The 57,671-nt window shown below is 38.1% G+C and carries 57 protein-coding genes (2 of these 57 cut by a window edge); 29 read left to right on the top strand and 28 right to left on the bottom strand.

The genetic code is table 11. The features are described 5' to 3' along the window. The 3 genes from AC00Y6_RS09170 to AC00Y6_RS09160 all read left to right on the top strand — a co-directional run. Positions 1-504, top strand: partial view of a M56 family metallopeptidase gene (locus AC00Y6_RS09170; RefSeq protein ID WP_474490316.1) — the final stretch only. Its footprint begins 1,674 nt before the window's first position; only the last 504 of its 2,178 coding nucleotides appear in the window; its start codon lies off the left edge, out of view; the stop codon is at positions 502-504. A gap of 58 nt (positions 505-562) precedes the next feature. Then, positions 563-1,402 (top strand): GLPGLI family protein, encoded by an 840-nt coding sequence (locus AC00Y6_RS09165; RefSeq protein WP_474490315.1) that lies wholly within the window; start codon positions 563-565, stop codon positions 1,400-1,402. Between the two features lie 105 nt (positions 1,403-1,507). Then, positions 1,508-1,669, top strand: coding sequence for a hypothetical protein (locus tag AC00Y6_RS09160; RefSeq protein WP_474490314.1), 162 nt, complete (start codon positions 1,508-1,510; stop codon positions 1,667-1,669). Positions 1,670-1,713: 44 nt separating this feature from the next. Here AC00Y6_RS09160 and mscL read toward each other — a convergent pair whose 3' ends face one another. Further along, positions 1,714-2,085, bottom strand: coding sequence for a large conductance mechanosensitive channel protein MscL (mscL, locus tag AC00Y6_RS09155; protein ID WP_474490313.1), 372 nt, complete (start codon positions 2,083-2,085; stop codon positions 1,714-1,716). Positions 2,086-2,201: 116 nt separating this feature from the next. Between mscL and AC00Y6_RS09150 the strand changes: the two genes are divergently transcribed. Next, positions 2,202-3,692 (top strand): NAD(P)H-hydrate dehydratase, encoded by a 1,491-nt coding sequence (locus AC00Y6_RS09150; RefSeq protein ID WP_474490312.1) that lies wholly within the window; start codon positions 2,202-2,204, stop codon positions 3,690-3,692. Between the two features lie 227 nt (positions 3,693-3,919). Beyond that, complete coding sequence (locus AC00Y6_RS09145; protein ID WP_474490311.1) at positions 3,920-5,452, top strand: DASS family sodium-coupled anion symporter; 1,533 nt, start codon at positions 3,920-3,922, stop codon at positions 5,450-5,452. 94 nt (positions 5,453-5,546) lie between these two features. Here the strand turns inward: AC00Y6_RS09145 and AC00Y6_RS09140 are convergent, their stop codons facing one another. Continuing rightward, the gene (locus AC00Y6_RS09140; RefSeq protein ID WP_474490310.1) at positions 5,547-6,551 is read right to left on the bottom strand and encodes a DNA topoisomerase IB; all 1,005 of its coding nucleotides are present in this window, start codon (positions 6,549-6,551) and stop codon (positions 5,547-5,549) included. Positions 6,552-6,714: 163 nt separating this feature from the next. Here AC00Y6_RS09140 and AC00Y6_RS09135 point away from each other — a divergent pair, with 163 nt between their 5' ends. From AC00Y6_RS09135 to rluF, 6 genes are all read left to right on the top strand, one after another. Beyond that, positions 6,715-7,614: a cell division protein FtsX gene (locus AC00Y6_RS09135; RefSeq protein ID WP_474490309.1), complete on the top strand. Its 900-nt coding sequence runs from the start codon at positions 6,715-6,717 to the stop codon at positions 7,612-7,614. A gap of 2 nt (positions 7,615-7,616) precedes the next feature. Beyond that, entirely contained in the window at positions 7,617-7,925 is a 309-nt protein-coding gene (locus tag AC00Y6_RS09130) for a DUF3098 domain-containing protein (protein ID WP_474490308.1), read from the top strand. Between the two features lie 73 nt (positions 7,926-7,998). Continuing rightward, entirely contained in the window at positions 7,999-8,817 is an 819-nt protein-coding gene (locus AC00Y6_RS09125; RefSeq protein ID WP_474490307.1) for an undecaprenyl-diphosphate phosphatase, read from the top strand. A 45-nt stretch (positions 8,818-8,862) separates the two neighbouring features. Next, on the top strand, positions 8,863-9,564 hold the full coding sequence (gene truB, locus AC00Y6_RS09120; protein WP_474490306.1) for a tRNA pseudouridine(55) synthase TruB: 702 nt from the start codon (positions 8,863-8,865) through the stop codon (positions 9,562-9,564). Between the two features lie 77 nt (positions 9,565-9,641). Continuing rightward, the gene (locus tag AC00Y6_RS09115) at positions 9,642-10,151 is read left to right on the top strand and encodes a hypothetical protein (RefSeq protein ID WP_474490305.1); all 510 of its coding nucleotides are present in this window, start codon (positions 9,642-9,644) and stop codon (positions 10,149-10,151) included. After that, positions 10,151-10,873: a 23S rRNA pseudouridine(2604) synthase RluF gene (gene rluF / locus AC00Y6_RS09110; RefSeq protein WP_474490304.1), complete on the top strand. Its 723-nt coding sequence runs from the start codon at positions 10,151-10,153 to the stop codon at positions 10,871-10,873. Before AC00Y6_RS09115 ends, rluF begins: the two co-directional genes overlap by 1 nt. A gap of 8 nt (positions 10,874-10,881) precedes the next feature. Here rluF and AC00Y6_RS09105 read toward each other — a convergent pair whose 3' ends face one another. Both AC00Y6_RS09105 and AC00Y6_RS09100 read right to left on the bottom strand, forming a co-directional pair. Continuing rightward, the gene (locus tag AC00Y6_RS09105) at positions 10,882-12,207 is read right to left on the bottom strand and encodes a ComEA family DNA-binding protein (protein WP_474490303.1); all 1,326 of its coding nucleotides are present in this window, start codon (positions 12,205-12,207) and stop codon (positions 10,882-10,884) included. Positions 12,208-12,272: 65 nt separating this feature from the next. Further along, positions 12,273-12,605, bottom strand: a complete 333-nt coding sequence (locus AC00Y6_RS09100) for a MerR family transcriptional regulator (protein WP_474490302.1) — start codon at positions 12,603-12,605, stop codon at positions 12,273-12,275. A gap of 77 nt (positions 12,606-12,682) precedes the next feature. On the opposite strand from AC00Y6_RS09100, the gene AC00Y6_RS09095 reads away from it, so the two are divergent. After that, the gene (locus tag AC00Y6_RS09095; RefSeq protein WP_474490301.1) at positions 12,683-13,564 is read left to right on the top strand and encodes an SMP-30/gluconolactonase/LRE family protein; all 882 of its coding nucleotides are present in this window, start codon (positions 12,683-12,685) and stop codon (positions 13,562-13,564) included. 10 nt (positions 13,565-13,574) lie between these two features. On the opposite strand, the gene AC00Y6_RS09090 is transcribed toward AC00Y6_RS09095, so the two are convergent. Further along, complete coding sequence (locus AC00Y6_RS09090; RefSeq protein ID WP_474490300.1) at positions 13,575-14,882, bottom strand: DEAD/DEAH box helicase; 1,308 nt, start codon at positions 14,880-14,882, stop codon at positions 13,575-13,577. A 142-nt stretch (positions 14,883-15,024) separates the two neighbouring features. Here AC00Y6_RS09090 and AC00Y6_RS09085 point away from each other — a divergent pair, with 142 nt between their 5' ends. The 6 genes from AC00Y6_RS09085 to AC00Y6_RS09060 all read left to right on the top strand — a co-directional run bounded on the left by AC00Y6_RS09085 (position 15,025) and on the right by AC00Y6_RS09060 (position 20,466). Then, on the top strand, positions 15,025-15,843 hold the full coding sequence (locus AC00Y6_RS09085) for a hypothetical protein (RefSeq protein WP_474490299.1): 819 nt from the start codon (positions 15,025-15,027) through the stop codon (positions 15,841-15,843). 159 nt (positions 15,844-16,002) lie between these two features. After that, on the top strand, positions 16,003-16,407 hold the full coding sequence (locus tag AC00Y6_RS09080) for a hypothetical protein (RefSeq protein WP_476589239.1): 405 nt from the start codon (positions 16,003-16,005) through the stop codon (positions 16,405-16,407). 11 nt (positions 16,408-16,418) lie between these two features. After that, entirely contained in the window at positions 16,419-17,150 is a 732-nt protein-coding gene (locus AC00Y6_RS09075; protein ID WP_474490297.1) for a CsgE family curli-type amyloid fiber assembly protein, read from the top strand. Positions 17,151-17,161: 11 nt separating this feature from the next. Continuing rightward, positions 17,162-17,569 (top strand): curli assembly protein CsgF, encoded by a 408-nt coding sequence (locus AC00Y6_RS09070; RefSeq protein ID WP_474490296.1) that lies wholly within the window; start codon positions 17,162-17,164, stop codon positions 17,567-17,569. An 18-nt stretch (positions 17,570-17,587) separates the two neighbouring features. Next, entirely contained in the window at positions 17,588-18,949 is a 1,362-nt protein-coding gene (locus tag AC00Y6_RS09065; RefSeq protein WP_474490295.1) for a CsgG/HfaB family protein, read from the top strand. Positions 18,950-18,960: 11 nt separating this feature from the next. Next, complete coding sequence (locus AC00Y6_RS09060) at positions 18,961-20,466, top strand: carboxypeptidase-like regulatory domain-containing protein (protein WP_474490294.1); 1,506 nt, start codon at positions 18,961-18,963, stop codon at positions 20,464-20,466. A gap of 135 nt (positions 20,467-20,601) precedes the next feature. On the opposite strand, the gene AC00Y6_RS09055 is transcribed toward AC00Y6_RS09060, so the two are convergent. Next, positions 20,602-20,775, bottom strand: coding sequence for a response regulator transcription factor (locus AC00Y6_RS09055; RefSeq protein ID WP_474490293.1), 174 nt, complete (start codon positions 20,773-20,775; stop codon positions 20,602-20,604). Beyond that, positions 20,763-21,245 (bottom strand): hypothetical protein, encoded by a 483-nt coding sequence (locus AC00Y6_RS09050; protein ID WP_474490292.1) that lies wholly within the window; start codon positions 21,243-21,245, stop codon positions 20,763-20,765. The genes AC00Y6_RS09055 and AC00Y6_RS09050 overlap by 13 nt, the downstream gene beginning before the upstream one ends. A gap of 320 nt (positions 21,246-21,565) precedes the next feature. On the opposite strand from AC00Y6_RS09050, the gene rpsA reads away from it, so the two are divergent. Next, positions 21,566-23,362 (top strand): 30S ribosomal protein S1, encoded by a 1,797-nt coding sequence (rpsA, locus tag AC00Y6_RS09045; protein ID WP_474490291.1) that lies wholly within the window; start codon positions 21,566-21,568, stop codon positions 23,360-23,362. A gap of 98 nt (positions 23,363-23,460) precedes the next feature. Here the strand turns inward: rpsA and AC00Y6_RS09040 are convergent, their stop codons facing one another. Next, positions 23,461-23,697, bottom strand: coding sequence for a YtxH domain-containing protein (locus tag AC00Y6_RS09040; protein ID WP_474490290.1), 237 nt, complete (start codon positions 23,695-23,697; stop codon positions 23,461-23,463). Between the two features lie 262 nt (positions 23,698-23,959). Then, positions 23,960-25,297, bottom strand: coding sequence for a glycosyltransferase family 4 protein (locus tag AC00Y6_RS09035; protein ID WP_474490289.1), 1,338 nt, complete (start codon positions 25,295-25,297; stop codon positions 23,960-23,962). Between the two features lie 89 nt (positions 25,298-25,386). On the opposite strand from AC00Y6_RS09035, the gene AC00Y6_RS09030 reads away from it, so the two are divergent. Together AC00Y6_RS09030 and AC00Y6_RS09025 are read left to right on the top strand one after the other, a co-directional pair. Beyond that, positions 25,387-26,310 (top strand): bestrophin family protein, encoded by a 924-nt coding sequence (locus AC00Y6_RS09030; protein WP_474490288.1) that lies wholly within the window; start codon positions 25,387-25,389, stop codon positions 26,308-26,310. Continuing rightward, entirely contained in the window at positions 26,310-26,870 is a 561-nt protein-coding gene (locus AC00Y6_RS09025) for a pentapeptide repeat-containing protein (RefSeq protein WP_474490287.1), read from the top strand. The genes AC00Y6_RS09030 and AC00Y6_RS09025 overlap by 1 nt, the downstream gene beginning before the upstream one ends. A 97-nt stretch (positions 26,871-26,967) precedes the next feature. On the opposite strand, the gene AC00Y6_RS09020 is transcribed toward AC00Y6_RS09025, so the two are convergent. Beyond that, positions 26,968-29,811, bottom strand: a complete 2,844-nt coding sequence (locus AC00Y6_RS09020; RefSeq protein WP_474490286.1) for a TonB-dependent receptor plug domain-containing protein — start codon at positions 29,809-29,811, stop codon at positions 26,968-26,970. A 183-nt stretch (positions 29,812-29,994) separates the two neighbouring features. Here AC00Y6_RS09020 and ggt point away from each other — a divergent pair, with 183 nt between their 5' ends. After that, positions 29,995-31,683, top strand: a complete 1,689-nt coding sequence (ggt, locus tag AC00Y6_RS09015) for a gamma-glutamyltransferase (protein WP_474490285.1) — start codon at positions 29,995-29,997, stop codon at positions 31,681-31,683. Positions 31,684-31,867: 184 nt separating this feature from the next. Here ggt and rny read toward each other — a convergent pair whose 3' ends face one another. From rny to nadE, 9 genes are all read right to left on the bottom strand, one after another. After that, the gene (gene rny, locus AC00Y6_RS09010) at positions 31,868-33,439 is read right to left on the bottom strand and encodes a ribonuclease Y (protein WP_474490284.1); all 1,572 of its coding nucleotides are present in this window, start codon (positions 33,437-33,439) and stop codon (positions 31,868-31,870) included. 314 nt (positions 33,440-33,753) lie between these two features. After that, positions 33,754-34,041: a cell division protein ZapA gene (locus AC00Y6_RS09005; protein WP_076782530.1), complete on the bottom strand. Its 288-nt coding sequence runs from the start codon at positions 34,039-34,041 to the stop codon at positions 33,754-33,756. Between the two features lie 2 nt (positions 34,042-34,043). Further along, positions 34,044-34,346, bottom strand: a complete 303-nt coding sequence (locus AC00Y6_RS09000; protein ID WP_474490283.1) for a hypothetical protein — start codon at positions 34,344-34,346, stop codon at positions 34,044-34,046. A 222-nt stretch (positions 34,347-34,568) separates the two neighbouring features. Beyond that, entirely contained in the window at positions 34,569-35,384 is an 816-nt protein-coding gene (gene porT / locus AC00Y6_RS08995) for a type IX secretion/gliding motility protein PorT/SprT (protein WP_474490282.1), read from the bottom strand. Then, on the bottom strand, positions 35,385-36,110 hold the full coding sequence (gene ubiE, locus AC00Y6_RS08990) for a bifunctional demethylmenaquinone methyltransferase/2-methoxy-6-polyprenyl-1,4-benzoquinol methylase UbiE (protein ID WP_474490281.1): 726 nt from the start codon (positions 36,108-36,110) through the stop codon (positions 35,385-35,387). A gap of 48 nt (positions 36,111-36,158) precedes the next feature. Next, positions 36,159-36,731, bottom strand: a complete 573-nt coding sequence (locus tag AC00Y6_RS08985) for a hypothetical protein (RefSeq protein ID WP_474490280.1) — start codon at positions 36,729-36,731, stop codon at positions 36,159-36,161. 95 nt (positions 36,732-36,826) lie between these two features. Beyond that, the gene (gene ribD / locus AC00Y6_RS08980) at positions 36,827-37,879 is read right to left on the bottom strand and encodes a bifunctional diaminohydroxyphosphoribosylaminopyrimidine deaminase/5-amino-6-(5-phosphoribosylamino)uracil reductase RibD (RefSeq protein ID WP_474490279.1); all 1,053 of its coding nucleotides are present in this window, start codon (positions 37,877-37,879) and stop codon (positions 36,827-36,829) included. An 18-nt stretch (positions 37,880-37,897) separates the two neighbouring features. Further along, a complete protein-coding gene (locus AC00Y6_RS08975) occupies positions 37,898-38,548 on the bottom strand; it encodes a hypothetical protein (RefSeq protein ID WP_474490278.1) in 651 nt (216 codons plus the stop codon). Between the two features lie 29 nt (positions 38,549-38,577). Next, complete coding sequence (nadE, locus tag AC00Y6_RS08970) at positions 38,578-39,369, bottom strand: NAD(+) synthase (RefSeq protein WP_474490320.1); 792 nt, start codon at positions 39,367-39,369, stop codon at positions 38,578-38,580. A gap of 247 nt (positions 39,370-39,616) precedes the next feature. On the opposite strand from nadE, the gene gldB reads away from it, so the two are divergent. The 6 genes from gldB (at position 39,617) to AC00Y6_RS08940 (ending at position 45,971) form a co-directional block, all read left to right on the top strand. Further along, positions 39,617-40,600, top strand: a complete 984-nt coding sequence (gene gldB / locus AC00Y6_RS08965; RefSeq protein ID WP_474490277.1) for a gliding motility lipoprotein GldB — start codon at positions 39,617-39,619, stop codon at positions 40,598-40,600. 78 nt (positions 40,601-40,678) lie between these two features. Next, complete coding sequence (gene gldC / locus AC00Y6_RS08960; protein WP_474490276.1) at positions 40,679-41,005, top strand: gliding motility protein GldC; 327 nt, start codon at positions 40,679-40,681, stop codon at positions 41,003-41,005. A gap of 92 nt (positions 41,006-41,097) precedes the next feature. Continuing rightward, on the top strand, positions 41,098-42,249 hold the full coding sequence (locus AC00Y6_RS08955; RefSeq protein ID WP_474490275.1) for a cystathionine gamma-synthase: 1,152 nt from the start codon (positions 41,098-41,100) through the stop codon (positions 42,247-42,249). Positions 42,250-42,351: 102 nt separating this feature from the next. Further along, positions 42,352-42,846, top strand: coding sequence for an N-acetyltransferase family protein (locus AC00Y6_RS08950; RefSeq protein ID WP_474490274.1), 495 nt, complete (start codon positions 42,352-42,354; stop codon positions 42,844-42,846). 27 nt (positions 42,847-42,873) lie between these two features. Next, positions 42,874-43,740, top strand: a complete 867-nt coding sequence (gene pheA / locus AC00Y6_RS08945; protein ID WP_474490273.1) for a prephenate dehydratase — start codon at positions 42,874-42,876, stop codon at positions 43,738-43,740. Between the two features lie 44 nt (positions 43,741-43,784). Beyond that, positions 43,785-45,971 (top strand): DUF2339 domain-containing protein, encoded by a 2,187-nt coding sequence (locus AC00Y6_RS08940; RefSeq protein ID WP_474490272.1) that lies wholly within the window; start codon positions 43,785-43,787, stop codon positions 45,969-45,971. On the opposite strand, the gene AC00Y6_RS08935 is transcribed toward AC00Y6_RS08940, so the two are convergent. The 9 genes from AC00Y6_RS08935 to rlmN form a co-directional block, all read right to left on the bottom strand. Further along, a complete protein-coding gene (locus AC00Y6_RS08935; protein ID WP_474490271.1) occupies positions 45,968-47,362 on the bottom strand; it encodes an APC family permease in 1,395 nt (464 codons plus the stop codon). The genes AC00Y6_RS08940 and AC00Y6_RS08935 overlap by 4 nt on opposite strands. Positions 47,363-47,477: 115 nt before the next feature. Further along, positions 47,478-47,774, bottom strand: a complete 297-nt coding sequence (locus tag AC00Y6_RS08930; protein ID WP_474490270.1) for a hypothetical protein — start codon at positions 47,772-47,774, stop codon at positions 47,478-47,480. Positions 47,775-47,834: 60 nt separating this feature from the next. Beyond that, positions 47,835-48,812 (bottom strand): 2-hydroxyacid dehydrogenase, encoded by a 978-nt coding sequence (locus tag AC00Y6_RS08925; protein WP_474490269.1) that lies wholly within the window; start codon positions 48,810-48,812, stop codon positions 47,835-47,837. 79 nt (positions 48,813-48,891) lie between these two features. Further along, positions 48,892-49,572 carry a DedA family protein gene (locus tag AC00Y6_RS08920; RefSeq protein ID WP_474490268.1) on the bottom strand — a complete coding sequence of 227 codons (681 nt, stop codon included), beginning with the start codon at positions 49,570-49,572 and terminating at the stop codon, positions 48,892-48,894. A gap of 82 nt (positions 49,573-49,654) precedes the next feature. Continuing rightward, positions 49,655-50,932, bottom strand: coding sequence for a replication-associated recombination protein A (locus AC00Y6_RS08915; RefSeq protein WP_474490267.1), 1,278 nt, complete (start codon positions 50,930-50,932; stop codon positions 49,655-49,657). A 79-nt stretch (positions 50,933-51,011) separates the two neighbouring features. Next, a complete protein-coding gene (locus AC00Y6_RS08910) occupies positions 51,012-51,989 on the bottom strand; it encodes a polyprenyl synthetase family protein (RefSeq protein WP_474490266.1) in 978 nt (325 codons plus the stop codon). 255 nt (positions 51,990-52,244) lie between these two features. Then, entirely contained in the window at positions 52,245-53,123 is an 879-nt protein-coding gene (locus AC00Y6_RS08905; protein ID WP_474490265.1) for a hypothetical protein, read from the bottom strand. A 14-nt stretch (positions 53,124-53,137) separates the two neighbouring features. Further along, positions 53,138-54,076, bottom strand: coding sequence for a sterol desaturase family protein (locus tag AC00Y6_RS08900; RefSeq protein ID WP_474490264.1), 939 nt, complete (start codon positions 54,074-54,076; stop codon positions 53,138-53,140). 120 nt (positions 54,077-54,196) lie between these two features. Continuing rightward, positions 54,197-55,231, bottom strand: coding sequence for a dual-specificity RNA methyltransferase RlmN (gene rlmN / locus AC00Y6_RS08895; protein WP_474490319.1), 1,035 nt, complete (start codon positions 55,229-55,231; stop codon positions 54,197-54,199). Positions 55,232-55,489: 258 nt separating this feature from the next. Between rlmN and AC00Y6_RS08890 the strand changes: the two genes are divergently transcribed. Next, positions 55,490-57,671 carry the 5' portion of a GAF domain-containing protein gene (locus AC00Y6_RS08890; protein ID WP_474490263.1) on the top strand. The gene runs 146 nt beyond the window's last position, so the window shows 2,182 of its 2,328 coding nt (coding positions 1-2,182); the start codon lies at positions 55,490-55,492; its stop codon lies beyond the right edge, outside the window.

The raw sequence follows: 57,671 nt of genomic DNA, 5'->3' as shown, positions 1-57,671 counted from the left end.
TTCAATACAGCCAAGTCAAAATTGTCTCCGAAAGAACTCAAAAAATTAGAAAAAAAGAGAAAGCAACTTCAGGAAAAACAAAAAGACCTGATGGAGGAGCAGAGAAAACTTCAGGACAAGCAACGGGAGCTCAACAAAGAGATGCACCAGAACAGCCCGTGGACCATCAGTATCAACGCCACGTCTAATATGTCACAACCAATGATATTGACTCAAAGTGAAATTACTCCACCGCAGAGGATCGACAGGTCCGGCCAGGTGATGGCACTTAGTAAAGAGGTGAAAACTGTTATGTTGCCAAGACGAACCTTGAAGGTTGAAAATGGACAGTTATTTAATATCCCTGATAGTTCTAGGTCTGCTGATCTTGGAAAGGCATTGGTTTATGTTAATGGTAAACTGATAGACAGAAATGATTTAGATAAAATAGATCCCAAGGTGATTGCATCAGTTAGTGTTTTCAAAACCAGCGGGAATGGGAAAATCGAAATCATTACCAAGTAATCAATTTTTTATTTTCATAATACTTTAGCCCGTTCGCCGGCTTTTAAAATTAATCCCCATGAAACAATTTTTTACGATCTTTCTTTTAATAATGAGTGTGTGCCTTTTTGGGCAAAATAAGCGATTTATCTATGAGTATCAACTGATCCCAGATTCTACCAATACGGCGGATGTCAAGAAAGAAATGATGTATCTGGATACTTCGAAGAATGGGTCCAAATATTACAGCTACACTGTTTTTAACTCAGATTCTATTATGAAGGCCGATCTGGAACGCCAGTTAAAAGCAACCGGATCCATCAATATTACGCCACCTCAAAAAATGCCTGTAGTTAGATATTCGGTTACCAAAACGTATCCGGATTATAAGGTTAATCTTCATCGCAGATTGGTAATGGATGCTTACAACATATCGGAAAACCGAAAAATCAACTGGAAAATTTCGTCAGAAAAAGAGAAAATTGGGGAATGGAACGCCCAAAAGGCAGAAGCAGATTTTGCCGGAAGACATTGGATTGCCTGGTTTTCTACAGAAATCCCAATCCAGGACGGGCCCTATAAATTCTATGGTTTGCCGGGGCTGATTGTTAAAATTGAAGACAAAACCGGTTCCCACAAAATGGAACTAAGAGGCATTAGGAATATCAGTACAGATCTTGACATTAACGTTTTTGATGCCAAGGAAGTTGCCGTTAATCAAAAGCAATTTCAGAAGGTACTGAAAGAATACGAAAACGATCCTACAAAAGGTATCAGGCAAGTGCAGATGGGTGGCGCAACCATTGTTATGACCGGTAAAGACAACAATTCTGTGCAAATGGCAAAAGATCAGGAAGAAAGACTGAAAACCAGAATCAAAAAGGATAATAACAGGATAGAGATGGATATTGTAAATTAATCCTAATGTTATGAAATATTGACAGGGAAATTTTAGTTGGGATAATACTATAGTAATTGATTTAAGAAGTATCAAAATGCCTACAAAGCCCACAGGAATGATCTATTGGCTAATTTTAAGAAAAAAACTCTGGAAGGGGAGATTTTTATGACAGATGAAGCCGGCAACCGTTTAAATGGTGCGGATTATATCAAATCTCAGGAAAAACTGATGAATGAACGGATGAAAAAGAATAACAATATTCTTGAAATCGATTTGTTAAAATAAAAAATGCCACAGAGATGTGGCATTTTTATTTCTACAATAAAAGCTTATTTTTTCTTAAGCTCATCTCGGATCTCCATTAACAATGCATCTGTAGAAGATGGGCCTGCCGGGGCTTCTTCGGGCTTTTTGGCGACTTTGTTAGCTAATTTTATCAGCCAAAACAAAACAAAAGCAATCACTAGAAAACTGATAACAGATGACAGGAAATTACCATAAGTAACACCATTCCAAGACAGTTCCTTGATATTTTCTGCACCTGCAGCTTTCAGTGCCGGCGTTAGTAGCAAAGGTGTAATGACATCATCCACCAACGATTTTACAATAGCACCAAATGCACCTCCAATGATTACACCGACTGCCAAATCTACCACATTCCCTTTGAATGCAAATTCTTTAAATTCTTTTACAAATCCCATAGTTGTATTTTTAATTAATAAACAAAAATATCGTTTTTTTTATTTAAAATGCCCTCCAAATTGATTTTTTGTCAGAATTATATTGATTAAATTTGAGAAATAACTTTTTTGTAAAAATGAAAATACTTTCGGCGTCACAAATCAAAGAATGTGACCAGCATACCATCAAAAATGGCATCTCATCTATCCAGTTGATGGAAAAGGCTGCCAATGCCTGTGCCTCGTGGATTGTAAATAATATGAAGAATATCAAAAAGGCTCAGGTCTTTTGTGGGAAAGGTAATAATGGTGGTGATGGATTTGCCATAGCACGGCTTCTTAGCGAAAAAGCCATTGATGTAGAAGTTTATATAGACCGGAACAAACAGGATTTTTCGGAGGATGCAAAAATCAATTATAAAAAAATCAGAAAGAACAGCGGGATTTTGTTCAAGTATTTCTCCGAATATTCTACAGAGAATAATGAGCAGACCATTATTATAGATGCGCTCTTTGGGTATGGTCTCAATAGAAGTTTAGCCGGCGCAGCAAAGAAACTGGTAGAGCAACTGAACCTTGCTCAACAGACCAAAATTGCGATTGATATTCCGTCTGGCTTATATGCGGATAAAATCACCGAAAAAAATGCTACCGTTTTTAAGGCGGATGTTACGCTCACGTTCCAGTTTTACAAGCGTAGTTTTATGCATCCGGAGACTGGTCAATTTTGTGGTAAGGTGGAGCTGTTGGACATCGGTCTGGATCAGTCATATATCGATGAAGCAAAAACTGATTTTTTTGTGACTGATGAAACTATTATAAAATCCATTTACAAGCCAAGAGAGCAGTTCACCAACAAAGGTACTTTTGGGAAAAGCATCTTGGTAGGTGGCAGTTATGGTAAAATGGGATCTGTGCTAATGTCAACAATGGCAGCCCTGAGAAGCGGCAGTGGATTGACATTTACAATGGCGCCGGATTGTGGCTGCCAGATTCTGCAATCCCAGTTGCCGGAAGCTATGTTTATAAAATCCGGCGACCATTTTCTGGATAATATCGAGATGGAGGATAAAGCGGTTTATGGCATTGGCCCGGGTTTGGGTAAAGAGAAAAAAACGCAGAAAGCCCTTTTCGAATTTCTGAAAACATACAAAAATCCCGTTGTCCTAGATGCAGACGCTCTGAATATCTTGGCCGAAAGTCAAAATTTAAATTTGATTCCAAAAAATTCTGTCATCACGCCACATCCGCTGGAGTTTGAACGTTTATTTGGCAAAACCCACGATTCTTTTGAACGGTTGGATCTCGCCAATAAAAAAGCGCAGGAACTTCATATTTTTATAGTTCTCAAAGATCATCATACAGCGGTCATCACGCCGGGAAATAAAGTCTTTTATAATATCACAGGAAATTCGGGGATGGCAAAAGGCGGTAGCGGCGATGTATTAACCGGCATTATCACGTCATTGATTTCCCAAAAATATGATCCGCAGGATGCGGGTATCCTTGGTGTCTGGCTTCATGGTAAAGCTGGAGATCTTGCTGCCAATCGGTATTCGAGAGAGGCGATGTTACCAACGGATCTTATCAAAGAAATAGGGAATGTTTTTAAGGATTTGTCAAATTAATAGTTTATAACTTTTTACTTGTAATGAAGAGAGAATAATATTATTGGTTTAAACCTTTTGTGAAATAATGATTTTAAACATACATGTTATCGGTTATAATAGTTAGTTGCTTGATATTCAGTTAAATATAATGATTAATGATTTTGATAAGAAATGTTATTTATCATATAGCATTTTTTAATATTCAGCATGGCATGCCCTAATTTTACAGTAAAATAATTGGAAAAATGAAAGATCTCCAACAACAGGTTAAAGAGAAGTTTTACCTTCATTTCAATTTGGTGCCTGCCATTTTATCATTCGTCAGTTTTATTCTCGTTTTGATGATTCCAAAGCCGGACGCCTTGTCAGAAGGGGCGTGGACGATGTTGGCTATTTTTGTAGCATCTATTGTAGCAATCATTGGCAAAGCTTCTAGCGTGGGCGTTGTTTCACTTTTTGGTATTGCGTTGGTAGCCATCTTCAAAGCGACTGCGCCTCACCTAGATGCCAACGGCGTTGCGTTGCCCGTAACCAGTAAGACTGCCATCCAGGATGCGTTGGCCAGTTATTCTAACGAGCTTATTTGGCTGATTGTTATTGCTATTATGATCTCGAGAGGAATTATAAAAACAAGGCTGGGTGAGAGGATCGGTTACTATTTTATTTCTGTTTTTGGAAAAAAAACATTGGGTATTGGTTATGCTTTAGCGTTCTGCGAGACATTGCTAGCTCCTCTAACGCCAAGTAATACGGCAAGAGGCGGTGCAATTATCCATCCGATTATGAAATCTATAGCGCTGGCCTTCGGTTCTAAGCCCGAGGATGGCACCCAAAATAAAATTGGAAGGTATCTCGCGTTGGTCAATTACCACGCCAATCCAATTTCTTCTGCGATGTTTTTGACAGCAACTGCCCCAAATCCTTTGGTGATGGAATATGTCAATAAAGTAGCAGGAACCAGCCTTCATATTACTTGGAGCACCTGGGCACTTACTATGTTTGTTCCCGGGTTGGTTGTAATGATGTTGATGCCATTGGTTATCTATCTTCTGGCAAAACCAGAAGTTACCAGCACGCCTAATGCTGCAGCGTTTGCGAAAGAAAAAATTAAAGAACTTGGAGCTTTCTCGCTTAATGAGAAATTGATGTTAGGTATTTTTGCTTTGTTGCTTGTCCTTTGGGCAGACGTTCCTGCGTTGCTTTTTGGTAATCAGTTTATGGTAAATCCAACAACCACGGCTATTATCGGTTTGTTTTTAATGATCATAACCGGAATTTTGGAATGGGACGAGATTCTCGGGCAAAAAAGCGCGTGGGATACATTGTTTTGGTTTGGTGCTCTGGTTATGATGGCTGATCAATTAAACAAACATGGTATTATCACGTGGTTTTCAGATAATTTCCAGGTATGGTTAGTAAGTATGCATTTGAGCAGCCTTTTGGTTTTTGTGATATTGGTTTGTGTATTCTTCTACTCCCATTATTTCTTTGCCAGTACTACCGCGCATATTTCTGCGATGATGCTCGCTTTCCTCATTGTAGGTTCACAAACGATAGAACCAAGCCTCAGGGTTCCTTTTTATCTCATGATGATGGGAGCCGGATCCCTAATGATGTGTCTTACGCACTATGCCACGGGTACTTCACCAATTATTTTTGGTAGTGGCTATGTTACAATGGGCAGTTGGTGGGGCATTGGCTTTGTGATGAGTATTGTTAACCTTGTCGTTTTTGCTATAGTAGGAGCGGTTTGGTGGAAGGTTTTAGGTTATTATTAATTATCATTTCCAACTCAAGTATTAAATAAAAAGTTCTGACTATCATAATTCAGAACTTTTTTACTTAATCACTGTCTCTTGATGGCTTAGTTGATCAGGCAGCGCGCTTAGTCGTTTTTAGTTTGGATTTCAGCATATACAAAACACCGACTTCAGTTTCTGACAAATTCTCGTTCTTTTTAAGGAGTTTTTTGATCTCTTTCTGGAAGTAATGGATGGTGTGGCCGTTTTTATAATGTTCAAAAATCCGTGGATCGATGTAAGAATCCCGCGCCACAGATGGTGTATTGCCTAGTTTTTCGGATACTGCTACGATGGCATTTCGGATTCTCTGTTTCAGTTCCTTTTGCTGTTTTTTTTCACAAATTCCCAGCTCATCCAAGATGCCTGCCACAATCATGGTTCCGGCCCATGTACGGAAGTCTTTTGCAGAAAATTCCTCGCCCATGATTTCCTTAATATATTGGTTGAGGTCCTGGCTTTCTACAAAAATAAGGGCGTCGTTTTCATCATAATATTTAAAAAGTCTGTAACCAGGTAATGCTTCCAGCTGTTTGATAACTTGTGATAACTTAGAATTAATAACATGTTTTTCCTGAAACTTCCCAGATTTGCCTTTGTAAGAGAAAATCATCTCGTCACCTTCAATGGTTAGGTGCTTTTTCCTGATTGTCGTAAGTCCGTAACTTTTGTTTTGTTGGGTGTATTTTGGACTTCCCGGGCGGAAATAAGCCGAATCCAGGAGCCTTACCATCGCTGCCAAAACTTTCTCGCGTGACATTTTTTTCTTGCGGAGGTGCTGTCCTGTTACGCGCCGCATGTGCTCTAGGTTTTCTGCAAAATGTAGAATCCTGTCAAATTTATCGGCATCTTTTCTGGCCCGGAATTTCGGGTTATAGATGTATTGTTTCCTACCTTTTTGGTCTCGCCCATAAGCCAGGATTTTAGCGCGTTTATTGGTTGTGATTTCCACATCTTTCCAAGCCGGCGGGATGACTATCGATTTTATATAATTGATAATTTCGGGATCTTTTATCCGTTCTTTATTTTTATCTAAATAAGTAAAACTTTTTCCGGATGCACGGCGAGTAACTTTCATAATGGTCGTTTGATTTTGCCTAAACAATAAAAATGCCGATTTTGATCTTTGTACCAATAATTTCTACCTAAAGCATTATCAATACAATCCTTTTATGATTTTATTAACATTGACTGTTATGACTTTTTGTGCAAAAATTTTTACTTTAGCAAAAAATTTTTGGATGCCAAAGACCGTTGACGACTATAATAAGAGCCGATTAAGATCCAGTAACGTTACTGTAGTCATCAGTATTTCACTGGTTTTGTTCCTTGTAGGATTGTTTGGATTAATATTAATTAACGCTCAAAAATATTCTGATTATATCAAAGAGCAATTGGTGGTAGAAGCCTACTTTGATGAGTATCTTGATCCTAGGGATTCTGCTAAAACTCAGAAATTTCAAGAGGAGACTTTTGATAAAATTAAGCAGCAAAACTACGTTAAGCAAGCAAAATTTATATCCAAAAAGCAGGCTTCTGTTTTGGCTAAGAAACAATTGGGAATAGACGCCAATGCACTTTTTGAGGAAGATATTTTTCCTGCATCGGTAGAAGTAACGCTTAAGCCAGAGTTTGTGGATCCTACTAAGATAGATGGTGTGGTTACCCAACTCAAGGCGATACCGGGTGTAAAAGATGTAGCCAATGACAACCAGCTAACGATTGATGTTTATAATAACCTTAACCGCATTTTAACGTGGATTCTGGCATTTTCGGTATTGTTTTTAATCGTTGCCATTGTGTTAATTAACAACTCAATCAGACTCAAAATATTTTCTAAGCGTTTTATTATCAAAACCATGCAGCTGGTAGGTGCCAAGCGGCGGTTTATCCTAATGCCTTTTATCAAGGAAGCTATTGTTTTGGGTCTCATTGGAGCATTTATAGGTTTGTTGGCGTTGGGTGGTATTTGGTACTATTTTACAAGTCAAATCGGAACACCTTTTGTGCAGGACACAAACCAGTATGTTGTGCTAATTATCATAATTTTGTTTGTAGGTATTTTTATAACCGTCGCAAGTACTATCTTTGCAACATGGAGATTCTTACGTAGCAACGTGGATGATCTTTATTACTCATAAAAATGACAAAAAAAGCAACAAATAAATTTTCTGCGGATCAGTTTGGCAAACCAGTAAAAACTGAGGAGAAGAAAACATTCTATTTTGGGAATAAGAATTTTAAATTGATGCTCATCGGTTTAGGATTGATTTTATTAGGATTTGTTCTCATGATGGGATCCGCTGCCAACACGACACCAGACGGCAAATTTGATCCTAACTATTGGAACGAAGATATTTTCTCTTTCCGCCGAATTAGGCTCGCTCCGCTTTTGGTGATTACTGGTTTTGTACTTCAGGTGGTGGCGATTCTGAAAAGAAATAAAAATTAATTTCAATTAAACATATTTAAAAGCTTTGTCCTGATCATTCGGGGCAAAGTTTTTTGTGATAAAAACATAATTTATGGATTTAATCAAAGCGATTATTATCGCGATTGTAGAGGGACTTACCGAATATTTACCCATATCTTCTACCGCTCACATGGGATTTGCGGCCAACTTAATGGGATTGGAGGAAACAGAGTTTCTTAAGATGTTTCAGGTTTCCATACAGTTTGGTGCCATTCTAGCGGTTGTGGCAGCCTACTGGAAAAAGTTCTTTGATTTTAGTAATTTTCAGTTTTATATCAAATTGGCTTTCGCGGTATTACCAGCTTTGATTATCGGCTTTTTTCTTGATGATAAGATAGAGGCTGTCCTTGGAAACCAAATTGCCATCTCTACAGTTCTTGTATTGGGAGGTGTGGTTTTGTTGTTTGCTGACAATTGGTTCAAAAATCCAGTTATTCATCACGAAAAAGAAATTACGATAAAGAAGGCAGTCACTATAGGGTTTTGGCAATGTTTAGCGATGATGCCAGGCACCAGCAGAAGTGCGGCATCTATTATTGGGGGTATGGCCCAGGGATTATCCCGCAAAGCAGCTGCAGAATTTTCATTTTTCCTTGCTGTGCCTACCATGTTGGCCGTTACGGTTTATTCGGTTTTTGTAAAAACCTGGGGGAAGGAAACTTTACATCCTCAGAAAGGTTACGAAATGATTATGGCATCCCAAGATCACATATTGGTTTTTGTTGTGGGAAATTTGGTGGCTTTTGTAGTGGCTTGGATTGCGATCCGTTCTTTTATTGCTTTGCTGAATAAATTTGGTTTCCGACCTTGGGGATGGTACCGTATTTTTGTAGGTATTGCGTTGTTGATTTATTTTTATTTTTTTAGATAAATTCGGCAAAAATAATCGCTTTAACCAACCATTCTCAAACTCATAATGACGGCAGAAGAATTACAATCCGGACATATATTTCTATTGGACAAACCTTTGGACTGGACCAGTTTTCAGGCGGTGAATAAACTGAAATACAAACTCAAAAGAGAATTCAAAGAGCTTCCGAAAAAATTCAAGATTGGTCATGCCGGGACTTTGGATCCACGGGCAACAGGGCTTTTGATTGTTTGTACGGGAAAGTTTACCAAAAGGATTCCCGAGATTCAGGATGCTCCAAAAGAATATTGGACAGAAATCAAAATCGGGGTACAAACCGAATCTTACGACACCGAAAAACCGGAAATCTTACCCACCGATATTTCTCACATAACAGAAGAAGATATTCATAGGGCTATTGAAAAATTTGTAGGTGAGATAGACCAGAAACCACCTATTTTCTCGGCCATAAAAATTGATGGAAACAGGGCTTATGACCTTGCCAGAAAAGGTGAAGATGTGGAAATGAAATCCAGAAAAACAACGATTCATTATATCAATGATATTAAGATTGATTTGCCGCTAATATCCTTTACTGTTGGTTGTTCCAAAGGGACTTATATTAGGAGCCTTGCTCACGACATTGGCCAAGAATTGGGCGTAGGGGCTTATCTTACACAATTGCGTAGGACAAAAATTGGCGATTATTCTGTAGATGATGCAAGTTCTAATATTTTGGATAATAATTATACCTTCACCACAATATGAAACCAAATTTTATAATCTTATTTTTAATGATCGGTGTTCTTGCTTCATCTCAATCAAAAGATGAAAAAAGTAAGACAATGGGATTTTACATCAGTCCTAATATTCAGATCGGTTATAACTTGGGCAACTCGATCAGAGATAATCAAAATAAAGATTCTCCATATTATCAGGAATATATAAGACCTTATCTTCCAAACGATTTTACTTACGGTATTGGCGTGGTGGGCGGTTATCATATTTTGTCGTTTTTTGCTTTGGGAACGGGTTTTCGCTATAATTTTATTGCTGATGACCAGCATCTTATTAACTGGGTCATCCAGCCAAAGTTTTTTTTCGGTAACAATGATGATAAGGGCTTTCTAGAAGTTGAATACGGGCGACAACTCAATCATTCTAATGTTGACAACACCAGTTATTACGGCTTGAAAATTGGCTATCTCGACTCCTTTTCTAAGCGACTGAATAGTGATATAGCATTATTTATATATAGTCAAAATTATGACAAATCCGGTGCTTTTTTTATTGGGATTTCTTTTGGTGCAACCCTTTTCAGTAATAAAAATTACACCGTTTACGGTAAAGATTAATGGAAAAAATAAGGATTAACAAGTATCTTTCAGAAGTTGGATATTGTTCCAGAAGGGCTGCCGACCAGCTTTTGCAGGATGGGAGGATTACGATCAACGGAAAAATCCCGGAAATGGGGACTAAGGTTTCTGAAGAAGACGAGATTTTTGTTGATGGAAAATCAATCAAAAAGCCCGAAGAAGATTTCGTTTATATCGCTTTTAATAAGCCTGTAGGTATTGTTTGTACAACTGATACCAAGCGTGAGAAAAATAATATTGTGGATTATATTAATCATCCACAAAGGATTTTCCCCATAGGCCGATTGGATAAACCGAGTGAAGGTTTGATTCTGTTAACTTCGGACGGCGATATTGTCAACAAAATCCTGAGAGCGCGAAATAACCACGAGAAGGAATATCTTGTGAGAGTGGATAAACCCATTACTGAGAAATTTCTGGACAAGATGCGGAATGGTGTGCCCATTTTGGACACTGTTACCAAAAAATGCGAAGTGGAAAAAATTGATACCATGACTTTCCGAATTGTTTTAACACAAGGGCTTAATCGCCAGATCCGCCGGATGTGCGAATATCTGGGTTACGATGTCAAAAAGCTGAAACGGATACGCATTATGAATATTAAACTTGATCTTCCTGTAGGGAAATGGCGTAATCTTTCTGAGGAAGAAATGAGAGAATTAAATATTTTACTACAGGATTCAGCAAAAACCTTTGAATAATTTCTGCTTTAATTCACAACATAAAGCCGCATTTTTTCTTCATATTCAGGTTTTAATTTTAAAAATTTCCAGATTTTTTTATCATCAGGATTGGTCAACCTATAATAGATAATTTTATCTGCAGAATATCGGAAATAGGGATGAGTTTTCAGCCAATCTTCGGGTGCATCTTTCAGGGTATATTTGGCAACATTAGAGTTGTTAAGTTTTGTTGTAGAAATCAATCTTTCGGCGATTGCACGGTCAATGTCATAAGTTTCGAGCAGCTGCTGTTTGTTAATAAAACCGCCCAATCTTTTTCTAAAAGCGAGGATTCCGGCTGCATCTTTTTCTATAAATCCGAATTCCCTCAATTGTTTGAATGTAATCTCGTTAAGATTTATTTTATCAAAATCAGTTTTTTCGGCGATTATTGTTTTTTCTTCTTTCGGCTTTTCAGGAACAGTCAGCCTGATCCAAGGTTTTAACTCCTCAAATTTTTCCTGAGAAATCACAAAACAGCGTTGAATGTCTTCCAAAGTTTTAAAACTGCCGCGCAGATTTTTGTCTTTGTAATTAACAATAACGGTGGCTTGCTTTTCAGAAAATCCTAAGGCGCGCCACTGCTCGACGCTCAGATCGTTAGGGTCAAAAAAATGAGTGATTTTTACGGGTTCTTTTTCCTTTTTGTTTGGATACTGTTTTGCAAAATTTTCCGGCGTTTTGTTCTGTAAAATAAGATATGGCCGCATTTGTGAAAATTGTTCATCACTGATGATGAAGCATTCCTTCAGTTTTTCCTGGCTTACAAAACTACCTCCCAGGTAGCTTTTATATTTGAGGATTGCTGCCGCCTGCTTTTCTGTAAATCCCAGGTTTTCCCAGTCTTTTTGGGAATAGAGATCCGGGTTAAATTTCCCTTTGATGGTTAATTTTTTCTTTTCAAATGCTTTATAGTTGTAATTGGTTTCTTTATTATTAACATTATTTTCTGGGAGAAGGATGTATTTTTCCAGTTGAAGATACTTTTCGGGAGAGATTGCGTAGCATTTCTTAAACTGAGTTTTGGACTGGAAGTGCCCGCCGACAATATCTTTGTATTTCAGGATTGTTTTGATTTGGCGATCGCTGAAGCCCAATGTTTTCCATTGTTTCTCATCAAGTGCGTTGGGATCAAAATCTGTTAGGAGTAACTCGGGTTCTTCTGAAGATATAAACTGGATGTTTGGACTTCTAGGTGTTTGACCATTTTTGTATGTGGAAAACCCCAGTTGTATTGCGATAATGAGTAAACCGAAAAAAACAAGACTTACCAATTGTCTTTTCCGGATTTGGAAAGGTAATTTTGGTTTCATTGGAGTTGTGCTTTCTCCAAAGTTAGCAAAATTAAACCGAATATATTTTTATAAAAATTATATAATCAGTCGTTTAGCGAATTTTTTAGTTTAATCAGTTCAGCTTTTATAAACTCTAGGCGATCTATAATAGTAATGGTTTCTGATATTTTGGAGTTGGTTGTAAGCGCTATCCTGGCACCGTCCAGTGTATAACCTTTTTCCTTCACCAGATGGTAGATAATTTTGAGATTGCTGATGTCATCTGGCGTAAAGTAGCGATTGCCTTTTTTGTTCTTTTTTGGTCGGATTATCGGGAACTCCTGCTCCCAATAGCGAATTAACGAAGTGTTGACGTCAAAAGCTTTGGCAACTTCACCGATAGAGTAGTACAGTTTGTCTGGAAGGTTAAGTTTCATTGTTTAAAGTGAATTTCCAAAGATAATTATTTTAAATTCTTTTTTACAAATTGTACCTTGCGACTTTACTTCCTGCTATGAAAAATTTTAGCCTTGCCATATTGCTTTTGATTCTTGTTAATTGTAAAGTTAAAGATCAAGATCGTCATTTATCTTTTGCCCAACCCGTATTGCTCTCGGATAAGTTTTCTTTTACAGAAGGACCTTCTGCCGATAAATCTGGCAATGTTTATTTTACAGATCAGCCCAACGATAAAATTTATTTTTGGGATTGGAAGTCAAATGATATCAAGTTATTTCTTGATAAAACCGGGCGCGCCAACGGGACTTATTTTGACAAAAATGACCATCTAATCACCTGCTCTGATGAGAATGGCGAGATGTGGCAGATTTCTAAAGATAAGAAAGTGAAAAAACTCATAACGGATTACGATCATAAAAGGCTGAATGGACCTAATGATCTTTGGATAGATAACGATGGCGGGATCTACTTCACAGATCCTTTGTATATGCGAGATTACTGGATTAATTTTAAGCAAGAAATCCCGGAAAAAAGTCTTTATTACAGAAATAAAAATGGCGAAATCACAAAATTAGACACATTTGTACAGCCCAACGGGATTATTGGCAGTATAGAAAAGAAAAAGCTTTTTGTTTCAGATATAGATGCGGGAAAAACCTATGTTTACGACATCTTGGGTCAAGGCAAACTATCTCCCAAAAGACTGTTTTGTAATATGGGCTCTGATGGGATGACTTTAGATAGTCAAGGAAACCTTTATCTCACCGGGGAAGGTGTTACCGTTTTTAATAAAAATGGTGATAAGATTGGACATATCAATATTCCCGAAGCTTGGACTTCTAATGTTACGTTTGGAGGCAAGAATAATTCGACTTTATTCATCACAGCATCCAAGTCCGTTTATGTGCTTTCTACAAATCTTAAGGGACTTAGATAAGAAAATCGCCTTAATAAGCGATTTCCATTTTTATTTTTTTTCCTTTCAACTTTTCGCTGGATAGTTTTTTTAGTAGTTCTACGGTTTTTTTTCTGTTGATGGCCACGTAGGATGTTGTATCTTTCACCTCGATCAGCCCAATGTCATCCTTTTCCAATCCACCTTTTTTAATCAGATAGCCTACGATATCTACTTTATTCACCTTATCTTTTTTGCCTGCACTAATATAGATAGTTTGGTTGGGAGTCCTCTCTGGTACACGGTCAAATCCGGCAACATTTTCTTCGGGTGTATTGTTTTTAATAAACGGGAAGTTTTCATCTTCCGTCATTATCAGATAAGCAAAACCTTTAGCATTCATCCTGGCAGTGCGCCCGTTCCTGTGGATAAAGGCGTCTTCCTTTGGTGGTAGTTGGTAATGAACAATCGATTCCACTTCTGGGATGTCCAAGCCTCTTGCAGCCAAATCTGTTGTAATAAGGATTCTTGCAGAATCATTCCGGAATTTCAGTAAAGCACGCTCTCTTTCGTCCTGTTCCATTCCGCCGTGAAAAGTTTCTCTGGCGATTCCTTTTTCGCGCAAAAGTTCGGAAATACGGTCCACGGCATCGCGGTGATTACAGAAAATCAGCGTTCTTTTGTTCCCAATCTTACAAATCAAATTAAATAAGGTGTCCAGTTTCTCCTCCGGAATTGTCATCACTTTTTTCAGCTGAATGTCTGGTTTTTGATCACTAAGTTTTAAGAAATTAATCACTTTTTCATTCTTCAAACCTGTAAAATTTGGGATATTTTCCATTGCGGTCGCAGAAGTGAGGATTCTCTGATTAAGATTTTTTAATGACCCGATAATAAATTCCATATCTTCCTGAAAACCCAGTTCCAGCGCTTTGTCAAATTCATCCAAAACCATGGTTTCTACCGTTTCTGGATCAAAATTATTATTTCTAAGATGATAAACCACTCGCCCCGGCGTTCCGATAAGGACAGCAGGAGCTTCTGTCAAATTATTAACTTCAATTTTTTTATCGTGCCCACCGTAGCAAACCGACACTTTGAAATCTGTTCCCATCGTTTTGAAAACCTGCTCAATCTGCAACGCCAATTCTCTTGCCGGTACTAAAATTAAGGATTGAATTCCTTTGATGTTAGGTTTTAAATTCCGCAGGACCGGAAATAAAAATCCTAGGGTTTTTCCCGATCCGGTAGGGGAGAGCAGTACAATGTCGTTGCCATTTTCAGATGCTTTGTATATCGATTTCTGCATCTGGTTCAGTTCCTTGATCTGCAGTTTTTTAAAGATTGATTCTAATTCCATTATGCAAAGGTAATGATTTGGATAGTGAAAGATGTTTGTAATTAGAAATAGTGATTTTTTGAATTTACACTTTTACGGTGGTTTTTTGCCTTGGGTATGAGATTACATTTGCCCTAATATTAACCAATTAAAATTTATTACAATGAAAAAGTTTATTTTAGGTGCAGTTGCACTAATGGCCGTGAACTTCACTTTTGCACAATCAAACGTTGATCTGAGTTCACAGATTGGAAACTTAAACACTGCTACAGTGGATCAAACAGGAATATTAAACTTCAACTCCTTACTACAGCAAGGTAATAGGAATGATGCAGACATAGACCAGGTAGGATGGGTAAATAGTAATACAGCTCTAAGTAAAGGTAACCGAAACTCAATTGATGTTGACCAATGGGGTATAAGGAACTCCAATACTACCAGCCAATATGGTAATAGAAACTCTGCGAAGACTTTACAGGTTGGTTTATTCAACGAAGTGGAACAATTGCAAGTTGGAAACAGGAACGATGCTTCTGCAACACAATTAGGGAATGGTAACTATATCAACCAATATCAAAATGGAAGAAGAAACACTGCTACAGCAACTCAGATTGGTCTGGATAATGAGATTTGGCAGGAACAAGATGGTAGAAGAAATGATGCTTATGCACTACAATTAGGCTCTGATAACTATATTCATCAATTACAGTACGGCAATGATAACAGTGCTACTCACTATCAGGTAGGTAATAGTAATATTGCAGATTCTCACCAGTACGGTAATGATAATATCACTACTGGATTGCAGATAGGCAACGGTAACACCTTGAGCCAATATCAATATGGAGATAGCAATGTGGCAATGGACTCACAAATTGGTAACGGTAATTATACAAGCGTTACACAATCCGGAACCTCACATTTCCACCTTGGTATGCAGGTTGGTAACAGCAATTCTTTGGTTGTTAACCAATCTAATTAAATGCAATAATATTAGTTTTAATTATGTGATAGTGAAGTAGGAGAAAATAATTTTCTCCTACTTCTTATTTTAGACAGGATAACTGAAAACCGTGATTTTTTATTTGTAACGTATATCCGTGTTTTTTTTCTTTAGGTGCTGATGTAATTTTAAAAAAAAATGATGAAAAGAATATTAACCATTTTAGTCAGTTGGTTTTTTGTTTTTTTTTCAGCGAGATTTAATGCACAAAAGATCAGCTGGGGACAGATTAACAGTAATAATATTATAGATGTTATTATCAAACAATCTGTAATTACCGAATCTACTTCCTCACTACAAATTGGTAATTACAACAATGCAGAACTCTTCCTTAATAATAAGACAGCCATCTTGTTGCAACAAATTGGGGATTTTAACAAAGTTTATTTCAATAATTCTTTTACAGAAACCGCCGCAAAAACCTCTATAACAACCCAAGGTTACAATAATATTATAGACATAACTGGTAGCAACAGTATTTCTGAAAAGCTAAAGCTAAATGTAAAAGGCGATAACATGACCATTTTTATGAGAAATTACTAAAATGAAGAAAAATGAGAAATTTATATATTCTGATTATTGGTGCTATAATTTGCTTTCCTGTTCTGAAAATCAAAGGGCAGGAAGAAAAGAAAGTGATTGCAAAAATCGAAAGTAAAGATATAGAGGGGCAGCTTAAACTGAGTGCAGTTGTTAGCAATAATTCGGCCATCTTTAGAAAGTTAAATTACCTTTTAGTGTCTATAAAGAAAGGTAAAAGTGGTAACCTCTCAAACAATAAGCAAAGCGGAAAATTCTCCATTGATCCAAGCGAGACAAAAAAACTGTCTGAGATAGCAATCAATATGACAGATAAAGATGCATTGAAAGTTTTTCTATTTATAAGAGATGAAGAAACTCAAAAATTGATAGCCAAAGACAGTCTGATTATCAATGATGGATCTTTTAAAAAAAAATTGAGTAGAGTAGAAGAAAGTCAAACTTTTGAGTTAAGTGGGCTTACCATAGACGAAACAAAAAGTAAAGTTGGAAAGGATTTTTATGATGCGTTCTATATGGAGTATAGTCAAATGCCTGAAAAGAGCAATTACACTATTATTATTTCCGAATTGCCATCCAGAGGATCTAATGGACAGATCAATATAATGGTAGAAGATAAGCTGATCTACAGCTTTATCACAAATCCCAATGAAGATTATCAAAAGGAGCAACTTGTCATGGCTTTCAAGTATATAAAAGATTATAATGTCAAAAGAAATCTTATAAGAAATGAATTCTTATACTAAAAACACATGTGATGAAAACTATTTTTATTTTTTTGTTCATTATTATTACTTGCGCGGTAAAATCTCAACAGCTTGTTTACAAGCCTGTTAACCCGGCTTTTGGTGGGGATACTTTTAATTATCAGTGGCTATTGAGTTCTGCCAACGCGCAAAATCAATTTGATAATGATAATGGTTACAAGAATCTGTTGAATGGCCTCAATTCGATGGATAGCTTTACGGCAAGTCTTAATAGGCAAATTCTAAGTCAATTGTCACAAAAATTGTTCGAGGATCAATTTGGAAAAGGACCATTGAAGCCTGGCAATTACATGTTTGGTTCACTTTATCTTCAGGTAACCCAATCGTCTCAAGGGCTTTTAATTAATATTTTGAATACCGAAAATGGTGAGCAAACAGAAATTGTTATGCCCAAATAAAAAATAAAAACCAATCAGATGAAAACTTATTTTGATCAGAAATGGCTTGTTATGTTATTGCTTTTGGTTTTTCAAAGTTGCAGTACACTTTTCAATTTGCCTATAAATAGCGAAAAATCCACACTGGGAGAGGTTACAAATTATACAGCCGAACTTAAGAACTTGCCTCCTCCAAGAGAAAAAATTGTAATTGGTGTTTACAAATTCAGGGATCAAACAGGGCAATATAAAGCATCAGAAAATGGCAGCAATTGGAGTACTGCAGTGCCACAAGGTACTACAACAATCTTAATCAAAGCCTTAGAAGACAGCAAATGGTTTGTGCCGCTCGAAAGAGAAAATATTGCTAATCTTCTTAACGAAAGACAAATTATAAGATCGACAAGGCAAGAATACCTCAAAGAAACTGAAAAATCATCCCAGTCTTTACCTCCACTGTTATATGCAGGTATGCTGTTGGAAGGTGGCGTAATATCATATGACACCAATGTAATGACGGGCGGTATTGGAGCCAGATATTTTGGTATTGGAGCTTCTTCCCAATACCGTCAAGACAGAATTACAATCTACTTAAGAGCGGTATCTACCCTTAATGGTGAGATTCTTAAGACGGTATATACTTCAAAAACGATACTATCCACAAGTGTTAACGGCAATTTTTTCAGATATATAGATTTAGAAAGGCTTTTAGAATCTGAAATTGGCGTTACTCAGAACGAACCTGTTCAATTGGCAGTTACTGAAGCGATCGAAAAAGCGGTAAAAGCATTGATTATAGAAGGTGTAAAGGATGGTATTTGGGGTAAATCAGCTAATGATAAATCGCAGTATAAGGGATTTATAGATGATTATGATAAAGAGGAAAAAATTAATAATAGCAGAATAATAGGTAATAAAACACCTCATAACTACAGACAAAAATTGGCAATGTTTGCAGATTTGGAGGCTCAGCAAATCAAAGGTGATTATGTAAATCCAATATGGAACGTAGGTGGGAAAATGGGAGTAAAATATTTTTTAAACAACTATATCAACCTTGAGTTGAATGCCAATATTCTCAAGGTTCAAAATGAAAACATATTTACAAGAACATTTTTAGTTTCAGAAGTTAATGTAGAATGTATGATTTTGCCGAAGTATAAACTATCACCTTTTATTTACGGTGGTGCTGGTGCGATGTCTTCCAAAAGGTCTAATTTATATAAGGCGCAATTGGGAGGCGGTGTAGAGTATATGTTGGACAAAAATATTGCACTACGTTTATCTTCACAGTATGATCTGGGCTTCACAGATACTTGGGATGGGTTCATAAATGGTAAAAGAAATGACCAAGCAATTCGGTTTGCATTAGGTTTTAATTTTTATATCGGTAAGAAATAAAAGCAATTGTCATGAGAACGATTATTAAAAACACAATATTCATCATATTTTCAATCTTACTGGTTTCTTGTAATGAGGAATTAGTGGAACAAACTCAGGCAGGTATTCTAAAAGGGAAAGTTGTTAAGAGAGGTAGTAATACGCCATTGGCAAATGTTAAGATATTTACCAATCCTACAACAAAAACGGTTTTTAGCGCAGCAGACGGGACATTTGAAATTGCAGACATTCCAATAGGTAATTATTCTGTAAAGGCAGAGCTTTCTGGTTATCTTGCCAATTTTACAAGTGTAAATATCCAGAAACAGAATCAGTTGGTAACTATTGTTTTTGAGTTGGAAGATGATGAGTCTCTTAATTCTCCGCCAACTAAACCAGAGCTAATAAGCCCCACAGATAATTCAGAAGGTCATCCATTATCAGTGGAGTTAACTTGGAATTCTACAGATCCCGATACTCTAGATGTTTTAAAATACAGATTGCTGGTTAAAAATAACCTTAATACAGATATTGTAGAAGTGAAGGATTTGAAGGATAAACATTATAGTCTGAAAGATCTCAAATTTGGAGTAAGTTATTTTTGGCAGGTAGGTGTGTCGGATGGTATTCATCCGGAGGTTCTAAGTGCAATAAGCAAATTTACAACCAATAAAGTTCCTGCTAACAGATTCCATTATGTAAAAAAAGAGTCTGGTAATCTCTATATTGTTTCGAGTAACGATGCTGGGGATCATTTTCAATTGACTTCATTATCCAACAACAGCTGGCGACCAAGGAAAAATAACAACGCCGGACTAGTGGCTTTTCTTAGGACAGAAGGGGGAAGTACACATATTTTCACGGCTAAACCAGATGGTTCAGAGGTGTTTAAAGTTACAAATATTCCACTTTCGGGATTTAACAGTTATGAGTTAGATTTTGCATGGAAGACTAATGGAAAAGAATTGATTTATGCCAATTTTGATAAACTCTACAGGATAAATAAAGATGGAAGTGGGATAGAATTGGTTTACACAACGCCGGACGGTAGCCTGATCTCGGAATGTGACTGGAGCTATGATGGAAGTAAAATAGCATTGAAAACCAATGACTACAATGGATATAATAGTAAATTATTGATAATAGATATGTTGGGAAATATCATTAAAACCGTTCTCGCTGGTGTTAGCGGCGCAAGTGGTGGTTTGGATTTTTCGGTTGACGGTAATTATTTGCTGTATACTCATGATATTTCAGGCTATCAAGATTCAAATTACAGACAGCTTGATTCTCATATTTTTATATACAACCTTTTAGATGATTCTGTAAGGGATATTTCTTCTCAAAGTGAAAAACCTAATGGAACTAATGATTTGGATGCCCGTTTTTCTCCAAATAATGCACAGGTAATTTTTACCAATACGTCAAATGATGGAATTTCTCAGAAAAATGTATTGCTCATTGATCTTAATAATTCGGGTAACAATTTGCAGAGAACAACCTTATTTAGTAATGCGGAAATGCCGGACTATGAATGATGAGGAGGTGTTGGGGGAAAATATTAATCGGTAGAAAAATTAATATTGGTACGATCAAAAATATATTGCAATTTTTGTAGTAGGAAGAATTTCAGGGCTGTGTCAAGAGTTTTTGAAATTCTTTTTTTTGTTGGATTATCCTATAATGTTATTCTCCAAGGCATATTTTACTACGCCGGCAGAATTTTTAACATTTAGTTTCATAAGGATTTTTTTACGGTGGGTTTCTACCGTATTAATGCTTATAAATAGCTTTTCACAGATTTTTTTGCTGCTTAAACCATCACATATTAGCTTCAAAACTTCCATTTCTCTTTTGGTAGAAAGTCAGTCTGATCTTTTTGATTATTCTGCTTATGACTTATAAAATTCATCATCCTTTCTTTGGCAGAATCGCAGATATAGATCAGGTTGGAGTTAAGGGCATCGATAGATTTTACAAACTCATCGTAACAGCAATTAGTGTCTAGGTAGCTTTTGATACCCTTTTCAAACAATTTTCTAATTTTAGATACCTCATAAAAGTTACCAATTGTGATGATCTTAAGATTTTTATGGTTGTTAACCAAATCTTCTACCAAGCAGTACATTTCTGTCAGTACCAGTGAGTTGGATCCTAATAGTATAAACTCCGGAGGCGCATGGCTGATGCATTCATAAAGCATTTCTTTTGAATTACAAATGCTTACAGTATTGAAAATATCTCCTTGTGTAAGTAATTTTGAGAGTCCCTCTGTGTAAAAGACAGGCTCATCAAAAATGATTAATTTCGAATTCATAAGTTTTTTGTTTATTAAGTATTTATTATCAAATATAATAAAAATTAATATTAATTTTTGATTAATTTTTTAATAAGTGTCTGATTATTAATAAATTTATTAATTGCAATCAGGGTTTTTATTGATGTACTTTTCTTAGTTATTTTTGTAATTAAGAAATTTCAGTTAGTATTATATTCAAATATTTTTCGTAATTTTGCACCACTTTTGTGAACGCACTTTAGGCGAAGTAAAACATTAACAATTAACAACTTCCATATTTTTCAGGATTCACAGTCGGGCCAAAGTCTGTAAAAATAGGAATACAAATTTTTTAGAAAATGTCAAAAGAGACAAATTCAGCAGAGGTTCTTTTGAACCAAAACGTAGCACCAGAACAATTTGATTGGGAATCTTTCGAATCAGGACTTAACGCAGAAGACAGAAGCGAGAAGAAAGAGCTTGAAGAAATCTACAATGGTTCTCTTAACGATCTTACAGACAATGATGTTATCACTGGTAAAGTTGTAAGATTAACTGATAAAGAAGCGATTGTTGATATCAACTTCAAATCAGAAGGTGTTATTTCTCTTAACGAGTTCCGTTACAACCAAGGCCTTCAAGTAGGTGATGTGGTAGAAGTAATGGTTGATAAAAGAGAAGATAAATCAGGACAATTACAATTATCTCACAAAAAAGCAAGAACGCTTAAAGCTTGGGATAAAGTAAATGAACTTCACGAAACCGGAGAAATCGTAAACGGTTTTGTAAAATCAAGAACAAAAGGTGGTATGATCGTAGATATTTTTGGTATCGAAGCGTTCTTGCCAGGTTCTCAGATCGATGTTAAGCCAATCAAAGATTACGATCAGTTCGTAGGTAAAACTATGGAGTTCAAAGTTGTGAAAATCAACCCAGAGTTCAAAAACGTAGTGGTATCTCACAAAGCATTGATCGAAGCAGATATCGAAGGTCAGAAAAAAGAAATCATCGCTCAGCTTGAAAAAGGTCAGGTTCTTGAAGGTACTGTTAAGAACATTACGTCTTACGGTGTATTCGTAGATCTTGGTGGTGTTGACGGATTGATCCACATTACAGACCTTTCTTGGTCTAGAGTGAACCATCCATCAGAAATCCTAGAAGACGGACAAACTGTAAAAGTGGTTATCCTTGATTTCGATGATGAGAAAACAAGAATCCAATTGGGTATGAAGCAATTAGAAGCTCATCCTTGGGATGCGCTTTCTGCTGATCTTAAAGTTGGAGATAAAGTAAAAGGAAAAGTAGTAGTTCTTGCTGACTATGGTGCATTCGTAGAAATCGCTCCAGGTGTAGAAGGATTGATCCACGTTTCCGAAATGTCTTGGTCTACTCATTTAAGAAGTGCAGGTGACTTTGTAAAAGTAGGTGATGAGGTTGAGGCTGAAGTACTTACACTAGACAGAGAAGACAGAAAAATCTCTTTGGGTATGAAACAATTATCTAAAGATCCTTGGGAAAATATCGAAGCTAAGTATCCGGTAGGTTCTAAACATGTTGGAACTGTAAGAAACTTTACAAACTTTGGTGTATTCGTAGAATTGGAAGAAGGTATCGACGGTTTGATCTATATCTCTGACCTTTCTTGGACTAAGAAAATCAAGCACCCATCAGAATTCTGTAACGTAGGTGATAAATTAGACGTAGTAGTTCTTGAGCTTGATACTCAGGCAAGAAGACTATCTCTAGGTCACAAACAATTGACAGAAAACCCTTGGGACAAATTCGAAACTAAATATGCTGAAGGCACTGTTCACACAGGTACTGCAGTAGAAGTTCATGACAAAGGTGCTTCTGTACAGTTCGAAGATGCTGAGGTAGAAGCATTTTGCCCATCAAGATTATTAGAGAAAGAGGATGGATCTAAAATCAAAAAAGGCGAAACTGCTGAGTTCAAAGTAATCGAATTCAACAAAGAGTTCAAAAGAGTCGTTGTTTCTCACACAGGTATCTTCCGCGATGAAGAGAAGAAAAATGTAAGAGAATCTAACAACAGATCTCACAGTACATCTGCATCTTCTAATAACGAAGAAAGATCTACACTAGGAGATATCGATGCATTAGCAGAACTTAAAAGAAAAATGGAAGAAGGTAAATAATAACCTGATCTGTTTTCAAAATAAAACCGTCACATTTGCAAAAATGTGGCGGTTTGTTTTACAAAAAAATCCGAAAATTACTTTTCGGATTTTTTATCTTATTGTGCAGCCTGCTGCGCTTCTTCTTTAATTTCTTCAGCTTTATTTTTTAGCTGATCTACCGTTTGGTTAGCTTTCCCTTTCAGGTCATTACCAAATTTTGTAAGGTTGTCCTTAGCTGTGTTAATGGTATCTTTTACTTTTTGCTGATCTTCAGGAGAAGATTTTTTGTATTTCCACCACGCTAGTGCGCCCAATCCCAATAAAGCTAATAAGCCGTTTGTCTTATTTCCCATGATTTGATTTTTTTATATTAATAATTTATTTCCTAAGATAAAGAAAAATTTATGCCATCTTTCATATTCTTAGCAATAATTTTTTGGGCGTGTCCTTTTGTTTTTCCACCGCTTTAGTCCTTTGTTGAAAAACAAGCAGGCCGCGCTGTCCGTTTTTATCTTTTTATTTTTTAGCACTTTACAGGCAACTATATCATTTTCCAAAAAAAATAAAAAGGATAACCACTTCCATTGCTCACGCGCTGCGCCGCAGATTGGGGCTTTACGGTAGGTTATCCATCAGTCCGGCCAGTTTTTCGCTCAGTGCCCGCCTGCTGAATTCTTTGATGTTGGCGGTATTGGTCATCGGTTCATTGGCTTTCCATTGTTGGTACAAAGACAAGATGTAATGTTTCACAGCTTCGTTTTCCGAATAATCAAAATGTTGCCCGGCTTTGGTTTTTTCCAAAATTTTTTCCACATCAGCATCTTTTGGTCCGAAAGAAATAATCTGTTTTCCTGTAGCCAGGTATTCAAACAATTTTCCCGGGATGATTCCTTTTGAACTCTCATTAGGGAAGTTGGTAATCAGAAGCAGGTCAGACTGTTTCATCTCTTCCACCGATTGGCTGTGCGACAGATAGCCAAGATTGTTAATGTTATTTTTTAAAACTGAACGCTCAAATTCATTCAGTATTTTATCATCCACACGTCCCACAAATTTCAATTCAAAATCTTGTGCAAAATCGGGATTGGTTTTGCATAAATCCTCCAAAACTTTCCACAGGTTTTGAGGATCCCTGAGCTGTTCCAACACGCCAACATAACTTAACGTAAATTTAGGTTTTAGGGTTGTAGAATTTGAGGATTTCAAAGTTTTATTATTCTCCACTTCTCCAACTCTAGAACTTTCAGACTCATCGAAACCATTGGTGATGCAAAAAGCATTTGCTCCATTTTTCCTGAAGTTCTCGGCATCTGTATAACTTGTTGCCAGCGTCATATCAGCAGTTTCAAAAACCGATTGTTCCAGTCGTCTATGCTTCTTGTCTGCTAATTTGGTTAATTTTAGATGTTTGTAATAAGAAATTTCTGTCCACGGATCCCGGAAGTCAGCAATCCATCTCAGCTCCGGTAATTCTTTTTTAAGCCCAAGCCCAATAAGATGTAAACTGTGAGGCGGCCCGGTGGTAACCAAAACATCAATGTTATTTTCCTTCAAATAGGTTTTCAAAAATTTTATAGATGGTTTTACCCAGAATTTCCTGGCATCGGGGATGAAAAAATTCCCCCTTATGAAAATAGATAACTTGGAAAAAAATGATTGGTTTTTGCCGACATCAAACTGCCCACCTTTGAATTTTTTATTGCTTTTGCTTAGTTTTTCCGCAATCTGATAAGGTTCCCAGATTTTGGTCTTCACCATTTTGATATGATCAGGGACTTCTTTTAACAAACTTTCGTCGGTTAAAGGATAACTCGGATTTTCGGGTGTGTAGATAATGGGTTCCCAGCCAAACTCGGGCAGATATTTGGCAAACTTCAGCCAGCGCTGAACGCCCGGACCACCAGCAGGTGGCCAGTAATAAGTGACAATTAAAACTTTTTTTTGATTTTCCATTTCAGAATTTCTTCATCCTCGTACAATTCTGTAAATTTATCTGTTTTTTAAACGTCCTACAACACAAGGCTCTGTAATTTGATTTCAAAATGATTATTAGACAAAGAACCAACTGGTTCAGAATGCTTTTTATCTGGAAAGGTTCTGTTTTGCGCAAGATAATGCCACAATTGGCAATGATCACCTTATTTTCTTTGGTTGTTTTATACTTCAAGGGGAATATTTATGAATACAAAGTTCATCTTAATCCCGCTATTTTTACGCTTTTGGGACTTTCTCTCGCGATATTTATGGGTTTTTGCAATTCTGCCAGTTATGATAGGTTTTGGGAAGGCCGAAAACTTTGGGGCTCTTTGGTTATCGAAACGAGGTCTCTGACACGTGAAGTCCTGACTTTAATTAATGATGACGAGGCGGATGCTAAAGAAAAAAAACAGGAATTTGTAAAGATGGTTGCCGCATTTTGCTGGGCTCTTAACTATCAGCTCAGGAACAAAGATGCCAATGATAAACTGAAATCTCTTTTGTCACCGGAAAATTTTGAAAGAGTCAGTACAAAAAAATTCAAACCGGTAATTATTTTGAATCTGATGGGTGAATGGCTCAACAGGCAAAATCAGGATAAAAAAATGGACACGATTGTTTTGGCTGCTATTGATAACCAACTCAATATGATTTCCCAGATTATTGGTGGCTGTGAGCGGATTGCCAATACACCGCTGCCGTTTGCTTACACAGTTTTGTTACACAGAACGGTTTATCTCTATTGTTTTTGGTTACCTTTTGGGCTTGTAGATGTTGTGGGTTGGATGATGCCGGTGATTGTGCTCTTTATTAGCTATACATTTATCGCCTTGGATGCGATCATACAGGAGATTCAGGAGCCTTTTGGCGAGGAAGAAAATGACCTGGCGCTTAACAGTATTTGTACAACCATCCAGTTTTCCATTTTTGAACAGGCCGATATTTCTCAGGAAAACCTAGAAATTCCTAACCAATATTTTATAGATTAATGGATTATTTTTCCGAACAGATATTTTGCAGAATCAACGCTTCACAAATAGCAAACGGCGATTATGATAGCTGTACTTTTATAGATTGTAATTTTGCAGGTCAGGATTTATCGGATAGCAAATTTTCGGAATGCGAATTTCGGGATTGTGATTTAAGTAATTTAACAATTCATCAGGTGGTTTTTCGGGATGTGATTTTTAGAAATTGTAAAATGATAGGAATCGCCTTTGAAGATGCCAATCAATTCAATATCTCTTTCCGTTTTGATCATTGTGTGCTGAATCACGCATCGTTTTACCAGTTGGATATTAGGAAAACGGTTTTTAAAGATTGTGAACTGCGCGAGGCGGATTTTACCGAAAGCAATTTGGCTTCATCGGTTTTTGACCACTCAGATCTTAGTGGTGCTATTTTTGATAGGTCTATTTTGGATCAGGCGGATTTCCGTACGGCGAGGGATTTTTCCATCAATCCCAATCAAAATCAACTCAAAAAAACAAAGTTTGCGAAAGATAATCTTTCAGGATTATTGGATCAGCTGAGTATTGTAATTGGATAATTTTTTATATAGAGTTTAACTAATGTGAAAAACCCGGAGAATAGATGTTAAACATCATTTTCCGGGTTTGAAAATTAAGGATTATTTACTGATTTTATTAGAAATCAAAGTTGATTCTTGCAAATAGGTAGCGCCCATTCATCCCAAATTGAGACACATTTCTGGAGTAAACAAATTGATTGGCATTGGATAAATCATACGAGGCTGGTGCTCCATATACCACTTGTCCGTTACTAACTCCGGTTGCTCTCGATACTTTTGCAGACGTGTAGTTGTGAGCTGGATAAACATCAAAAAGATTGTTGGCTCCAACAACTACCTGGATGCCTTTGGTGAAGCTATAACCTACAGAAAGGTCTGTGATGACCCTTGCCGTCCACACAGGGTGTTCTATTTCTACAGCTTTTCCATTGATCACGGTAGCGTCAATTCGGCCGTCTTTGTTGGCATCGCCAGCGTTAGGATCTGTTACTTTTCCAAAAAATCCGTTTCTTACCAAAAAGTTAAAGTCACCAACCTTTAAACTATGGGAAAGATTCATCTTGGTTCTTGGGATAGCTTCCTGAAGATAAACCCTGGAAGATTCTGAGAAGTAGTTATTGATATAACCGTTGTTGGCCAAAATATCGGATGCGTGTATTGCTCCTACGTTGATAGTCTTATTAATATTCATCCCAAAATCATTGGTCAAAGATACTTTTTCGCTAAAAGTATATTTGTGACTGATAACAAGATCCAATCCTCTTGTCTCTGTATCAATTGAGTTGGCAAAGAAAATAGCCTGGCTAGCCCCAACTTCATCAAATTTTTCCTGAATAAATCCAGGAGCGTCAGGTCTTGCAAAAACGTCTGTAAGTGTTATCCTGTCTTTAATTTTAACAAAATAACCATCCGCTGTAAATGTCAGATTCAAAGAAGGGATTTTATAAGTAAGTCCCGCTGAGTAAGAGTTTGATTTTTCCTGCTTAAGTTCGGAGCCAATCAAAGCATTTTTTATTGGAGAACCATCAGCAAAAGTAGCTACCTGATAGCCTACACCACCAATGAATTGTGTAGAAACATTACTGAAATATTTCTGTTGTAGCGATGGTGCCCGGAAACCTGTTTGTGCAGCTCCCCTTACATTAAGATTGTCCAGAAGCTTGTAGCGCAATGCTAGTTTATAGTTAAAAGTGGATCCAAAATCTGAATAATTTTCATACCTCAATGCAACATCGGCCAAAAACTTTTTGGTGAAGTTAATTTCACCATCTACATACAATGCTTCACTTGTTCTGCCTTTGTTTACCGCATTGGCTGGTGTAAATCCTGGGAAAACCTGGCTACCTGCGGGTCTGTAGGCGCCAAAAAAGTCTGTTGGGAAGGATGTAACAGGTGTTCCATCATTGGTGTAATGTGGGTTACCACTGATATCGTATCGTGCATATGAATTCACATCACCAGCAGTAATTTTGTAATTTTCAAATCGAACTTCACCTCCGAACGCTACATTAAGACCTGCTAAAACATCAAATGGCCTAGAGAAATCTAAATTAATCGTGTTTTGGCTGAAGCCCATTGTTCCTGCATAGAACTCTGAAGGCGATTTAAAAGCCAGTGTGGTATTACCAGTATTTTTGATATCGTATCGGAACGAGTTCTTTCCAAAAGTATTGCTTAGATCCACATCCCATTCACCCAATTTCCCTTTTGCTCCACCTACAAAAGAAATATCCTGTATTGTCGAACCAATTTCAGGCAAAAAACCATCTGGATGCAAACTGGAAAATGTATTGGCCTGAACAGGTCTTCTATAGAACCCAGCGGAATTACCGCTTCTATAACCGTAACCGCCAAATGCGTAAGCTTTCCATGAGCCAGTTAATGGAACCTCTGCATTGGCAAAAAATTGCCCACTTCTAAGAGATGATTGCCCAACACGCATATTGAAATCTTCCCGTGTAAGCCCACGGTAAGCTAGTTCGTTATCAGTAACGTCAGCGCCCAACAAGCCCTGAAGTGCAGAGATGCTGTTAGCACCTTGGATGTCAGATTGTTGCTTGGCGGTCAGATAAGAGACTTGACCTGCGTACTGATGTATGGCGTTAATAATTGTGGACGCATTTGCGGAAGAAACGGTCTTGATGTTGGTAAAATAATTATTAAAATCAAAACCATTTTGTCTTGCGCGCCCTTCTATTGCATTAAAAATATTGTACAAAGTTCCACTGTAAGCATCAGCTCTATAGGTAGGATCACGATAAACAGCAGACGCTGTAAGGTTGATAAAGCCACCTTTGTTTCCGATTTTGGCACCATAATTAAGATCGACCTGATAGTTTTGGCCATCCACACCGCCGGTCAAATTATTGGATTCTGAAGAAAAGTTGGCTCCGGCCGTTAACGCGCCAGACAATCCGTTGGTAGAACGTTTTAAGTTAAGGTTGATAACACCGGCAATAGCGTCAGAGCCGTACTGGGCAGCTGCACCGTCACGCAATACTTCAATTTTGGACAACGCAAAAGCAGGTATGGCATTAAGGTCGGTTCCAACAGATCCGCGCCCTGGTGTTCCGTTAATATTAACTAGAGATGAGGTATGTCTTCTTTTCCCATTGAGTAAAACCAAAGTCTGGTCCGGTCCCAAACCGCGTAATTGAGCTGGATCTATATGATCTGTACCGTCTGCAACGGTTTGCGTATTGGAGGTAAATGATGGTGCTACAAAATTAAGGATTTGGTTAAGGGTAGTTTGCGGCGATTCCTTAGATATTTTTTGAACATCAAAGACATCTACCGCTACCGGTGTCTCAGTTTTGATTCTGTTTCCCGCGCGTGATCCCAGGACTACAACTTCCTCAATACTTTTATCTTTTGTAGAATCGGCCACCTGTGCAGAGATCTCAATAACAGAAAAAAGCAGTATTCCTAGAGCAACAATCTTTTGGTAATTTTTCTTCATAGTACAAATTTTTATTAAAAATAGTAATTATTTATATTAAACATAATTTTTTTTGAAAAAAGTTAAATTAAATTTATTTAACACAATTATAAATTAATATAACTTTAAATTTTTATGTTAAATTAACTTTTTGAAAATATTGTTTTACAAGACATTCTTTATATATCTTTGATAAAAAATTGTATGAAAATCAGGATATCTATATTACTAGCCCTTAATTACGTTGGCGTTTTTTCTCAATACACCGATATTAATATCATCAAAGAAGTGAGAGTTAAAGATAAAGGCGTAGTGGTTTCTGCGCATCCTTTGGCGAGTGAGGCAGGATCCAAAATTTTGAAACAGGGAGGAAATGCTTTTGATGCAGCGATTGCAACGCAGCTTGCTTTGGCTGTTGTTTATCCTCAGGCAGGCAATATTGGGGGTGGTGGCTTCATGGTAGCGGTGACTTCTGATGGTAAAAAACTGGCTCTAGACTATCGTGAAACGGCGCCAGCCAAGGCGAGTTATAATATGTATTGGGACAAAAAGGGGAATGCTGATACCGACTTATCGCAAAACGGAAGATTGGCAGTAGGTGTACCGGGAAGCATCTCCGGCATGTTTGAAACCTTGAAATATGCAAAATTACCTTTTACTCAATTAATAGAACCTGCCATAGATCTGGCTCAAAAGGGTTTTGCTATCACGGAGCAGGAGGCTGACCTTCTCAACCGTCATCAGGCTGATTTTAAAAAGCATAATAAGAATAAAATCGTTTTCATCAATGATAAGGGCTGGAAAGCTGGCGATCTCTTGATTCAGCCAGAGTTGGCAGAAACGTTGAGAAGGATTCAGAAATTTGGTGAAAAAGAATTTTATGAAGGAAAAACGGCTGAGCTACTCCTTGCCGAAATGAAACTTGGCAATGGTATTATCCAAGCTAAAGATCTCAAAAATTATAAAACCAAGGACAGAAAGGCTTTGTCTTTTGATTACAAAGGGAACGAAATTGTATCCATGCCAATGCCTTCCAGCGGTGGGACTTTGTTGGTCCAGATGCTGAAAATGGCTTCTTACGAAGATCTTTCAAAATATCAACAAAATTCTGCAGAGGCTGTGCAGATTATGGTGGAAGCTGAGAGACGAGCATACGCCGACCGTGCAGAATATATGGGTGACCCAGATTTTACCGAGGACAAAACCCAAATGCTTATTTCCGATGATTATCTCAAAAACCGATGGAAATCCTATAATCCCAATCAGGCAACGCCAAGCAAAGATGTGGGCAAAATCGTTAATCAACCTAAAGAAAGTACGGAAACAACCCATATTTCTATCCTTGACAAATTTGGTAATGCTGTTTCTATTACCACTACGCTCAATGGCTACTATGGTAGTAAAACGGTTGTATCCGGTGCTGGATTTTTCTTGAATAACGAAATGGACGATTTCTCTATAAAACCCGGCGTTCCCAATATGTTTGGCGCTGTGGGCGGAGAAGCGAACAAGATAGAACCGGGGAAAAGAATGTTGTCATCTATGACACCAACTATTGTTCTGAAGGACGGGAAAGTGAAAATGGTGGTTGGAACGCCCGGAGGTACTACAATACCAACTTCTGTATTTCAAGCGATTGTGGGAGTGGTCGATTTTAAACAAAATGCTAATTTCTCTATTAACACACCGAAGTTCCATCACCAATGGCTACCCGAAGTGGTGAAAATTGAAAATAATTTCCCAGAAACAACTGTCAAAATATTGGAGAAAAAGAATTACAAATTTGAGAAAATCAAACAGATTGGTAAAACAGAAATTATCCTGATGGATGATCACCAAAACATAAATGCCGTAGCAGACGGTCGAGGCGATGATTCTGTCGCAGTAGAATAGGTTCTAGGTTTCAGTGGTTGTAAATCCCTTAGTTTAAAACATTTCGATAATCAAAAATATTAAAACAATCCAGTTTTGTAATTATTAAAATTCAATGATTTATAAACGGTCTTTTCTGTCAACAGCTATCAATAAAAAAGGCTTCCAAATCTGGAAGCCTTTACAATTTATTTCTAAGTCTGGATTATCTCGCGATATTCACCGCTCTTGTTTCTCGGATTACTGTGACTCTTACTTGTCCAGGATAAGTCAGTTCATTTTGGATTTTCTCCGAGATGTCGTAAGATAATTGGTGTGCGTTTTCGTCGTTCACTTTTCCACTTTCTACCATTACTCTCAGTTCTCTACCAGCCTGGATGGCGTAAGCACTGGAAACACCTTCGAAACTTAAAGCTGCAGCTTCAAGGTCTTTTAATCTTTGGATATAAGATTCCAAAACCTGCCTTCTTGCACCTGGTCTAGCACCGGAGATGGCATCTGCTACCTGAATGATTGGTGATAGGAGAGAGGTCATTTCGATCTCGTCGTGGTGAGCCCCGATAGCGTTGATAACTTCTGCATTTTCACCATATTTCTCTGCCCATTGCATCCCAAGAAGTGCGTGAGGCAATTCGGATTCCTGCTCAGGAACTTTTCCTATATCATGTAAAAGGCCGGCTCTCTTAGCCAGTTTTACATTTAATCCTAATTCTGCCGCCATAGTAGCTGCGATGTTGGCCACTTCTCTGGAGTGTTGTAGCAAGTTTTGACCATAAGAAGAACGGAACTTCATCCTACCTACGATTTTTACCAATTCTGGGTGAAGGCCGTGGATACCAAGATCGATGATGGTTCTTTTACCCACTTCGATGATTTCTTCCTCGATTTGTTTTCTGGTTTTTTCCACCACTTCCTCGATTCTCGCCGGGTGGATTCTTCCGTCTGTTACCAACCTGTGGAGGGACAATCGCGCAATCTCTCTTCTCACAGGGTCGAAACAAGAAAGAAGGATAGCTTCGGGTGTGTCGTCTACAATTATTTCTACTCCTGTGGCAGCTTCCAAGGCGCGGATATTTCTACCTTCGCGGCCGATAATCCTACCTTTGATCTCATCCGATTCTATATTAAATACAGAAACTGAGTTCTCAACCGCCTGTTCTGTACCAATTCTTTGAATGGTTTGTATGACGATTTTACGGGCTTCGTTTTTAGCATTTAGCTGTGCTTCTTCCATGATGCTCTGTACATGCGCCTGAGCTTTTGTTTTGGCTTCTGCTTTCAAAGATTCTACCAATTCGTTTTTGGCTTCTTCGGCAGAGTAGTTGGAGATTTTTTCCAGCATTTCTACTTTTTGCGCGGTAGCTACATCCAACTCGTGTTGTTTTTTCTGTACAACATCCAGCTTTTTGTTATAATCTGCCAGTTGTCGTTCCAAGTCTTTTTCTAGTTTTCCGGCTTTGCTAAGTTCGTCGTTTAGCTTGCTTTCTTTGTCTTTGATTCTTTTTTCAGAATCCTGCATTTTCTTCTCGCGGGACTGGATGTCGGCGTCATGCTGGGATTTGAGTTCCAAGAATTTTTCTTTCGCCTGCAGTTGTTTCTCTTTCTTTACTGCTTCTGCCTGTACATTAGCTTTTTCTATAATGTTTTCGGCTGTTTTCTTCGCATCTTCTACAACAAACTGAGCTTTTGAATTAAGAGAACTCTTTCCGAAGAAAAGCCCCGCTATGGCTCCGATGATAAGTGCTACAACACCGATGATAATGGTTATTGTGTCCATAAATTTATATATATTGAGTTTTAATTGTCTCTCTTTTATTTGTAAAAAGTACAATGTAGGATGTACAATGACTTTTACATGTTATTTTAATTTTTTTAAAATGTACTTAATCCGTTGTAAAACGGGTATAAAAAAAACCTACAACAGTTCAGTTATAGAGTAAACTCCATAAAAACACGATTTGAACTGATTTTCATTCTCTGTAATCTGCGCAAGGCAGCACGCCATCAAATGAACTTTCGTCCGGTAATTTTTAATTGTTGAGTTTACTTCTTTGTGTTAGAACTATTGTAGGCAACTTGTAAGCCGAGGAATTACTTCTCCAGCTGTTCCAAAAGTGTATTAATCTTGGTAATACGCTCGTTTGTATTTTTTATATTTTTCTCGTTGTTTAAAGAATATACTTCTGCATTGGTTCCCAGTTTCAAGGCGCACATGGCAAGAGCATCTTGTTTGTCTCTTACATCAAAGCTCGCCTCAAAATCCTTAATCATGGTTTCTATCTGTTTACCTACTTTGCGGAGGGTTTCTTCCTCAGCAGCAGGCACATTCAGCGGATAATTACGTCCGGCAATATTGATGGTAATTCTTCTAAAATCCATTGCTATAAACCGTTGTTTTGTAATTCGGAGACGCACATGTCAATTTCTTTTACCAGCCTGTTGATATGGTTTTTCATCAGCCTGTTGTGTTCTGCGTTTCCTGATATTGCCGAATAGAGCTTTAATTCTTTATTTTCTTCTACCAATATCTGGTTTCTGCGTTTTTCCTCACCATACTCATCCTTCAGTTTTTGCAATTCGTCAGACAATTCTGCATGTTTTTCGGAAAGATTCCTGTAGCTTTTGTACAGACTGAGAATCTTCTTTTCCAGCACAGTAAAATTGTTTTCTAATTCGCTTAGCATCACCAGAGTTAATTCTAACTTTTACAAAAATAGGAAAAATTAATGATGATTGTACAGGATATTGCGCTTTTCTGTTAATAGAAATGTTTCTGTTTGATTGATAAGTGATTAAAGTTCACTAATCTGTATTATTTATTTATAAATTGCTTGAATTGAGGTCATGTTTTAATGTGTAGTCCAATATCTGCATAAAAAAAGAGCTTCAGGAAAGCTCTTGTGATTTTATTCAAATTTTAGTACAAACATAAATGCCCTTGTCTGCATCGTAGAGATGGCTGATGACCAGTAGGGAGGAGTAGTTGGCTTATCCTGTACCAGCTCATTATTGGTGAAAAATGTTCCCCGCAAAGCCGGTGTCAGCTTAAAACGGCTAAAATAGAACTGGATACCAATCTCTGCAGACCAGCCAAAGTTGTGCGTTGTCGTACGGAAAGTATTCACGCTGTTGTCACCTTCAGAAGTTTCGTTGGATTGCAGGTTCATCATATAATTAATCCCGGCAGCAGCGTAAGGCCGTGAGTTATACCAGCGGTCACCATGTACTTCCAGCATAACAGGGATATCCACATAAGTAGATTTTACCGATCTTTTCATGTGCGCTTCGGTGGGGTTGGAAATAACTTCTGTTAATGAGCCGTCCGGCGTTGGATATCCGCCAGGATATAATTTGTTGACATGATCAAAGGTGTTGAACGTTAAATCCCGCTGAACAAAGTGCAAACCCGGCTCTATCCTGAGGTCAAAAAATTCATTAAGCCGCATTTTCCCAATTAACCCGGCACCAAAACTATAGGCAGGTTTGGATTCTACAAGACTCTGGTTGCCATCCATCCCAAAAGTAGGATTCAGGACCATTTTGTAATCAAAATTATTACCGGCTAGGTAAAATCCCCAGCTGAATTTCTGCAAATCAAAATCCTCCAGATGGTCCTGCCTGTCTCTTGTCTTAAAAAGATTGTTGAAAGTCTGTGACTGGAGGCTTTGGCTCCCCACAACTATGACGAACAATGAGACGATCCTGATAACGCGCTGCTTCATCTACTTGGTGGCTTTATAAATGGTGGCTATTCCTAAACTTAATTTTGTGTATTCTACTTTGCTGAAACCGGTTTTTAAAAGGATAGACTTCATCTTTTCGCCAAACGGGAAAGCATTCACCGAGTCAGGAAGATAGGTGTATGCTCGGTTATCCTTAGAAACCAAACGCCCAATGGCAGGCAGTATATTCTTAAAATAAAACATATAAAATGGTGCTAGAAAACCTTCAACTTTAGAAAATTCTAAAATATAAATGCTTCTGTTTTCTTTTACGACTCTTCTAAGTTCCGACAATCCTTTTTCCAGGCTTTCAAAATTTCTTACTCCAAATGCAACGGTAACACCATCAAATTTATTGTCCTCAAAGGGAAGTTGTTCGGCATCACCTTTCTGCATACTGATGCTGTTCTGCAAATTCAGCTTTTTGATTTTATCAATGCCTACATTCAGCATTTGTTGAGAAAGGTCAAGGCCTACAACGTGGGCATTGGTACCTTTTTGTACGGCAATTGCCAGATCCCCGGTGCCTGTTGCCACATCCAAAACCAAATTCGGCTGATCCTTTTTCAGCATATTAACCAGTTTGTTTCGCCACAGGACATCAATCTTCATAGATAAAACATGATTCAGGAGGTCATATTTAGGCGCGATATTGTCAAACATATCTTCTACCTGGCTTTTTTTGCTGTATTCGGTATTGTAAGGCGTTACGTTGTTGTGATCCATTGTTATTGTTGATAAATGATAACTGATAAAATATTTTTTATCCCGAAATTAAAATTTATAGTAATTGTTATAATAATTGATAAAATCCTGTTTCCTGAAAATCTTGGACCGGCTCTCCACTTTTGCCACATTTTTGATAACGCGGTCATAATCTTCATCCAGGTTATAATAAAAATCTTCTGTGTAAAGGCGGTTGGTCTTTTTCACATCGCCAATGTACATCTTATGATCGATCTCGATACCTGGTTTTGTGGCCATCAAAGAATCTTTGTTAAGACCATAGCCATAGTACTGATTATTGATGTAATAATCTTTGTGTGTGATATTGATAAGGCCGCGAATTTTTTCTACTGTAAAAGCAGAATCATAAATCATCCTTTTATTTTGGTCAAAAACCTGAATGTTATTTTTTCCTTTATTAAGGTCCACTTTCAGGTATTGGCCGGCAGAGAGAATTTTTTGCTCGCCATTGTTCAGCTTAAAATAAAAAGTCTCCGGAGTTGGGTTATCCACCAGGTAATAGTTGCGTTTGGCTAGGAAGAGGAAATAGATACCAAAAGCCAAAACTACAGCCAAAACAGAAAAAACCAAACCTTTTACAGGCGCACTCAGACTTTTCATAAGAACATTTTATTTTGCAGGAAGTTGATGAGCATCCTATTGAAGATGCGAATTTAAGGAAAATTTTTTCAGCCTCGATTTTTTTAAGTTTGAACTTATTGAAAGCTGCTGTTATTGAAAAATAAAACCTGTGTCTCTCTCAGGTTTTCGCTGGATTGGGGACTGAAATTAAACTCAGGTGCTTTGGTACCGTTTTCCAAAATCAGGTTAGGGTTTTTAAAAATGACCGCTTCGTCCCAAAGGTTTTGATCAATAAATTGTTGCAGTGTAAACCGACCACCTTCTATAATCACGGATTGGATTTGGAGCTTGTAAAGATGTTCCAGGATGTGATTGAGTGGGTTTTCTTTTTCTATTTTGATGAATCTCAGGTTTTTCTCTTCCCAATCTTTAACGGAATTGAAAATAATTGTTTCCGCTCCATCATTATAAATATTAAAATCTTGGGAAACTTCCAGATTAAAATCTATCAGGATCCTAATAGGGTTTCTCCCTTCTGTTTCCCTTACTGTAAGACTCGGGTTATCATGGAGTGCGGTGGTTTTCCCAATCAAAATCGCATGCTCTTCACTTCTCATCTGATGGACAAATTGTTTTGACAGTGCATTACTGATTTGATAAGGTTTGAAGTTTTTATCCATAAAACCGTCTGCAGACTGCGCCCATTTTAGGATAATAAACGGTCTTTTTTTCTCGTGGTAAGTAAAAAAACGTTTGTTAAGTTGTCTGCAATCGCTTTCCAAAATGCCGGAAATGGCATCTATGCCAGCATCGGTAATGGTTTTTTTACCTTTTCCGTTCACTTTATCATGGCTGTCCATAGCGCCAATGACTACTTTTTTGAAACCCAGTTCTTTGATTTTAAGGGCGCAGGGCGGTGTTTTTCCAAAGTGTGCGCAAGGCTCCAATGAAATATAGATTGTAGATTCTGGGATCAGGTGCAAATCTTCATCCTTTACCGAATTGATCGCATTGATTTCTGCGTGCGCTTCGCCAGCTTTTTTATGGAAACCTTCACCAATTATTCTCCCGTTATGGACAATCACGGATCCAACCAAAGGATTAGGATATGTCTGCCCAAGGGCTTTCCCGGCAAGTTCTATACAGCGCCTGATGTAAAACTTATCATCATTTCTAACTTCTAACATTTAAAATCTAACTTCTGTTTATTTCTTAGGTTCTACAGCGGTTGGCTTATAAGTTACTGGCGGGATAGCAGTAGTGATCACAGCTTCCATCAGGCGGCTTCGGTCTTTGGACAGGGATTTTACGGCATATTTCAAGTCGCCTGGCAATCGTTTGGAATAGGAGAAAATAACAAATGATTTTTTGCCGCCAGCATCATAATTCTTGAATCTGTCAAAGTTATATTCCGCATAAGATTCGCCATCTTTTGGGACAACGGTTACCAGGTAATCTACGATAATCTCTTTGCCGTCCGGGCTTTCTGTAACATTTACAAAAGAATATTTGTCCTGCGAGCGGTCTTTCCTGTTTTGTACATAATCCACTTTTTGCCTCACCGCATTGTCCATATCAATCTCTTTATCAAAGTAGGAGATGTTGATCAACTCTTTATAGTTTTTAAAATCGTCATCTCTCAGCAAATATTGCTGCTGCGCCCAGGTCGCCGAATTTTGTTTGCTCCAGGTCAGGAAATATTCGTTGCTGTCAAATGTCAGCGGACCAGGGATATTCAGGCGGTCAACAATTTCTGTGGGCGTTGCTGGGATTTCCTCTTTTGGGGTTTCCTGAGCATAAGATGCTGACGTGAAAATCAAACCGATTGAGACAGCAAGTAGATTTTTAATGGTCATATATTGGAAGATTTGGTTGATAGAAAAGATTATTTTAATTCCTGAGGGATTTTGCAAACCGGGATGGGGTTCATTTTATGCTGGGTAGCTTTGTTCAGTTTCAGGTAGATTTCCAAGACTTCCTTCTGCCTTGCGTCAAAATCTTCCGGTTTCTTACCTGCGGCCTGTTGTTCCATCGCCCATTCCAGTTCGGGATAAGTGGCGCCCATCTGGTCTTCATCGGTTTTATCGGCATCCCAAAGCCCATCTGTAGGTGCCGCTTTTTGGATGCTTTCCAAGATATTCAGTTCTTTTGCAATCTCATAAACCTGCGTTTTGTAAAGATCTGCAATCGGGGAAATATCTACGCCGCCATCGCCATATTTCGTATAAAAACCAACGCCAAAATCTTCCACTTTATTACCGGTTCCTGTTACCAAAAGTCCGTTCAGCTGACCATAATAATACAGCGTTACCATACGGAAGCGGGAACGCGTATTGGCCAAAGCCAGGTTTTTGCTCCATGCGCCTTCTTTGTAATTGTCCACGGTTGCCTCAAAACTTTCAAAAACATCGGTGAGGTTAACGGTAAAACCTTCCACATTGGGGAAATTGGATTTTAAAAATTCGATGTGGTCCTGCGCCCTGTCCACCTGATCTGCTTTTTGACGGATTGGCATTTCCAAAACCAGGGTTTGTAAACCCGTTTTTGCTGCCAGCGTTGAAACCACAGCCGAGTCAATCCCGCCGGAAACCCCAACAATAAAGCCGTTTACTTTGGCGCTCGTTGCATAATCTTTGAGCCAGTTGACAATATGATCGATAACTTTTTTTGTCTGCATTATTTTTATTTTCAAGTTTAAAATCTGTTTTTTGGCGTGCCCTTTTTGTGCCAATGCTTTCCCAAAGCTTACAAAAAGGTCGGTCTGCGGGCAGTCGCTCTCGCTTAGGCGAGGAGCTCCAACAGTGCCCTCCGCCCTCACGCGCTGCGCCATTTTTGAAACATTAACTAAAATTATGAACTTTCCTTTCTCATTAACTGTTTCAAAAACTTTATTTTTGCTTTTCCTAAATATGAATGTAAAAATAATGAACTTTTTCAGATATATCTGTTTTTCGGCGATAATTGTTTTCGGTTTATCTGCCTGCAAAAAGGAAAACACGAACCAATGGGACATCGAAATCAAAAATCCTGTAAATAAAGTGACGGTCACAGATTTGTCCGGTGAGTTCTATAATCCTGCAGTTAATTTAGAAGATTTCAAGAAAAAATATCCGTGGTTCCAAGGTTCTGTGCCCGATGCAGACTTTGGTGAGCGTAGAAAAGACACCGCAGAAATCCGAATTTATAAAGAAGCCATTTACAAAATTGATAAAGCAAAACTGAACAAAGATCTGGTGAACCTGTTTTCGCATATCAAAAATTACTTTCCCAATTTTGTTCCGCCTCATATTTACCTTTATTCATCAGTAGTCGATCCGCAAAACGTGATAGATCCTATTTTTTTGAGGGAAGACCAGAATATGCTTTTTGTAGATATTACTGCTTTTATGGGAGACGGTAACAAAAACTATAAAGGTCTGGAACTGTATTTTCAAAAATCAATGAATCCAGACAATTTGGTTCCGAAGATTTCAGCATTTTTTGCGGCAAGGCTGGTTCCTGCACCTGTAGATCAGCAAAAATTTCTGGATCAGATGGTTTATCAGGGAAAAATACAGGTTTTGCAGGATGCTTTTTTACCCAATGTACCGGATAATCTGAAAATCAATTATACCAAAGAGCAATACCAGTGGGCTGTTGCCAACGAAGCCAACATTTGGAATTATTTTGTCGAAAATGATTTGCTGTTCAGCCCGGATCCCAATCTTTCCGAACGGTTTATTACGCCCGGACCTTTCTCAAAATTCTATACCGAAGTTGACCGCGAGAGTTCCCCACAGATTGCCATCTGGACAGGCTGGCAGATTTGCAGACATTATCTGAAAGCGCATCCCGAAGAAAAATTGCCTGTATTTTTGAAAAAGAATGCAACAGAAATCTTTAATGCTGCGGATTACAGACCGAAGTAAGGTTTGAGAGTTAGAGTGAATAAAAAATTTTTGTGGACTTTGTGTTCAAAAAGAATCTAAATATTAAGAATAAAATCAATGAAAAAAACAAAAATAGTTATAGATGTAGAGTTGGACGATAACCACGTCCCGGAAAAAATGTTTTGGAAAGCCGAAGACGGTGGAATCAAAAGACAAGAAACCAAAGCCGCAATGATTTCTGTTTGGGACAGCAAAGCTATGGAAGCGCTTAGAATCGACCTTTGGACAAAAGATATGCCTGTGGATGAGATGAAACGGTTTTTCCATCAGGTTTTAGTTTCCATCGGACACACTTACGAAAGAGCAACCAGCGAAGAAGACGTTGCGCAATGGTTGGCCGAAGTTGCAGAAGAATTTGCTGTGAAATCTGCTATAAAAATGTAAAAAAATAATGTAACAATAAACCAGTGTAACAATTTAGCAATCTTAATGACATTGGTAAACTGATACATTGTTATATTGGAAAATTAAATATTATGAAATTCAATACAAAAGTAATACACGGTGGGCAACACCACGAGCCGGCAACAGGTGCTGTGAATGTTCCTGTTTTCCTGACATCCACATTCGCACAAAAAAGTCCTGGGCAATTGCTTTTCGGATACGAATATTCCAGAGGTGCCAATCCTACAAGACAGGCTTTGGAAGACAGTTTGGCAAGCATTGAGAACGGTGCGAGAGGTTTGGCTTTCGGTTCCGGTCTGGCTGCCATAGATTGTGTCCTTAAACTGTTAAATCCCGGTGATGAAGTGGTTGCTGTGGACGACCTGTATGGCGGTTCTTACCGATTATTCACAAGGTTATTCGAGAAATACCAGCTTAAATTCACCTTTATCGGTTTTGAGAATGTTGAGGAATTGGAAAGTGTTATTACCGAGAAAACCAAACTAATTTGGCTTGAAACACCAACCAACCCGTTGATGAAACTGGTTGACATCAAAATGGTGGCCGATACGGTGAAAGGAAAAGATATTCTGGTAGCGGTTGATAATACGTTTGCTACGCCTTATATCCAAAAACCGTTGGATCTAGGTGCTGATATTGTGATGCATTCTGCAACTAAATATTTGGGCGGCCATTCTGATGTAATTGCCGGTGCCTTAATTGCAAAAGATGCAGAGTTGGGCGATAAATTGCATTTTATCCAGTTTGCGAGCGGCGGAATTTTAGGACCTCACGATTCTTATCTGGTTTTGAGAGGAATCAAAACTCTGGCATTGAGGATGCAAAGACATTCCGACAACGGTTTCGAAGTGGCCAAATATCTTGAGAATCATTCTTTGGTAGATAAAATCTATTACCCGGGATTATCCTCTCATCCACAATATGATTTGGCAACAAGGCAAATGACGGAATTTGGCGGAATGGTTTCTTTCACGTTTAAGTCCGGTAAAAAAGAAGATGCGATTAAATTCCTGGAGAATATTAAAGTTTTCACGCTGGCAGAGTCTTTGGGTGGCGTAGAATCTTTAGCGAACCTTCCTGCAATGATGACGCACGCATCCATCCCAGCAGATAAAAGAGCTGTTCTTGGGATTACTGATGATTTGGTAAGGTTAAGTGTCGGAATCGAGGATGCAGAAGATCTGATTGCAGATTTGGAACAGGCGTTTAATTCAATTGTTTAATTTGTTGATTTGTAAAACTGTAAAATCATTAAATTGACCAATCACAAAACTGTAAAAACGATTTTGCAAATCAATAATCTTACAATTTAAGTAATAACAAATATGACTTTTCGAGATGCCACTTTAGAAGACCTTCCGGAGATTGTGGAGATCTACAATTCTACGGTGGCGTCACGATTGGTTACTGCTGATTTGGAACCCGTTTCTGTTGAGAGAAAAGTCGATTGGTTTCATCAGCACAATGCTGAATTTCGTCCGCTTTGGATGGTTGAGGATTCTCAAAAAAATACCATTGGCTGGGTCAGTTTTCAGGATTTTTATGGGAGGCCGGCTTATCAGAAAACAGCTGAAATCAGTATTTATCTTTCAGAAAATGCCCGTGGAAAAGGTTTTGGTAAACAAATTTTGGAATCTTGTATCGAAAAAGCACCTAAGCTCGGAATCGAAAACCTTCTCGCATTTATATTTTCCCATAATCTACCCAGTTTGACTTTGTTTGAAAAACTAGGTTTTGAATTGTGGGGCAATCTCAAAAATATCGCTGAACTTGATAGCGAAAAAAGAAGCCTGATTATTCTCGGGAAATCATTATTATAATGTAGTTTTGTTATTTTAATTTTAAAAATGAAAATAGCATTCCTAGGACCCGAAGCTTCTTTTACGCAGTTAACTGCAACCCATTTATTCCCAAATGAAGAACTAATCCCGAAAAACAATATTTTGGATTGTTTTTTAGCTGTGCAAAATAATGAGGTGGACAGAGCAGTGGTTCCCTTGGAAAATTCGATAGAAGGCACAGTTTCTATGACATTGGACTATCTTTTTCAGACGCCTGATATTAGTATAGAGGCCGAGGCAGTAATGCCCATTGCGCACCAGCTGATGATCAACCCTAGTCAGAAAAATGCTGATGAAATCGAAAAAATCTATTCTCATCCGCAGGCTCTTGCACAAAGTTTCAATTTCCTGAATAACAAATATCCGCAGGTTCCCAAGCAGGATTTTGCCTCAACAGCTGCTGCGGCCAAGCGCGTTTCTGAAAATCCTGACCGTAAGATAGCCGCCGTAGCCAACAAATTTGCTGCAAAACTGTATGGATTAGATATTATTGATGAGAATATTCAGGACTTTGAACAGAACCATACAAGATTTATTGTGATTTCAAAAACGTCATCCTCAGCGCTTAACGAAGAGGGACTGGCTTTAGGTTTAAAAGCTTCTGGAAAGAAAACCGGACTTTTGATAACACTTCCCAAAGACCATGCTGGTGGGCTACATCAGGTGCTATCAGTATTTGCATGGCGCAAGATGAACCTTAGCAAGATAGAATCCAGAACGTTGAAAACGGGTCTAGGCAATTACTTCTTTTTTGTAACTGTTGTGGGCGGCTGGGATGATCCTTTGTACATCAATTCTGTGGAAGAACTGCGTGCTCTTGGAGCAGATGTTAAGTTTCTCGGCAATTATAAAGAGTTTTTGCTGCAATCTTAGGTTTGATTTTTGTTAAGATAATTTGATCTTAAACAAAACAACGGATGACCTTCGCTTTATTTCTTTTATTTCTACTGATTGCCTACTATTTCTATAACAAATTATCAGGTAGAATTACTGATTTGGAACATCAAATTTCTGAGTTGAAAAATACAGCTCCTACTGATATTCCTGCTCAAAAACCAATAGAAATTTTAAAAGAGCAAAACGTTGATTTGCCTGATGAAGTACCACTTGAAACCAACCTTCGGAAAAAAGTTATTTCTGAAACTCCACAAATTCAGAAGGAAGATTGGTTCTCGCAGCTTTTGGCGTTTATACAAGATAATATCCTAAGTATTTTAGGGATTATAACGCTCATATTAGGAATGGGTTATTTTGTAAAATACGCCATTGATAGGGATTGGATTGGTGAGACGGCGCGTGTTGCCATAGGTATTTTGGCTGGTGTTGGCATTGCTTCAATCGGGTTTTTCTTGAGAAAAAATTATAAGATCTTTTCTTATATCTTGACTGGTGGTGCACTGGTTATGCTATACTTCAGTATAACATTGGGATTTCGGCAGTATCATCTGTTTTCTCAAACTGTTACCTTTTTAATTTTAACCCTTATCACAGTATTGGCAATTGCACTGGCATATTTGTATAATAGCCAGTCTTTGATTTTGATTGCTGTGATTGGAGGATTCTGTGCTCCGCTAATGGCCAGCTCTGGGGCGGATAATTTTACATTTCTGCTAGGTTATATCATGCTTCTCAATTTTGGAATGCTGGTGATTACATTTCTTAAAAATTGGAAAAGCTTGGGCTGGGTTTGCTTTATCATTAGTATGATCTACTTTTTTTCCTGGATTCTTTACAAGCCGCAGATCATTAGTACTGTTTATCTATATTTGTTTTACGCTGTTATCTACGCATTCGCTCTGTTAGATTATTTCAGGGGAAGGAAATTGCAAAAATTTGATATTGTCATGTTGGTCTTGGTCAATATTTTTACGGTTGGCCAATTAATTTCCACCTTCAAATTACTGGATTACGAACCAATTATTCTCATCCCAATATCTTTTGCAATAGTCAATGCATTATTATTAATAAGAGAGATCAGGTCTGGCAGTCATTTGTTATTTTCGGTGTTTTCTGGTTTGGTGATTAGTTTGGTCACCTTTGCGGTTGCTGTTTATCTTAATAATTTTATTATAACAAGTTTCTGGGCTATCGAAAGCTGCTTATTATTCTATCTTTGGCTGAAAACAGGTCATGATGTTTTTAAGAAATTCTTCGGTTTTATATTTGTGCTTTTGGTAATGGCTCAGGTTTTTACATGGTATCAATATTATGAAGAAGAAGATTTGAGCCTCATTTTTAACAAAGTATTTCTTACCAGTTTGTTGACAGGTTTATCGGTACTTTTTAATCTTTGGCTGCTCAACCGCCGTAAGAATGCTACAGACAATACTGCACTTCAATCGACTCTTATGCTAAGCAGTATTATACTGTTTTATGGATCGTTTTTATTTGAGATAGGCTATCACATCAAGCATTTTAGTTATACAAGGATTTTTATCATTTTGTTGTTGTACAGTATTTATTACTGTTTTGTAATTTCAATTTTACAACAATTGACAAAGGCGACAGCAGATGCAAGAACATTGGTTAATTACTTGATATTTGCTTTTGTTGCTTTGTTGACGAGTTTTGCAACTTCGGAAGATGCAATTGATGTGCTTAGAAATTCGATGGTATTTTATGGATTTTATCTCCTATACTTTATTCCTCTGGTTTTTACTTTAAGAAAAATCCTGATTGCTGCTAATCAAAAAAAGCAACCATATCCTGTTTGGATTAGTCTAATAACATTATCTCTTGTTTTGTGCCTAGAGATTAACCATCTTTATATTATCTTTTCAAAAACCACTGCACTTTTTGAAGATTTAACACAGCAATTTATCGTCTTTTGGTTACCGATAATATGGGCAATTATTGGGGTTTCCATTATTTATATCGGTATCCGCAAATCTTTGTCTGTCTTTACAAAATTCGGTTTTATCCTGATAGGTTTGATGGTTATAAAACTTTACTTTTATGATATTTGGGAGATGGATAATATCTCAAGAATCATTGCATTTATCCTATTAGGAGTGATTTTATTAACCAGTTCATTCACGTTCCAAAAACTTAAAAAAATGCTTATCAATGTTATCGATAAAGATCAATCTGACGATGATATTTAATCTTGTGCCGATTTGTTTTTCTTGTTAATAAAATAATAAACAGGTAAACCTAATAGAATTAATCCCAATCCAGGCCAAGTGTATTGTGGTTTGTAGATGAAAAGCAAAATACAAAATCCTGTACCAACCAATAAATAAAGAACTGGTGTAAAAGGATAAAGAAATGTTTTGTAACCTCTTTCCAAATTCGGTTGTTTGATTCTAAGCCATATGACACCGAAGACCGTAATCATGTAAAATAATACGATGACAATGGATATCATGTCCAGCAAATCACCATATTGGCCGCTGAGACAAAGTAGACTGGCCCAAATCCCCTGCATCCAAAGGGATTTTTCGGGTACGCCATTTTTATTGTTTTCGATGGCTGGCTTTAGGAATAGTCCGTCTTTTGCCATCGTCTGGAAAACCCTTGCACCGGCGAGTACAATGCCATTAACACAGCCAAAAGTCGAAATCATAACAAGAACTGCAATGATGATGGTTCCAGCGTTGCCAAACATTTTTTCGGCTGCCGCAACGGCCACTCTGTCATTGGCAGCAAAGGCGATAGAATCCCTGTCTAGCGCATTGAGGTAAACAAAATTCACCAAAAGATAGAGAACCATCACAGCAGAGGTACCAAGGATCATTGCTTTCACAACATTTTTTTTTGGATTTTCTATTTCGCCGGAGATAAAAGTCACATTTTCCCAAGCGACAGAACTGAAAACAGAACCTACCATAGCAGCGGCAATGCCACCCAGTAGAGTGGCCCCAGAAATGGTTTGCCAACTGGTTTGTTTTAGGTTTTGGAAAGCCTGCCAACCAAAACTCATATTAGAACTCCAATTGGAGTGTGAGATCAAAACAAATCCAAGGATAATCAACCCAAGAAGCGCAATGACTTTTGAAGAAGTGAAAATATTTTGAAGGATCTTCCCACTTTGGACACCTCTTGTATTAACGAAGGTCAGAAAAAGGATTACCGCAATAGCTAAAATCTGGATCCAGGTGATTTTGAAACTTCCACTTTGGAAAATGGGCGCTGCATCATTAAGGCTCGGCACCAGATAAGCGGTGAATTTGCCAAACGCAACTGCCACTGCTGCAATCGTGCCTGTTTGGATAACAGTAAACATTCCCCAGCCATAAAGAAATCCCATTGGCCTGCCAAATATCTCTGTAAGGTAGGTGTATTGGCCTCCGGCTTTGGGGAATAAGGCGGATAATTCTCCGTAACTTAATGCGCCTGCAACCGTCATTAGAGCAGTGATAATCCATACGACAATTAACCAATAGCCTGATCCTAGATTTCGCATAATGTCGGCGCTTACAATAAAAATTCCGCTGCCTATCATAGACCCCATCACAATCATCACGGCATCCCAGAGTTTCAGTTTTTTCTCCATAGTTTTATTTATAATCAAATATATAAAAACTAATGGCGTTTTTATGAAAATATGTCAGACTGTGGAAACCATTGTCATTGGGTCAAAAAAAAGACTGCTTATTGGCAGTCTTGGTTTATTCTAGCAGATCGTCATTCTGCTCCTCGTGATCATCATCGTTGTCACTGGTACTCCAGTAGTTGTTTTCTTCATCTTCGGAACCTATCTCCTCGCTGTCGTTATCAGCGTTGGAACCGGGAACATCCAGATCCATTTCCATATCGTATTCGTTATGCTCTTCTTCATCCAGTATAGGGTTTCCATCGGCATCTAGCGGAACTGTTTTGTCCTTATTAAAGATATCTTCCTCAGGATTATAATTCATTTCCCTTAGCCTTTCATTCTGCTCTTCTTTGTTGTTTTCTGGTATCATAATACTATTTTTACTTGTACAGTGTATCACAAATATAATTCCAATATCGCATTCCTGCAATTAATTATTATCATAAACTTCAGGATTTACACAATTCGGCATTTGAAGACCTTTCGAAAAAGCCACGATGTTTTCTGCAGACAATCTGGCCATTCCGTCCCGGGCTTCTACTGTAGCAGAGCCTATGTGTGGCAACACGCATACATTGGGTAATTGCAGCAGTGGATTGTCTTTGTTCATGGGCTCAGGATGCGTAACATCCAAGCCTGCTCCCCATATTTTCTTGGAGATCAAAGCGTTGTAAAGATCATCTTCATTTAAAAATCCGCCACGTGCCGTATTGATGAGAATAGAATTAGGTTTCATCCTGTCAAAAGTATTTTTGTTAAAGATGTTTTTCTCTTCTGTTGTATAATTGGCATGAATGCTTATTACATCTGATTTGGTGATCAATTCGTCAAAACTAACGTATTGGGCATCCAGATTTTTTTCTGCTTCTTGATTGCGGTTTCGGTTATGATAAATGACAGACATTCCAAAGGCCGCTTTGCATTTTTCAGCCATTTCGTAGCCAATTCTCCCCAAGCCGAGAATACCCAAAGTTTTCCCATACAGTTCTTGACCAAGCTGCTCTTGAGCATCAAAGTTTTTCCATTGCCCGGTTTTTACTTTTTCTATATTGTAAGTCGCTTTTCTGGAAACCATCTGCATGAGGAGGAATGCAATATCCGAGGTAGCCCGGCTCAAAACCTCCGGTGTGTTTCCAACCGGGATTTTCCTCTTTGTAGCTTCTGCAAGGTCCACCTGATCATATCCTACAGAGTAAAGTGCAACGGCTTTGATATTAGGGAAACTATCGAAAAAAGTTTTATCATATCTGTGTTTGCCAACATTTAGGATAGCGTCGGCTTTTTTACAATAGTCTGTCCATTCTTCTGTAGTCAGATTTTCTTTATCTGGAATGATGAAATCAACGTTATTGTTTTTCAGGATGTCGAGACCCAGTTGTGGGATTTTTTGTGTTACAAATACTTTCATTGGTGTTATTATTAAATAAAAATAACCGGATAATTGTCCGGTTATTGATGTTTCAACTTATGTTCCAAAGCAGCAAAAACTATTCCTGAGTTGGTCTTTCTTTATCTTTTGTGAAAAAGAATTTGATAACGATAGGCAAAGTGGTTACCAGTACAATAACAATGATAATCAACTCCAGCTTTTTCTTTAGATCAATGCCAAACTGGTCCATAAATAGTTTATCCAGATAATGGCCTGCATAAATTAAAGTATAAGACCAAGCAACGGCGCCAATCACATTGTATAGGAAAAATTTCTTTTTATCCATTTTTACAATACCTGCTACAATAGGCGCAAAGGTTCTCACCACAGGTAGGAAACGCGCCAAGATAACGGCTACTGTCCCGTGATCTTCAAAAAAATCGTGGGCTTTGAAAAGGTATTTTTTCTTGAAAAGAAAAGTATCTTTTTTCTCATAAAGCATGGGTCCGCTTTTGTAACCAAACCAATATCCGATTTCGTTACCGATGATAGCAGCCAGTGCAACGGCTGTCGCCAGAATTGTGGTATCCAGAAAATCGGAACCTGTAGAAGTAAATGTGGTATTGATGATGTCTACAGCGTAGATTCCGGAGATGAAAAGCAAACTGTCGCCGGGTAAAAAGAAGCCGACAAACAGACCTGTCTCTGCAAAAATAATAAACAATATAAGCCAAAAACCGCCTAGTTTAATGTAAAATTCGGGGTTGAGCAAGTCTTTCCAACTTTCAAAGTGATCCATATAATTGTGTGTTTCGCAAATATATTAAAACCAATTCGAAATTGCGTCTTTCCCGAGGCTTAATTTTTAGCTTTTTAAGCGGTTATTGATATTTGTTTTTCCATTTATTTTTAAGCTGTTCATCAATCTTTTTTTCGGTAGCGTTATGACCGGGTTTGTAAAAAGAAGTACCTTTGATTTCGTCCGGTAGAAATTCCAAATCCACAAAGTTGCCTTCGTAAGAATGGGCATATTGGTAATCTTTTCCATAATCCAGGTTTTTCATCAGTTTGGTTGGCGCATTTCTCAGATGAAGCGGAACTGGCAAATCACCAGTCTTTTTTACGAAGGCCATAGCCTCATTGATTGCATTGTAGCTGGAATTGCTTTTGGGCGAAACGGCCAGGTAAACGGCTGTTTCACTCAGGATAATCCGGGCTTCTGGGTTTCCAATAACATTCACAGCCTGGAAACAGTTATTAGCCATTACCAGAGCGTTTGGATTAGCCAGTCCAATATCTTCTGCTGCCAAGATCAACATTCTCCGCGCAATAAATTTGATATCTTCTCCGCCCACCAACATCCTGGCAAGCCAGTAAACAGCACCATTAGGATCCGAGCCTCGCATTGATTTGATAAAAGCCGAAATGATATCATAATGCTGCTCACCGTTTTTATCATAAAGTGCCATGTTTTCCTGCAAAACGGCAAGGACATCTTTGTTGTTGATTTTGTTTTTTTTGGCAGATTTGTATTGATTCAGAACCAATTCTACAGAGTTGATGAGTTTCCTGGCATCGCCTCCCGAATATTGGATGAAGGCTTGCTTTTCTTCGATATAAAATTTGGTATGGTTAATTTCGTTGTACTTTGCCACAGAAATGTCTGCCAGTTCTTCCAGTTTTTCAAAAGACAAAGCTTTGAGGATATAAACCTGCGAACGGGAGAGTAGGGCAGAGACCACTTCGAAACTTGGGTTTTCCGTAGTGGCACCAATCAGAACAATCCAGCCTTTTTCCACAGCGTGCAGCAAAGAATCCTGCTGGGATTTATTAAACCGATGGATTTCATCGATAAACAGAATCGGGCTTTTCCCGGAAAAAAGGTTTTGCTTTTTTGCTTCTTCAATCACGTCGCGAACGTCCTTAACGCCAGAAGAAACGGCGGAAAGTTTATAAAATTTCCTTCCTGATTTTTCCGAAATAATCTCTGCCAGCGTTGTTTTTCCTGTTCCCGGCGGTCCCCAGAAAATCAAGGAGTTGATAGTGTCGTTTTCCAGCATTTTCCGGATGGTACCGTTTTTATCGGTCAAATGTTCCTGACCCAGCACATCATCCAGCGTTTTTGGACGCAAAATTTCGGCAAGAGGAGAATTATTCATATCCCAAAATTACGGAATAAAATTAAAAAACCCTCTCTGAGTTTTAAACGCTGAAAGGGTACCTTTCTAAAAATTATTTTTAAAGCTTACGCTCAATCACGTAATTCAGCATCCTTTTCAGGGCTTCTTTGGCTTCGTTATCTGGGAATTCTTTAAGGATGTCAAGTGCTTTTTGCTGATACTCTTTCATCACGCCGATGGCATAATCCATCCCGCCAGAAGATTTTACAAATTCTACCAGTTCGCGCACTTTTTTAGAATCGTTGTTGTAACGCTTGATGGTGGCAAAATATTTTTTGTAATGCTCAGGGCTTGCATTTTTCAGAGTGTAAATCAAAGGCAAAGTCATTTTTTGTTCCTTAATGTCGATGCCCACAGGTTTCCCAATGATATTACTTGTTTGATAATCAAAAAGGTCATCTTTGATCTGGAATGCCATTCCCGTATAAGTCCCAAACTGCTGCATTTTTTTTGCCATAGTCTCATCCACACCGTTGGACAACACGCCCACTTCGCAACAGGCGGCAATCAGCGTTGCGGTTTTTTGTCGGATAATTTCGTAATAAACATCCTCTGTAATGTCCAGTTTTCTGGCTTTTTCCAATTGCAGCAATTCGCCTTCAGACATCTCGCGGATGGTTCTTGCAATCACAGAAAGCAAGTCAAAATCTTTGTTGTCTGTAGAAAGCAAAACCGATTTGGATAGCAGGTAATCGCCCACCAAAACAGCAATTTTGTTTTTCCAAAGGGCGTTAATCGAGAAAAAATTCCGGCGTTTGAAACTCTCATCCACCACATCATCGTGAACCAAGGTCGCCGTGTGGATCAGCTCAATCATACTTGCACCGCGGAAGGTTTTTTCGTTCACATCACCCACCAGTTTGGCGCATAGGAAAACAAACATCGGGCGCATCTGCTTGCCCTTGGTCGTTACAATAAAACGGGTAACTTTATCCAGCAGCGGCACATTACTTTTCATCGATTCATAAAACTTCTGTTCAAAAAGTTTCATTTCGTCAGAAATCGGTGCTTTGATAAGTTCTACTGTATTTGCCACGTTTTACGTTTATAGATTGATGATTTTTGGAGCAAGTCGATTAGACAATCTGTTCACTTTTTCACCCGCTTTCCGTTGCAATCTTTTTAGCCAAGCTTGTTCCGAAGCTAAAAAAGGATTTCCACTACAATCGGGGCTATGTTGACGGTTGGTCTATCGATTCACCCAAAAAGTCTGTCGCTAATATCAGATTCCGACATGTTAAACGAACCAATCGTTTTCTGACTTGCAGACTTTATTATTCTACAAATATAATTATTCTAAATCTTTAAATGGTATAAAATAAAGACTTTGCGGCACTTTTTTGATTTTGATAGAGAAGCGTTCTCCAGAGATATACAAACCTTTTTCGGTGGCGCTAATACCTTCGATTTGCCCGATGTTGTAAGCTCGTCCCAAAAAATATTTTTTAGCCGGTTTGGTGAAGAACAGATTCCCTGTATCATCTTTATCAAAAATCATCAGGTAAACCATTGCTTTTTTGGTGTATCCCACTACATATAGCTTATTTTCATAGACAGACGCATCTGTTACCACAAACCCGGTATTGTAGCTTTCCAGCTTTTGCGCCGGTTGGTTTTCTGTCTGGTTTTTATCGATTTGGTAGTGGGAAACAGTGTTGGTTATCCATTCTTTGGTGAAAAGATGAATATTCCCGTCCAGGAAAATCATTGCTTCTGCATCAAAGTTATTATTGATGTTTTTGGGTGTAAAATCGGTTTGTTCGGGATAAAAAAACGGAATCGTCTTGATAGAATCGGTTATCAATATATTATTCCGAAAAGGGATCTGATAAATCTTTAAATCTTTTCTTGTTCCCAGGTTGTTCCCAAATTCGCCAATGTAAAAATCCTTTCCGTCATTAGTCATCGCTTCCCAATCAATGTTGGTCAGTCCTGTTGGAAAGGTTTTTTCGATGTGTGAACTGCCGGGTTTGATTTCGAAAATTTCACTGGTATTGCCGCTATCATTAAAAGAGAACAGTCGACCATTGAAAGTTGTCAACCCAGAACTTTCCCTCAAAGAATCGCTTAGAACAGCAATATGGTATTTTTTGAGATTAAGTTTTTGTGTTTTTTGGGCATACCCCAAAAAGGAGATCATCCCTACAATCAGTAAAAGAGCTTTCTTCATCTTTATCTCAAATTTTAAACTGCTTTTTTCTGTTGGATTTCGTCTTTTCTTTTCTTCCTTTCCCAGTATTCTTTTTGGTATTGCTTAACGGTTTTTCCGGTCCCGTCATGGCGCCATCCCGGCGAATTAAAAAGATAATTGAATCTGTCGCTGATGCTCAGGTTCGGCTGCTTCAGATCTTTCCATATTTTCCGCCATTCGTAGAGCAGTGTTGTAAGTGGGCCATCATCCGGCATTTTTGGGTATATTCCAAATTTAACAGGGACATTGGGATCTTCGGGTTCAAAAGTTCCAAACATTTTATCCCAAAAAATAAAAACCATCCCCATATTGCGGTCCAAATATTTGATATTACAGCCATGATGAACTCTGTGATGAGAAGGTGTTACCAGGATATATTCCAGAAATCCCATTTTCTTAATTGTCTGTGTATGAACCCAGGTGCCGTAAACTTGACCCACTGCATAACATACCATTACAGTCCAAGGATTAAAGCCTAATAACGCCAGGGGTGAGAAAAACAGGTATCGGTAAAGAGGTTGGAAAACCGGGCTGCGGAATCCTGTGGTGAGATTAAAATATTCGGAATTGTGATGGGTAATATGAACCGCCCAAAACGCCCTTGATTTGTGGTCTACCAAGTGATGGAAATAATAGGCCAAATCGGTGGCTAAAAAGCACAACAGCCAATAATACCAGGTGTTGAGGTTGAAATCAAAAATACGGTATTGGTAAAAGAAAAACATCACCGCCATTGCAAACACCTTCATCAGAAGATCCAGTCCAAAATTCATAAGAGCCAGGTAAATGTTTGTAAAAAGATCTTTTCTGCTGTAGAGTTTTGCCTCCATAATGTGGCTGTAGATCATCTCTGCAAGGATTACCGTTGCATGCAGCGGAACAGCCCAGACGTACACGCTCTCTAATGCGTTTTCACCAAAAATGAATTCCATGTCTTAATTTGTAGTTTAAAAGATACAGATAAAGTATTATTACCGTACACAATTTTTTCTTTATCAAAGATACAATCTATTCTCAGGTTTAAGATTGATTAATTGTTAATTAATTGATTTTTAATCAGTTGTTTTGTTGGCTAACTGTCCACACGCCGCATCAATATCACTTCCGCGGCTTTTTCTTACCACAATCGTGATGCCTGCTTTCTCCAGTTCTCGGACATATTTTTCCTCAGCAGCAATACTTCTGTGATCAAATTTTCCTTCGCCAATCGGGTTGTATTGGATCAAATTGACTTTACTTGGGACCTGCCGGCAATATTTGATCAAAGCTTTGATGTCTTCATCTCCGTCGTTGATACCTTTCCAGACGCAATATTCAAAAGTGATAGGAGAGCCTGTTTTCTGATACCAATATTGAAGCGAATCCATAATGTCAGTTAGTGGAAATTTCTCAGAAAAAGGCATTATGTCGTTGCGTTTATGCTCGATGGCGGAGTGGAGGGAGAGTGCCAGTTTTACTTTCAGATCCTCATCTGCCAGCATTTTTATCATCTTGGGTATCCCGGATGTAGAAACCGTAATCCGTCTTGGGGACATTCCCAGACCGTCCGGTTTTGTGATTTTGTGAATGGCTTCCACGACGTTTTTGTAATTCATCATCGGTTCGCCCATTCCCATAAAAACGATGTTGGTCAGCGGCCTGTCAAAATATTCCTTACTTTGGCGGTCGATTAAAGCGACTTGGTCCACTATCTCTGCCACCTCCAGGTTTCGCATTCTTTTCAGCTTGGCTGTCGCGCAGAATTCGCAGTTTAAAGAACATCCAACCTGGGAAGAAACGCAGGCTGTACTTCGGGATTCGGTGGGAATCAAAACCGATTCTACCATCAGGCCGTCGTGAAGTTTAACTCCGTTTTTAATAGTTCCGTCCGTTGATTTTTGTAGTAAATCCACGGCAATCGGATTGATGAAAAAATCGTTGGAAAGATGATCGCGAAGGGTTTTGGAAAGATTGGTCATCTCATCGAAAGAATGCAGATTTTTGCTCCATAGCCAGTCATAGACCTGCTTGGCACGGAAAGGCTTGTCGCCAATGGTGCTGAAGTAATCTTTGAGCTGATCTAGGGAAAGGGTGCGGATATCTCTCAACGTAAATGGGATTTTTTGCAAAGATAAGGTTTTAAGGAGATAATCTGTAAGTTACGCCATTTATGATAGCTTTGAGGTGAAGTGATAATTTCTATCCAGAGAAGCGCCCTCGGGTTTAGCGAACCGTTGAGAACCTAAGATAGATACAGTGGGAGCGCAACATGAAAATGGAGTCCTAATAATTTAAAGTATTTTCGGCTATTGATCGACTTTATTTATAATCCGATAATTTTTACATTTGCATTGATTTTTACCCCTATGGAATTCCAAGCCTTTTACGAAAGCCCTTTTTTTCTCAATTTTTCCTTTGAAAAGCTGATTCATAAGATGGAAGTGCGCGCTTCTGAAAATCACGATTATGCACTTTCCCACCAAAGCATTCTTGAAAAAGCTAAACATATACCCGAATTGACCCAAGGTATCAAAAAACTTGATTTTTTTGAAAAAAATGAGGAGCTGATGAAGGAAATTTTGAGTGATCTTTTTCCGCCAATGCTTACGGATAATGAGATTAAGGCCATTGGTTTCCCTTTTTATAATTTCTTTTTTAATCCTACAGAACGCTTTAAAAAGATCCTTAAAAATGCCGGAAGCGATTTTGACCTCTTTATAAAAGGGCTGGATCCGCACCGGTTTTATGTGATGAGTTGCTGCATTATCCTCAAGAATTTTTACGATGTCCCGCTCAATTTTGCGCTGCCTTTTATATTTGATATTCCTAATGAAGAAGGCATTGTCAACCATTACCGTTTCTTGAATAACATCGATTTTATAGAAATAAAGCCAGTGGGCGACTACAAAAAACTGAGCGATGAAGAAGTTTCTGAATTGCTGGATAATTTTGAAGATTACGAATTATGGAAAGAGAAGTTCCCGCCAAAAAGCTGGGAACTGAAAGGTTTTGCGGTGATCAGTTTTTTTGATGCCACTACAGAAATTGCCATTTCTAATCTTAAAAGCAAACTGATTAATATCGAAGATGATGAAAACCTGAAACCAGAACTGACCAAGATTTTTAGGTCTATTTTTCAGGTTCCCGATCTTGAACTGGGTTATACAGCCATCGATCCTGAGGAAAATAAATTTGTGCGCCATCCCATCAACGGTGTTATAGAGAGTTTTATCCTCTCTGGGATCCCGAAAAACTTCAGGAATGAGTTGCTTTGTGAGAAAAACTTCAATGCAATGGTGGAGTCACGGAAATATTTTAGCATTTCTGATGTGGACAGGACTTACCACGAGTTCCCAGACAGTCAGCTGGCACAGCAGTTTTACGAATCGGGAATCAAAAGTGCCATTTTTGCGCCGATTATCAAGAACAAAAAAGTCCTCGGGATTATAGAACTCGTATCCAAAAAGAAAATGCTCAACAGCATTATCGCCAATAAAATGGAGGTAGTTATGCCTTATCTGGAGGATACGATGGATCGCCTGTATGATGGCATAGAGACGCGGATTCAGGCCATTATTCAACGGGAATATACATCGATCCACCCAAGTGTTTACTGGAAGTTCCGTCAGGAGGCAGAGCGGCATATTGGTTTTTATAAGGAAGAATTTGACCTGCCGTACAAAAATATCACGTTCCAGAACCTGACACCACTTTTTGGGCAAACTGATGTGCGCAATTCTTCGGTTTCAAGAAATCAGGCAATTAAAAAAGACCTTGAACTTAACCTGATGCTGATTGCCGATGTCTTAGCAAAGTTGAAAGATGATCATGATCTTTCGGTAATTAACAGGCGGCTTATAAACCTTCAGGGGTTCTTGAAACATGATCTGAAAGCCGATACCGAGAGCCAAGTGCAGCATTTTATTCAGAATGAAGTACATCCGTTGTTGGACTCGTTAAAATTAAAGAATATCAATTCTAATTATGTGGTAACAGAGTACCATAAATTGCTGGATGCTAAAACCGGATTGGTATACAACTTCCGTAAAAAATTTGACGAAAGCCTTGCCGCTATTAATAAGATGTTAGCCGATATTCTTGACAAAAGACAGGAGGAACAGCAGCACCGTTTTCCGTTTTATTATGAGCGTTTTAAGACCGATGGCGTGGAGCATAATATGTATATTGGTGCCTCTATCGATCCGGATTTAAGTTACGATCCCGTGTTTTTAAAAAACCTGAGGTTATGGCAATTGCGTGTACTTTCGGAATCAGAAATCCATTATAAAAAGTTTAAGAAAACGCTGGAATATCCCTTGGAGGTTTCATCGCTTATTTTGGTTTACAGTACACCTATAAGCATCAGATTCAGGATGGATGAAAAACGTTTTGATGTGGACGGCAGCTACAATGCCCGTTACGAAATGATAAAAAAACGTATTGATAAATCCACGGTTAAGGATTCTGGCGAGCGCATTACACAACCTGGGAAAATCAGTATTATCTATTCTCAGGATGCCGAGCGAACCGAATATCTTAAACTGATCA

The sequence above is a fragment of the Epilithonimonas sp. genome (assembly GCF_056329745.1).
Note: the sequence above shows the minus strand (reverse complement) of the source record. Positions and strands in the feature narration are given on the sequence as shown.

Bases quoted from the DNA above. Each gene is read 5' to 3' on its own strand.
- AC00Y6_RS09085 (WP_474490299.1), top strand. From the start codon at position 15,025: ATGAAAAAGTTTATTTTAGGTGCAGTTGCACTAATGGCCGTGAACTTC.
- AC00Y6_RS09005 (WP_076782530.1), bottom strand. From the start codon at position 34,041: ATGGATTTTAGAAGAATTACCATCAATATTGCCGGACGTAATTATCCG.
- AC00Y6_RS09020 (WP_474490286.1), bottom strand. From the start codon at position 29,811: ATGAAGAAAAATTACCAAAAGATTGTTGCTCTAGGAATACTGCTTTTT.
- AC00Y6_RS09000 (WP_474490283.1), bottom strand. From the start codon at position 34,346: ATGCTAAGCGAATTAGAAAACAATTTTACTGTGCTGGAAAAGAAGATT.
- ggt (WP_474490285.1), top strand. From the start codon at position 29,995: ATGAAAATCAGGATATCTATATTACTAGCCCTTAATTACGTTGGCGTT.
- AC00Y6_RS08900 (WP_474490264.1), bottom strand. From the start codon at position 54,076: ATGGAATTCATTTTTGGTGAAAACGCATTAGAGAGCGTGTACGTCTGG.
- AC00Y6_RS08985 (WP_474490280.1), bottom strand. From the start codon at position 36,731: ATGAAAAGTCTGAGTGCGCCTGTAAAAGGTTTGGTTTTTTCTGTTTTG.
- AC00Y6_RS08950 (WP_474490274.1), top strand. From the start codon at position 42,352: ATGACTTTTCGAGATGCCACTTTAGAAGACCTTCCGGAGATTGTGGAG.
- porT (WP_474490282.1), bottom strand. From the start codon at position 35,384: ATGAAGCAGCGCGTTATCAGGATCGTCTCATTGTTCGTCATAGTTGTG.
- AC00Y6_RS09150 (WP_474490312.1), top strand. From the start codon at position 2,202: ATGAAAATACTTTCGGCGTCACAAATCAAAGAATGTGACCAGCATACC.
- AC00Y6_RS09030 (WP_474490288.1), top strand. From the start codon at position 25,387: ATGATTATTAGACAAAGAACCAACTGGTTCAGAATGCTTTTTATCTGG.
- AC00Y6_RS09105 (WP_474490303.1), bottom strand. From the start codon at position 12,207: ATGAAACCAAAATTACCTTTCCAAATCCGGAAAAGACAATTGGTAAGT.
- nadE (WP_474490320.1), bottom strand. From the start codon at position 39,369: ATGCAGACAAAAAAAGTTATCGATCATATTGTCAACTGGCTCAAAGAT.
- AC00Y6_RS09055 (WP_474490293.1), bottom strand. From the start codon at position 20,775: ATGGAAGTTTTGAAGCTAATATGTGATGGTTTAAGCAGCAAAAAAATC.
- AC00Y6_RS08925 (WP_474490269.1), bottom strand. From the start codon at position 48,812: ATGAAAGTATTTGTAACACAAAAAATCCCACAACTGGGTCTCGACATC.
- AC00Y6_RS08920 (WP_474490268.1), bottom strand. From the start codon at position 49,572: ATGGATCACTTTGAAAGTTGGAAAGACTTGCTCAACCCCGAATTTTAC.
- AC00Y6_RS09080 (WP_476589239.1), top strand. From the start codon at position 16,003: ATGATGAAAAGAATATTAACCATTTTAGTCAGTTGGTTTTTTGTTTTT.
- AC00Y6_RS08955 (WP_474490275.1), top strand. From the start codon at position 41,098: ATGAAATTCAATACAAAAGTAATACACGGTGGGCAACACCACGAGCCG.
- AC00Y6_RS09165 (WP_474490315.1), top strand. From the start codon at position 563: ATGAAACAATTTTTTACGATCTTTCTTTTAATAATGAGTGTGTGCCTT.
- ubiE (WP_474490281.1), bottom strand. From the start codon at position 36,110: ATGGATCACAACAACGTAACGCCTTACAATACCGAATACAGCAAAAAA.
- ribD (WP_474490279.1), bottom strand. From the start codon at position 37,879: ATGTTAGAAGTTAGAAATGATGATAAGTTTTACATCAGGCGCTGTATA.
- AC00Y6_RS08930 (WP_474490270.1), bottom strand. From the start codon at position 47,774: ATGATACCAGAAAACAACAAAGAAGAGCAGAATGAAAGGCTAAGGGAA.
- AC00Y6_RS09075 (WP_474490297.1), top strand. From the start codon at position 16,419: ATGAGAAATTTATATATTCTGATTATTGGTGCTATAATTTGCTTTCCT.
- AC00Y6_RS08940 (WP_474490272.1), top strand. From the start codon at position 43,785: ATGACCTTCGCTTTATTTCTTTTATTTCTACTGATTGCCTACTATTTC.
- AC00Y6_RS09140 (WP_474490310.1), bottom strand. From the start codon at position 6,551: ATGAAAGTTACTCGCCGTGCATCCGGAAAAAGTTTTACTTATTTAGAT.
- AC00Y6_RS09100 (WP_474490302.1), bottom strand. From the start codon at position 12,605: ATGAAACTTAACCTTCCAGACAAACTGTACTACTCTATCGGTGAAGTT.
- AC00Y6_RS09070 (WP_474490296.1), top strand. From the start codon at position 17,162: ATGAAAACTATTTTTATTTTTTTGTTCATTATTATTACTTGCGCGGTA.
- AC00Y6_RS09135 (WP_474490309.1), top strand. From the start codon at position 6,715: ATGCCAAAGACCGTTGACGACTATAATAAGAGCCGATTAAGATCCAGT.
- rpsA (WP_474490291.1), top strand. From the start codon at position 21,566: ATGTCAAAAGAGACAAATTCAGCAGAGGTTCTTTTGAACCAAAACGTA.
- AC00Y6_RS09035 (WP_474490289.1), bottom strand. From the start codon at position 25,297: ATGGAAAATCAAAAAAAAGTTTTAATTGTCACTTATTACTGGCCACCT.
- AC00Y6_RS09130 (WP_474490308.1), top strand. From the start codon at position 7,617: ATGACAAAAAAAGCAACAAATAAATTTTCTGCGGATCAGTTTGGCAAA.
- AC00Y6_RS09095 (WP_474490301.1), top strand. From the start codon at position 12,683: ATGAAAAATTTTAGCCTTGCCATATTGCTTTTGATTCTTGTTAATTGT.
- AC00Y6_RS08915 (WP_474490267.1), bottom strand. From the start codon at position 50,932: ATGAATAATTCTCCTCTTGCCGAAATTTTGCGTCCAAAAACGCTGGAT.
- pheA (WP_474490273.1), top strand. From the start codon at position 42,874: ATGAAAATAGCATTCCTAGGACCCGAAGCTTCTTTTACGCAGTTAACT.
- AC00Y6_RS09050 (WP_474490292.1), bottom strand. From the start codon at position 21,245: ATGAATTCGAAATTAATCATTTTTGATGAGCCTGTCTTTTACACAGAG.
- AC00Y6_RS09090 (WP_474490300.1), bottom strand. From the start codon at position 14,882: ATGGAATTAGAATCAATCTTTAAAAAACTGCAGATCAAGGAACTGAAC.
- AC00Y6_RS08935 (WP_474490271.1), bottom strand. From the start codon at position 47,362: ATGGAGAAAAAACTGAAACTCTGGGATGCCGTGATGATTGTGATGGGG.
- AC00Y6_RS08905 (WP_474490265.1), bottom strand. From the start codon at position 53,123: ATGAAGAAAGCTCTTTTACTGATTGTAGGGATGATCTCCTTTTTGGGG.
- rluF (WP_474490304.1), top strand. From the start codon at position 10,151: ATGGAAAAAATAAGGATTAACAAGTATCTTTCAGAAGTTGGATATTGT.
- rny (WP_474490284.1), bottom strand. From the start codon at position 33,439: ATGGACACAATAACCATTATCATCGGTGTTGTAGCACTTATCATCGGA.
- AC00Y6_RS08975 (WP_474490278.1), bottom strand. From the start codon at position 38,548: ATGACCATTAAAAATCTACTTGCTGTCTCAATCGGTTTGATTTTCACG.
- AC00Y6_RS09125 (WP_474490307.1), top strand. From the start codon at position 7,999: ATGGATTTAATCAAAGCGATTATTATCGCGATTGTAGAGGGACTTACC.
- AC00Y6_RS09065 (WP_474490295.1), top strand. From the start codon at position 17,588: ATGAAAACTTATTTTGATCAGAAATGGCTTGTTATGTTATTGCTTTTG.
- AC00Y6_RS09040 (WP_474490290.1), bottom strand. From the start codon at position 23,697: ATGGGAAATAAGACAAACGGCTTATTAGCTTTATTGGGATTGGGCGCA.
- AC00Y6_RS09115 (WP_474490305.1), top strand. From the start codon at position 9,642: ATGGGATTTTACATCAGTCCTAATATTCAGATCGGTTATAACTTGGGC.
- mscL (WP_474490313.1), bottom strand. From the start codon at position 2,085: ATGGGATTTGTAAAAGAATTTAAAGAATTTGCATTCAAAGGGAATGTG.
- AC00Y6_RS09025 (WP_474490287.1), top strand. From the start codon at position 26,310: ATGGATTATTTTTCCGAACAGATATTTTGCAGAATCAACGCTTCACAA.
- truB (WP_474490306.1), top strand. From the start codon at position 8,863: ATGACGGCAGAAGAATTACAATCCGGACATATATTTCTATTGGACAAA.
- gldB (WP_474490277.1), top strand. From the start codon at position 39,617: ATGAACTTTTTCAGATATATCTGTTTTTCGGCGATAATTGTTTTCGGT.
- gldC (WP_474490276.1), top strand. From the start codon at position 40,679: ATGAAAAAAACAAAAATAGTTATAGATGTAGAGTTGGACGATAACCAC.
- AC00Y6_RS09060 (WP_474490294.1), top strand. From the start codon at position 18,961: ATGAGAACGATTATTAAAAACACAATATTCATCATATTTTCAATCTTA.
- AC00Y6_RS09145 (WP_474490311.1), top strand. From the start codon at position 3,920: ATGAAAGATCTCCAACAACAGGTTAAAGAGAAGTTTTACCTTCATTTC.